This is a genomic window from Pseudomonas sp. PB105, from assembly GCF_009764655.1.
GTDB classification, from domain to species: Bacteria; Pseudomonadota; Gammaproteobacteria; order Pseudomonadales; family Pseudomonadaceae; genus Aquipseudomonas; species Aquipseudomonas cyclaminis.
In genome coordinates, this window is the sequence record NZ_RWIO01000093.1 from 165,471 (window position 1) to 221,908 (window position 56,438).

Sequence of the window (56,438 nt, forward strand, 5' to 3'; positions counted from 1 at the left end):
GGCCTGCACGTGATACTCCACCAACGTGGCCATGCGCTCGCTGAACCCCGCCCGACGCAAATAATCCGCCCCCAGCCGTTCATGGCTGACCACGCCATAACCCCCCATGTTTTCCTCGCCCTGGCCGCAGAGATGCCCGATGTCGTGGAAAAACGCCGCCAGCACCACTTCATCATCAAAGCCTTCGGCCATGGCGAGTTGAGCGGCCTGGGACATGTGCTCGATCTGCGACACCGGCTCGCCGATGTAATCCGCCGCGCCGTGCCGCTCATACAAGCCGAAGACCTCGGCGATCACCTGTTCCCGGCTCATCACGCCGGCCCCCATAACGTGCGGATATTGCGCTCGGCCATTGCCGGCCCCACGCTCATGCCCACACCGGTGTGCATCAACGCTGCACTCACGCCTGGTGCCACGCGCAGGAATGAAAACGGCCCCGGCCCCCGCGAGCCGTACACACCCTGCCAACGCTCCACCACTTGGATATTGCAACCGAGGGTCTGCTCGGCCAATTCGATCATCCAGTCATCGACCTGTTCGGCGTTGAACGGTGACGCATCGCTGCCGTAGTCGTGGGAATCACCGATGATCAGTTCGCCATGAGGCGTCGGGCTGATCAGCAGGTGAATACCGTGCTCATGCAGGTAAGGGGCTTCGCGCAGGATTTGTGCCTGGACCGGCGCGGCTTCGGGCAAGTCGGCGAAAGCGCCGTAATGCACGCAGCTCAAACCGGTGAGCAAGGCGTGTTGCAGGTTCAGATTCACCGCCGGCCGCGCACGGAGCATTTGCAGGCGGCAGATGCTCGGGTTGAGTTCGGCGATCGATTCGGCCAGCAGGGTTTGGTAATCGTGGCCGGAGCAGACGATGATCTGCTCGCCGCGAAAGCTCCCCGCCGTGCTGTGGAGTTGGCCTGGCTCTACATCGCGCACCAGGGTTGAAAAGTGAAACTCCACTTTCAATTCTTGAGCCAGGTAGTTGATCAGCGCCGGGATCGCCTCGCGGGAATACAGCTGCTGATCGTCCTTGCCATGCAGCGCGGCGCGGTGATGGCGAAACTGGCCGCCATACAGGTCCTTCATCGCCGCGCCTTGCAACAGTTCGACGTTGTAGCCGTGCTCTTGTGCACGCCCCTCACAGAAGGCTTCCAACAAGTGTTCTTCGGCTTCGGTGCGGGCAAACAGGTACGAGCCATTGCGCTTGAGTTGCAGGCCGGCAACTTGTGCCCAGTGGCCCCAGATCTCGCGGCTTTCCCGCGCCAGGTCGAGCATCGGGCCCGGTGGTTGGCCGGTGACCAGCGCCTGGCCGAAGTTGCGCACCGAAGCGCCCAACGGCGTGGCGCTGCGCTCGAACACCTTGACCTTGAGGCCGCGCTTGGCGGCCGCATAGGCGTGGGACAGGCCGAGGATGCCGGCGCCGATGATCAGTAGTTGTGTCATGAAGTGATGTCCTGTTTTCAAGGCCGCCATCGGGGGCAAGTCGAATCGTCGCACCGCCCCTCCCACATTTGATCTGGTGGGAGGGGGCTTGCCCCCGATGAGGCCATCAGCCCTAACGAAAACTTACTGAGCAGCCACCTTCTCCGACTTCCCGTCATACCGCTTGCGCCATTCCGTCAGGATGCTGTCGCGGTTCTTCGATGCCCAGCCAAAGTCATTCTTGATCAGACGCTGCTCATAGTCGGCCGGCAATTCGGTCTGCGGCTTGGCGATACCCGGCTGGGCGAGCACGGCGAAGTTGTCCTTGTACAACTCCATCGCCGCAGGGCTGGCGGAGAAGTCGGCGAGTTTTTTCGCCGCATCGGCGTGGGCGCTGCCCTTGATCAGGGCCGTGGCTTCGATGTCCCAGCCCAGGCCTTCTTTAGGCAGGATGATGTCCAGCGGCGCGCCCTGGCGCTTGAGCTGCACCGCCGGGTATTCAAACGAAATACCAATCGGGAATTCCCCCGAAGCGGCCAGCTTGCACGGCTTGGAACCGGAGTGAACGTACTGGCCGATGTTCTGGTGCAGGTCGTCCATGTACTGCCAGCCCTGCTTCTCGCCGAAGGTCTGCAGCCACGCGCTGACGTCCAGAAAGCCCGTGCCGGAAGAAGCCGGGTTGGGCATGACGATCTTGCCCTTGTACTCGGGCTTGGTCAGGTCTTGCCAGCTCACTGGTTTGCTCAGGCCTTGTTTCTCGGCTTCGACGGTGTTGAAGCAAATCGTTGCGGCCCACACATCCATGCCGACCCAGGCCGGCGGGTTGGCGGCGTCGCGGTAGTTCTTGCCGATCTTGTCCAGGTCTTTCGGCGCGTAGTTGTCCAGCATGCCCTGCTGATCGAGGATCGCCAGGCTGGAGGCCGCCAGGCCCCACACCACGTCGGCTTGCGGGCGGTCTTTCTCGGCCAGCAGCTTGGCGGTGATGATGCCGGTGGAGTCACGGACCCACTTGATCTCAACATCAGGGTTGGCTTGCTCGAAGGCCTTTTTGTAGGTCTTCAACTGCTCGGCTTCGAGGGCCGTGTACACGGTCAGCTCGGTCTTGGCGAAGGCATTCAGGCTGAATGCAGTGAGTACGGCAGCGACCAGCGCCAGGGGCTTGAACATGGAACACCTCCTTCAGGGATTATTGGCCGGGCGCGGTCTGGCGCCAGGCTTGGGAGCGGCGCAACGCGCCACGTGAGGCCCACGCCAGCAGCAGCGAGACGCTGGCCGAGGTGAACAGGATCAGGGTCGACATGGCCGCCGCGCCGCCCACATTGCCGGCGTCGTCCATGTTCAGCACGGCGACGGCGGCGAGAATGGTGTCGGGGCTGTAGAGGAAGATCGCGGCGGACACGGTGGTCATCGCCGAGACAAACAGGTAGCGCACGATGTCCAGCAACGCCGGCAGGCAGATCGGCACCGTGACGCGCAGGTAATGGCGGTACAGCGGCGCCTTGAGCGACAGCGCAGCGGCTTCAAACTCAGCGTCCAACTGGCGCAGTGCGGTGGTGGCAGTCATCTGTGCAGTGGTCAGATAGTGCGCAATGGTGCACACCACCAGCAGGGTCATGGAGCCGTAGAACACATGCAGCGGGTTGCCGTTGAGGTTGAAGAAAAACACGTAGCCCAGGCCCAGCACCAAGCCCGGCACGGCCATCGGCACAAAGCTGAGCAGGCGCAGCGCCAGGTTCAAACCCTTCTGGCCTTTGGTTTTTTCCATCAGGTAGGCGCCGGTGAAGATCAGCACGCTGCCGATCAGTGCCGTGCACAGGGCCATGGCCAGGCTGTTGCGATAGGCCAGCCAGCCGCCACCCGCCGTGTCTTCAAACTGATAGTGATTGAGCGACAGCGACAGGTTGTACGGCCAGAATTTCACCAGCGACGAATACACCGCCATGCCGAACACCAGCAGCAATACGGCGCAGATCAATAGGACGATGGCCAGGTAGCAGCCATCCCTCAGCCGCGATGGCGCCGGCCGGAACACCTGGGCGCGACCGCTCATGGAATCGCCATGACGCCGGCGCAACCAGGCATCCACGCCAAAGCTGAACAGCGCTGGCAGCAACAGCACCATACCGATCAAGGCGCCGCGACCAAACTGTTGCTGGCCGACCACCGCTTTGTAGGCTTCCAGCGCCAGCACCTGATAATCACCGCCAACCACCACGGGCACGCCGAAGTCGGTGATGGTCAGGGTGAACACCAGACAGAACGCGGCGAACACCGCCTGGCGCGTAGCTGGCCAGGTGATGCTGCGAAATGCCCGGGCGGGGCTGGCGCCCATGCTGGAGGCCGCGTCGAACAGCCGCGCATCGGCCAAGGAGAGCGCCGACAGCAGAATCATCAGCGCATGTGGGAAGGTGTAGATCACCTCACCCAGAACAATCCCCCAGAACCCGTAGATATTCTCCGAGAGCAGCCCGCGCAACATGCCCTGGTTGCCGAACAGGTAAACCAACGCAATCCCCGGCAGCATCGAAGGCGCCATCAGCGGCAGCAGCGACAGGCCACGCCAGATCGCTTTGCCCGGAATCAACGTGCGTTGCAGGGCGTAGGCAAACAGATAGGCCAGCGGTACGACAATCGCCGCAACGCTGAGAGAGACTTTCAGGCTATTGCCCAGCAGCCAATGGAAGTTGGCGCTGGTGAGCAATTCCCGCGCAGCCACCAGCCCGCCACCTTGCCCGGCCTCGCTGCTGAAGCCACGCCAGAAGATCGCCAGCAATGGCATCAACACCGCTACGCCGAGTAAAAGCAGCCATAGCAGTTTGCCGCCGAGCACGAAGAAGCGGTCGCCGATTTCGGCACGGGATATCTGACGCGGCAGGGTCATAACAGCGGCCATCTCAGGCAAACACCTGCAGGCTGCGTGGTGGCAAGGCCACCCAGATATCCTGGGCGCCCAGGCGCGGCATGGCTTCGGGGGCCAGTTCGGCCAGCAGCGGATGGCCGGGCAACTGCTCCAGCTCAAAGCTCATGCGGCAGCGGTTGCCGAGAAAAGTGATCTCGCGGACCTTGGCCGGGAACAGGTTTTCCTCGTGCACTGGCGGATTGACGCTGATGGCTTCCGGGCGACAGAACAGGCGACCGGACCTGGCCGCGCCGGCATCGTCGGCCAGGCGCATGTTCATCCCGCCGACCTGGGCATGGCTCACGCTGTTACGGCTGAAGGGCAGCCAATTGCCCTGGCCGACAAACTCCGCCACGAACGGCGTGGCCGGGCGGTCGTAAATCTCCTGGGGCGTGGCGTATTGCTCGACCTTGCCGTTGTTCATCACGGCAATGCGGTCGGCCATCAACATGGCTTCGTCCTGGTTGTGGGTGACCATCAACGTGGTAATGCCCAGGCGTCGTTGCAGTTGGCGCAACTCGGTGCACAGGTGCTCGCGTACGCGGGCGTCGAGGGCGGACATGGGTTCGTCCAGCAGCAGCAACGAAGGCGCCGGCGCCAAGGCACGGGCCAGGGCCACACGCTGCTGTTGGCCGCCGGAGAGCTGGCCGGGGTATTTCTTCTCGCTGCCCACCAGACCGACCAGTTCGAGCATCTGCCCAACACGCTGGCGCACTTCATCGCGGCCGCTGCCGGTGAGGCCGTAGCCGATGTTCGCTTCGATGGTCAGGTTGGGAAACAGCGCGTAGGACTGGAACAAAATGCCGTAGTCCCGCGCCTGGGGCGGCAGCAGGGAAACGTCACGATCACCCAGGTAAAGTTCACCACTGTCCTGACGCTCCAGGCCGGCGATGCAACGCAGCAGGGTGGTCTTGCCGCAGCCGGACGGACCCAGCAGGCACACCAGCTCACCAGCGGCGACGTCCAGGGACACGTGGTCCAACGCGGTAAAGGCGCCGAAGCGTTTCTGGATACCGCGCACCTTCATGGGCGCGCCGGGTTGGGTCAGGGCTGTGTGCATGGTGGCACCTCATCGAACGGATGAAGGCCATGCTAGGAGGGCAATGCGTCGCTCGTGTGGCAGGAAGGCAAAACGTGGCGATAGTGGTATTGGTGGATTTGGGTAGGGGTCATATAGGTGTGGTGTCTGGACTACTGCTATCGGGGGCTTGCCCCCGGTGAGGCCCTGAAAGCCGCCACAAAATCTCAGATCGGCGACATTTCCTGCGCCAACCCCAAAAACGCCGCCGGCAGCCGCGCGCCTTTGCGCTCTTTGAGGCAGTACAAATACTCCGGAATCTGCGGCGCATTTTCGATGGTCAGTACCCGCAGTTGCGGGTCATGGGGCACTTCCTGGCGGGCGATGATGCTGATGCCGATATTGCGCAGCACTGCCTCCCGGATGGACTCGCGGCTGCCGATTTCCAACAGTGGGCCGTAACTTACGCCGGCGCCTTGGAGCATTTCTTCCGTCAGCCTGCGTGTAGTGGAGCCCGCTTCTCGCATCAACAAGGTGTGCCCGGCCAGGGCGGTCAGTGGCACATGATCAAGCTTGGCCAAGGGATGATTGCGATGCACCGCCAGCACCAGGGGGTCGGTGCCGAGCACGCGGCGGATCAAGCGCGGGTCTTCCAGCAACTGGGAGGAAGCGGCCACGTCGACACGGTACTCATCCAATGCTTCAAGCACCTGCTGGGAGTTGCCGATGTCCACTGACACTTCCACATGGGGCAAGCGTTCGCGAAAGGCTTTGACCAGATCGAGGATGTAATACGGCGCCGTCGCAGCAATGCGCAAGGCGCCCTGGAGTTGGCCGCTGTTGCGCAGGAAGAACTCGATGTCCGCTTCCTGTTGCAACAGCGCCTTGACCATCGGCAGCAACCGCGCGCCATCGTCGCTGACCGTGAGGCGGCGGCCACCGCGATAGAACAGCTCCACGCCATACTGGCTTTCCAGATTGCGGATCTGGGTGGTCACGGTGGGCTGGCTCAGGCCGAGTTTTTTCGCCGCCTGGGTAATGCTGCCCAGGCGGGCGACCATAAAAAACGCCTTCAGCTCAGCACTCAGCACACCGCCCTCTCATCGTTTATTTGCGCAGCAGGCGCAGGCCATTGAACACCACCAGCAGGCTCACGCCCATATCCGCGAACACCGCCATCCACATGGTGGCCATGCCCAGGAAGGTGACTGCGAGGAAGATCGCCTTGATCACCAGCGCCAGGGCGATGTTCTGCTTGAGGATACTCGACGTTTGCCGCGACAAACGAATGAATGCCGGGATCTTGCGCAAATCATCGTCCATCAGCGCCACGTCGGCGGTCTCGATGGCGGTGTCGGTGCCGGCAGCGGCCATGGCGAAACCGATCTCGGCGCGAGCCAGCGCCGGAGCGTCGTTGATGCCGTCACCGACCATGCCCACCCGGCGACCTTGACCATAAAGCGCCTCGATGGCCTGCAATTTGTCGGTGGGCAGCAGATCGCCCTGGGCCTGGTCGATGCCCACCTGGGCCGCAATCGCCTGAGCGGTGTGGGTGTTGTCGCCGGTGAGCATCAGGGTCTTGATGCCCAGTTCGTGCAGTTGCTGGATGGCTTCGCGGCTGCTGTCCTTGACCGTATCGGCTACGGCGAACAGTGCCAGGGGGCCGGATTTGTCGAGCAGCAACACCACGGACTTGCCCTGCTTCTCCAGGGCGAAGAGTTTCTCTTCCAGCTCGGGCGAACACAGGCCGAGGTCTTCCACCAGGCGGTGGTTGCCCAAGTGGTAGGTCTCACCGTTGATGTCGCCGCGCACACCACGACCGGCCAGGGCTGCGAAGTTATCCACAACATGCGTCGGCAGCTTTTTATCCACAGCCGCATTGGCGATTGCCAGGGACACCGGGTGGTCGGAACGCCCGGCCAAACTGGCAGCCAGGGCCGGTGCGCTGTCCGCAACGTTGGGGAACAACGCCAGGTAATCGGTTTGCACCGGTTTGCCGTGGGTGATCGTGCCGGTCTTGTCCAGCGCCAGGTAGTCGAGTTTGTAACCGCCCTCCAGGTACACGCCGCCCTTGATCAGTATGCCTTTGCGCGCCGCCGCCGCCAGGCCGCTGACGATGGTCACCGGGGTCGAGATCACCAATGCGCAGGGGCAGGCGACCACCAGCAGCACCAGGGCGCGGTAGATCCAGTCGAACCACAGGCCAGCCATGAACAGCGGCGGAATAATCGCCACGCCCAAGGCAAACAGAAAGACGGCCGGGGTGTAGATCTTCGAAAAACTATCAACGAAACGCTGGGTCGGCGCCCGTGAACCTTGCGCCTGCTCGACGGCGTGGATGATCCGCGCCAGCGTGGAGTTATTGGCCGCTGCCGTGACGCTGTATTCCAGGGAGCCCGCCTGGTTGATGGTGCCGGCGAAGACTTTATCGCCCACGGTTTTCTCAATCGGCAGGCTTTCCCCAGTGATCGGTGCCTGGTCGATGGTGGATTGGCCAGCGGTGACTTCACCGTCCAGGCCAATGCGCTCGCCGGGTTTAACCCGCACGATGGCGCCCAGTTCGATGCTTTTGACTTCCCGTTCAACCCAGCTTCCATCCGCCTGCTGCACCGTAGCCCGTTCTGGAGCCATCTGCATCAAGCCGCTGATGGCATTGCGCGCACGGTCCAGGGACTTGGCTTCAATCAACTCGGCCACGGTGAACAGGAACATCACCATGGCGGCTTCCGGCCACTGGCCGATCAGAATCGCGCCGGTCACAGCGATGCTCATCAAGGCGTTGATGTTCAGGTTGAGGTTTTTCAGGGCGATCCAGCCCTTTTTATAGGTAGTGAGGCCACCGCTGAAGATCGACACCAGCGCCACGATGGCTATCACCCAGGTCGGGGCCGCATCCGTGAAGTGCAGCACTTCGGCGCCCAACGCGCCGACGCCGGACAAGGCCAGCGGCCACCAGTGTTTCCTGGCAGGCGGCTCGGCGGCGGGGGTGCCCTCCTCGATCGGATCGGCCTGCATGCCCAGGGACTTGATGGCATCAATGATCGGCACAGTGCTCGGCAGGTCGTGGGTGACGCCAAGGATGCGGTTGATCAGGTTGAATTCCAGTTGCTGCACACCGGCGAGCTTGCCCAGTTTGTTCTGGATCAGCGTTTGCTCGGTGGGACAGTCCATGGCTTCGATGCGGAAGGTGCTCAGGCGCGAGCCCGCAGTGGGCGCTTCACTCAACGTGACCACGGCAGGTGCTGCCTTGCTTGCACAGCAGGAGCCAGCATGGTTGTGCACTGGCGTCAGTTTCTGGGGACCATGGTCATGATCATGGTCGTGTTTATGCGGGGTGTGGATGGAATCGCTCATTCTGTCGCGTCCGTAAAGGTGCCTGTTGCCAAGTAAAGACCCTGTAGCCACTATAGGGTCAAGCACCCATTTGGAGATTGCTGCGATGAAGATCGGCGAATTGGCCAAACTGACCGACTGTCAGGTGGAAACCATCCGATATTACGAGAAAGAAGGCCTGCTGCCGCCCCCGGCGCGCACCGACGCCAACTACCGGGTGTACACCCAGGCGCACACCGAGCGGCTGATCTTCATCCGCAATTGCCGCAGCCTCGACATGACCCTCGAAGAAATTCGCAGCCTGCTGGGTCTACGGGACAGTCCTCAGGACCAGTGTGAAAGTGTGAATGCGTTGATCGACGAGCATATCCACCATGTGAAAGCGCGGATCGATGGGTTGTTGGCATTGCAGGTGCAGTTGCTGGACTTGCGCCAGCGCTGCGGCGGCGGGCCGGAGTGTGGGATTTTGCAGCGGCTGGAGGTCAGCGGGAGTGTTGCGGCCAGCGAGGCTGAGCACTCACATGTGGGCAGAAGCCACGGCCATTAACTCAAGCAAACACAGTTCAAATGTGGGAGGGGGCTTGCCCCCGACGACAGAGTTTCAGCCAACCAATATTTAGCTGATCCACCGCTATCGGGGGCAAGCCCCCTCCCACACAAAAGCCCACATCTGAAGACGAAGGTGGGCTCTAGATAGCCACGTCGGCCTTGATGCTTGGGTCGGCGTCGTAACCCACAATCTCGAAGTCTTCGAACTTGTAGTCGTAGATCGACGCAGGCTTACGCTTGATCACCAACTCCGGCAGCTTCTTCGGCGTACGCGCCAGCTGAGTGCGGATTTGTTCCATATGGTTGCTATAGGCATGGGTATCGCCAGTGGTGACGATGATCTCATGAGGGATCAAGTCGCACTGTTGGGCCAGCATGTGGGTCAGCAGCGCCAGCGCAGCAGTGTTGTACGGCAGGCCGAGGAATACGTCGGAGCTGCGGATGTACAACTGCATCGACAGATGGCCGTCATGCACGAATGCCTGGTACAGCAGGTGGCACGGTGGCAGGGCTTGTTTGCCGTTGCGCGCGTTTTCCTGGGGGCTCTTGGTTTCGTCGGGCAGGTACTCGACGTTCCAGCCGTGGAACAGGATGCGGCGGCTGTTGGGGTTGGTCTTGAGCGTGTGGACCATGTAGTCGATCTGGTTGATCGTGCCACCGTCCTTGGTTGGCCAGGCGGTCCATTGCTCGCCGTAGACCGGGCCCAGGTCGCCGTCTTCGGTGGCCCATTCGTCCCAGATCTTCACGCCGTTTTCGTTGAGCCACTTGATGTTGGTGTTGCCGCTCAACATCCAGATCAGCTCATTGGCGATGCTTTTGAAGTGAAGCTTCTTGGTGGTCAGCAGCGGGAAGCCGTCGGCCAAGTTATGCCGATACTGACGGGCGAACACAGCCTTGGTGCCGGTGCCGGTGCGATCGCCCTTGGTCAGGCCATTGGTCACGACGTCGTTCAGTAGTTCGAGATATTGCTTCATGTAAGTACCCGTATCGTTGAAGCCGGGGCCCGCGCGCAGGCCCCGGCATTCGAATTTAAAGCGCAGCGTTCTTCAACGGCTGCGGGCGATTGTACGCCCACCACAGCAGGCCGAGGCCGACCAGGATCATTGGGACACTGAGCACCTGGCCCATGGTCAACCAGCCCCATGCCAGGTAGCCCAGCTGCGCATCCGGCACGCGCACGAATTCGACGATGAAACGGAAGATCCCGTAAAACAGCGCGAACATGCCGGAAACGGCCATGGTTGGGCGGGGTTTACGCGAGAAAATGTACAAAATGAGGAACAGTGCCACGCCTTCCAGCGCGAACTGGTACAGCTGCGACGGGTGACGCGGCAGTTGCGCAGGATCGCTGAACGGCGGGAACACCATGGCCCACGGCACGTCGGTCGGCTTGCCCCACAGCTCAGCGTTGATGAAGTTACCGATGCGCCCGGCGCCCAGGCCGATCGGCACCAGCGGCGCGACGAAGTCCATCAGTTGGAAGAATGACTTGCCATTGCGCCGGCCAAACCACCAGGCGGCGATCATCACGCCGATAAACCCACCGTGGAACGCCATGCCGCCCTTCCACACTTCGAAAATCAGTGTCGGGTTGGCGAGGTAGGCGGACAGATCGTAGAACAACACATACCCAAGACGCCCGCCCACGATGACCCCCATCGACAGCCAGAAGACCATATCGGAGAGTTTTTCCTTGGTCCAGGTCGGGTCGAAACGGTTCAGGCGCCGGGAGGCCAGCAGCCAGGCGCCGCCGATGCCGATCAGGTACATCAACCCGTACCAGTGGATTTTCAGCGGACCGATGGCCAGGGCCACCGGGTCGATCTGCGGGTAAGGCAGCATTGCGACTCCTCGTTAAATCATGCGTTATGGCGACCGGACCATGCCCGGACGCGATTAAGTCTGCGTTACAGCAAAAAATTCAAACCCACGCAAAACAGCAGGCCGGCGAACAACCGCTTGAGCAAGCGCGGCGACAACCGATGCGCCAGGCGTGCGCCGAAGCGGGCAAACACCATGCTGGTCAGGGCAATGCCCAGCAGCGCCGGCAAATACACGAACCCTAGACTATGCGCGGGCAGCAGCGGGTCATGCCAGCCCAGAATCATGAAACTTAATGCACTGGCCAAGGCAATCGGCAGGCCACAGGCCGAAGATGTGGCCACCGCCTGCTGCATCGGCACGCTGCGCCAGGTCAGGAACGGCACGGTCAGCGAGCCGCCACCAATCCCGAATATCGCCGACGCCCAGCCAATCACCGTGCCTGCCAGCGTCAGGCCGACTTTACCGGGCACCGTCCGGCTGGCCTTGGGCTTGACCTCCAGGGCCAGTTGTACGGCGATGATCAGCGCGAACACGCCAATGATCTTCTGCAAATGCGGGCCGGAAATCGCCTCGGCAGTCAGTGCGCCAAAACCAGCTCCGATGAGGATGCCAACGGTCATCCACACAAAGATCGGCCAACGTACCGCGCCACGTCGGTGGTGCTCACGCACAGCATTGACCGAGGTAAAGATGATCGTTGCCAGGGACGTGCCCACGGCCAGGTGCGTCAACACCTGCGGGTCGAAGCCCTGCAAGGTGAAGCTGAACACCAGCACCGGCACGATAATGATCCCGCCGCCCACGCCAAACAGCCCGGCGAGCACGCCCGCGCAGGCGCCCAGCAGCAAATACAGCAGAAATTCCATGGGAGCCCCCGAAGCAAGTCCGGCATGTTAACGGATGGAAGGCATGCGGCCCAACTGGATACGATGGAACACCGCTGCTGGTGTGGGTACAGTGGCAAAAAAACACAAAAGGGAATCGCCTGATGTGCCTGATTGTTTTCGCCTGGCGGCCGGGCCACGCCCAACCGCTGATCGTCGCGGCCAACCGTGACGAGTTCTACGCCCGCCCCAGCCTGCGGCTGGCCCAGTGGTCGGATGTGCCCGAAGTCTATGCCGGTCGCGATCAGGAAGCGGGCGGTACCTGGCTTGGAGTGAACGCCGATGGGCGATTTGCGGCCCTGACCAATATCCGGGATCCCCACCAGCCGCCGGCACGTAAGTCACGCGGGGAGCTGGTGGCGCGGTTTCTCAGTGGTTCGCTGCCCATTGATCAGTATTTGGCCGACGTTAATGCCCGTTCGATTGAATATGCCGGGTTTAACCTGCTGGTGGGCACGCGGGATGAGCTGTGGCATTACAACGCCAACCAGACCGGGCCCACACGATTGGAGGCTGGCGTGTACGGCTTATCCAACGCCGGCCTGGATACGCCGTGGCCAAAGTTGCTCAAAGCCAAGAAGGCGTTGAGCGCGGTATTGGATGATCCACAGCCGGAAGCCTTGTTGGGGATTTTGAGTGATCCTCAAACGGCGCCGTTTGCAGACCTGCCAGATACCGGAGTGGGCTTGGCGACGGAAAGTCTTTTATCCAGCGTGTTTATTGCCAGCCCAATTTATGGGACGCGGGCGAGTACGGCGCTGATTGTAAATGCCAACGGGACGCGGCGGATGGTGGAGCGTAGTTTTGGGCCGCATGGTGGCCGACTTGGCGAGGTCGAACTGAGGATTTAGCGGTGCTTGAGCGAGCGCTATCGCGGGCAAGCCCGGCTCCCACAGTTGAAATGCATTCCAATGTGGGAGCTGGCTTGCCCGCGAAAAAGGCGACTCGGTCTAGAGGGTTTTAGCGGAGGCCGGGTTGATCATCCGCGTCAGCCCCAGGTTCTTCAGCGCCAACTGCAGCGAGCTGTGGATAACTTGCGGGTTGTCGATAGTCATCAACTCGGCCAGCAGATCCTTGGCCATGCTCAGCTCAACCTGGCGCAACATCCACTTGACCTTCGGCAAGTTGGTGGCGTTCATCGACAGGCTGTCAAAGCCCATCGCCATCAACAGCACGGCCGCCGCCGGGTCACCGGCCATTTCACCGCAGATGCTCACCGGCTTGCCTTCGGCATGGGCGTCGCGCACCACGTGTTGCAGCGCTTGCAGCACCGCCGGGTGCAGGTAGTCGTAGAGGTCGGCCACCCGTGGGTTGTTGCGGTCCACGGCCAGCAGGTATTGGGTCAGGTCGTTGGAACCCACCGACAGGAAGTCCACCTGCCGCGCCAGCTCTTTGGCCTGGTACACCGCTGCCGGGATTTCGATCATCACGCCAATCGGCGGCATCGGTACGTCGGCGCCCTCGTCGCGCACTTCGCCCCAGGCACGGTGGATCAGGTGCAACGCCTCTTCCAGCTCATGGGTACCGGAAATCATCGGCAACAGGATGCGCAGGTTGTTCAGGCCTTCGCTGGCCTTGAGCATGGCGCGGGTCTGTACCAGGAAAATTTCCGGATGGTCGAGGGTCACGCGAATGCCGCGCCAGCCGAGGAAGGGGTTGTCTTCCTTGATCGGGAAATACGACAGTGACTTGTCGCCGCCGATGTCCAGGCTGCGCATGGTCACCGGCAACGGGTGAAAGGCTTGCAGTTGCTCGCGGTAGATCGCCAGCTGCTCCTTCTCACTCGGGAAACGCTGGTTGATCATGAACGGCACTTCGGTGCGGTACAGCCCTACGCCTTCGGCGCCTCGCTGTTGCGCACGGGCCACGTCAGCCAGCAGGCCGGTATTGACCAGCAGCGGTACGCGGTGACCATCGGTGGTCACGCACGGCAGCTCGCGCAATGAATCCAGGCCCAGGGCCAGTTGTTTCTCTTCTTCCACCACTTCGGCGTATTGCTTGCGCAGCACGTCGCTGGGGTTGGTGAAGACTTCACCGCGATGGCCATCGACGATCATGTCGATGCCGTCGACCTTGGAATACGGCAGGTCCACCAGCCCCATCACTGTCGGGATGCCCATGGCCCGAGCCAGGATCGCGACGTGGGAGTTACCCGAACCGAGTACCGAGACCAGGCCCACCAGTTTGCCTTCCGGCACTTCGCCGAGCATGGTGGCGGTCAGTTCTTCACTGATCAGGATGGTGTTGTCGGGGTAGACCAGGTTGGTGGTGCGGTCTTCCTGCAGGTAAGCCAGCAGACGGCGACCGAGGTCGCGCACGTCCGAGGCGCGCTCGCGCAGGTAGGCGTCGTCCATCAATTCGAAACGGTTGACGTGATCGGTGACCACCTGACGCAGGGCGCCCTGGGCCCATTGGCCGGTCTTGATCACGGTTTTGACTTCATTCCCGAGGGACGCGTCGTCGAGCATCATCTGGTACACGTCAAACAACGCACGCTCTTCGGGGCGCAGTTGAGTGGCCAGCTTGGTCGACAGGTTGCGCATGTCGGCGCGCACGCCTTCCAGGGCGGTCTTGAACAGTTTGATTTCGGCGTCGATGTCGTTGACGGTCTTGTCCGGCACTACATCGAGGTCGGCCGGTGGCAGCATGACCACCGCCGTACCGACGGCCGCGCCCGGCGAACCCGGCACGCCGACGAACTTGGCTTCCTGGATGCCCTTGCCCTGACGGCCCAGGCCGCGAATCGAGCCCGTGGCCTCGGCGTGGGCAATAACCCCGGCGAGCTGCGCGCTCATGGTCACGAGGAAGGCTTCTTCACCTTCGTCGAACTGGCGGCGTTCTTTCTGCTGGATGACCAACACGCCGACAACGCGGCGGTGGTGAATGATCGGTGCGCCGAGGAATGACGCGTAGCGCTCTTCGCCGGTTTCGGCAAAGTAACGATAACGCGGGTGATCGGCCGCGTTTTCAAGGTTCAGGGGTTCTTCACGCGTCCCCACCAGGCCCACCAGACCTTCATTGGGCGCCATGCTGACCTTGCCGATGGAGCGCTTGTTCAAGCCCTCCGTGGCCATCAGCACAAAACGGTTGGTCTCTGGGTCCAGCAGGTAAACCGAGCAGACCTGGCTGCCCATGGCTTCCTTGACGCGCAACACAATAATCCCCAACGCCGCCTTGAGATCCTTGGCGGAGTTAACTTCCTGGACGATCTTGCGCAGCGTATTGAGCATGGCTCGGGGTCGAACTCCGTCGTCAGTCGCGCGCTAAAAGGCGCGGGGCAAGCTCTTTGAGAGCGCGACGATAAACCTCGCGCTTGAATGTCACCACCTGGCCCAGCGGGTACCAATAGCTGACCCAACGCCAGCCATCGAACTCCGGCTTACCGGTCAAATCCATCCGCACCCGCTGCTCGTCGGAGATCAGGCGCAGGAGAAACCATTTCTGCTTCTGGCCGATACACAGCGGTTGGCTGTGAGTACGCACCAGGCGCTGCGGCAGACGATAGCGCAACCAGCCGCGGGTACAGGCCAGAATTTGCACATCTTCGCGCTCAAGGCCGACTTCTTCATTCAACTCACGGTACAAGGCGTCTTCAGGGGTTTCGTCGGGGTTGATTCCGCCTTGAGGAAACTGCCAGGCATCTTGGTTGATTCGGCGAGCCCATAGCACCTGTCCGGCATCATTCGTAAGAATAATCCCGACATTAGGACGGAAACCATCGGGGTCGATCACGGCAACAACCTCGCAAACGCATGTCGCCGCATTGTTCCACAAAGGTTGTTCCAGCGGCAACGAGGCTTCTTACCTTATGTGCACTCTTGTGAAAAGACCGTATTCTGGACGTCTTTTTACGGACTTTTCAGCGAGTAACTGCAATGCGCCTGGCTTTATTCGACTTGGACAACACCCTTCTTGGCGGTGACAGCGACCACGCCTGGGGCGATTACCTGTGCGAACGCGGGATTCTCGACGCCGTAGCCTATAAGGCTCGCAACGACGAGTTCTATCAGGATTATCTGGCCGGCAAGCTGGATAACGCCGCCTACCTGAACTTTTGCCTGGAAATCCTCGGCCGCACCGAGATGGCCCAACTGGATGAGTGGCACAACGACTATATGCGCGACTGCATCGAGCCGATCCTGCTACCCAAGGCCGTGGAACTGCTGGCCAAGCACCGTGCCGCCGGTGACAAGCTGGTGATCATCACCGCCACCAACCGTTTCGTCACCGCGCCCATTGCTGCACGCCTGGGCGTCGAGACACTGATTGCGACCGAGTGCGAGATGGAAAACGGCCGCTACACCGGGCGCAGCACCGATGTGCCGTGCTTTCGTGAAGGCAAGGTGACGCGCTTGAATCGTTGGCTGGAAGAGACGGGGTATAGCCTGCAAGACAGCTATTTCTATAGCGACTCGATGAATGACCTGCCGCTGCTGGAGCAGGTTACCCACCCGGTAGCGGTGGATCCGGACCCGAACTTGCGCGCCGAAGCCGAGAAGCGCGGGTGGCCGGTGATTACGCTGCGCAGTTAATGACGCTATCGGGGGCAAGCCCCCTCCCACACTTGATTTGTGAACACAGTCAAATGTGGGAGGGGGCTTGCCCCCGATAAGGTCGACAAGCTCTCAAGCCTTAAACCGGCTTGGCACCCATCAACCCCGCAATCGCCACAAACCCCACAAGGCTGACCACCGCCAGCACCAGGGTGAAATTCAGACTACCTCCCTCCCCCTTGCGCAGGCGATTAAGCCGCGCCACCAGCCAGAACCACGCCAGCGCCGCCACGGTATAGAGAATGCTGGAGCCCAGAATCCAGGTCTGCCCCAACGGCCAGCCAATCAGGTGCACCAGCCACCAGCCCGTAAACGGCATGCTCACCACGCAAATGCCCATCAGCAACCACACGAACGCCCACGGGCGCTGCACGGTCACCGCCGCGCCGGCGCTGCGTTTACGCCAGGCCACCAGCGCCAGGCCGAGGCCGCTGAGCAACAACACCACGGTGGCTGCAATGTGGATAACTTTCAGGGTGATCAGGGTTTCCATGTTTCGTATTCCTTAGAGGCCGCCCCCAATCAGCGTAGTCGCTCAACCGAGGAACAGTTTATAGGCCGGGTTATCGCTTTCATCCCAGTACGGGTAGCCGATGGCTTCGAGGGCCGCCGGTACCAGGTGACGCTCGCTCGCCGGCACTTGCAGGCCGGCGACCACACGGCCGTCCGCCGCGCCGTGGTTGCGATAGTGGAACATCGAGATGTTCCAGCGCCCGCCTAATTTGTTAAGAAAGTTGAACAGCGCCCCCGGACGCTCCGGGAATTCGAAACGGAACACCACTTCATTGCTGACGTGGGCCGCATGCCCGCCGACCATATGGCGGATATGCAGCTTGGCCAGTTCGTTCTCGGTCAAGTCCAGCACCGGGAAGCCCTGCTCGGTGAGGCTGGCGATCAGCGCACTGCGCGGGTCGGTTTCCGGGTGCGTTTGCACGCCAACGAAGATGTGCGCCTCGCTGCCGGAGTGGTAGCGGTAGTTGAATTCGGTGATCTGGCGCTTGCCCACGGCCTCGCAGAACGCCTTGAAGCTGCCTGGTTGTTCGGGAATGGTCACGGCGATGATGGCCTCGCGGCCTTCACCCAGTTCGGCGCGCTCGGCCACGTGGCGCAGGCGGTCGAAGTTGACGTTGGCCCCGGAGTCGATGGCGACAAAGGTCTGGCCGCTGACACCACGGGTCTCGACGTACTTCTTGATGCCCGCCACGCCCAACGCGCCTGCCGGCTCGGTGATGGAACGGGTGTCGTCGTAGATATCCTTGATCGCCGCACAGATTTCATCGGTGCTCACGGTGATCACTTCGTCGACATAGTCTTTGCAGATATCAAAGGTGTGCTGGCCGATCTGTGCCACCGCAACGCCGTCGGCAAAGATCCCGACCGTCGGCAACACCACGCGCTCACCCGCCGCCATTGCGGCTTGCAGACAGTTGGAGTCATCCGGCTCGACGCCGATGATCTTGATTTCCGGTCGCAGGTATTTCACATACGCCGCGATGCCTGCGATCAGGCCACCACCGCCCACCGGGACGAAAATCGCATCCAGCGGGCCTGGATGCTGGCGCAGAATCTCCATCGCCACGGTGCCCTGCCCGGCAATGGTGTGCGGATCATCGTAGGGGTGAATGTAGACGTAGCCTTTTTCGTCGACCAGTTTCAGCGAGTAGGCCAGCGCTTCCGGGAAGGAGTCGCCGTGCAGCACCACTTTGCCGCCGCGAGAGCGCACGCCTTCGACTTTGATTTCAGGGGTGGTCTTGGGCATCACAATCGTGGCCTTGACCCCCAGCACCTTGGCCGCCAGGGCCAGGCCTTGCGCATGGTTGCCCGCCGACGCCGTCACCACGCCTCGCGCACGCTCTTCGGCGCTCAGTTGCGTCAGCTTGTTATAAGCGCCGCGAATCTTGAACGAGAACACCGGCTGCAAATCCTCGCGCTTGAGCCAGACCTTGTTACCCAGGCGCTCGGAGAGCTGGCGGGCGGTCTGCAGCGGGGTTTCTACGGCAACGTCGTAAACGCGCGAGGTGAGGATCTTTTTGACGTACTGTTCAAGCATCGGCGGGAATCACTGAGCAGGTTGGGCAGGGCCAAGGAGTCTAACCCAGCGTTTGGGCGGGCGACCACACGAATCCCGAGGTTTTGTTGGGTTATACTCGCGCCCCTCTTTACTCCCCGCCCGTTCCGGAGCCCGCATGACCCAGGATCAACTCAAACAGGCAGTGGCCCAGGCCGCCGTCGATTTAATCCTTCCTAAACTCGACGACAAAAGCATCGTCGGTGTCGGCACCGGCTCCACTGCCAACTGCTTTATCGACGCACTGGCCCAGCACAAAGGCGCGTTCGACGGCGCCGTGGCCAGCTCCGAAGCCACCGCCGCACGCCTGAAGGGCCATGGCATTCCAGTGTACGAGCTCAACACCGTGAGCGACCTGGAGTTCTACGTCGACGGCGCCGATGAGAGCGACGAGCACCTGAACCTGATCAAGGGCGGCGGCGCAGCCCTGACCCGCGAGAAGATCGTCGCGGCCGTGGCCAAGACCTTCATCTGCATCGCCGACGCCAGCAAGCTGGTGCCGGTCCTCGGCGCGTTCCCGCTGCCAGTGGAAGTGATCCCGATGGCCCGCAGCCACGTAGCCCGCGAGCTGGTGAAACTGGGCGGCGACCCGGTGTACCGCGAAGGCGTGTTGACCGACAACGGCAACATCATCCTCGACGTGTTCAATATGCAGATCACCAACCCGGTGGAGCTGGAAACCCAGATCAATGCGATTGTCGGCGTGGTCACCAACGGTTTGTTCGCGGCGCGTCCGGCGGATGTGCTGCTGCTCGGCACCTCTGAAGGCGTCAAAACCCTCAGGGCCTGAGAACACTACATTGGTTTGGCGGTGTTTTCAGGGACTGGGTTTCTTGAACACGTAGAACAGGTTCGGCTCGCTGACCAGATACAACGTACCTTCGTCATCCATGGCGATCCCTTCGGCCTGAGGCACACGCTTTTTCAGGCCGTGACGGCCGTTGAGCAGAGAAAGACTGCTCAACGGGCGACCGTCGATATCCAGCTCCAATACCAAAAACGACTCATCCGACAGTGCCAGCAGGTGGCCGCTGCGCTCGTCGTATTGCAGGCTCGACAGGTCACGCACAAACAGCCCGGCGTCGCGCTTGGGGTTGTTGATCACGTGCACCGAGTAGGTTTTTTCCGGCTTGAAATGGGGAAAACCGTGGACCTCGTAGATCAGCATCGGGTCGCGCTCCTTGGCCACGAACAGGCGCTTGCCCACCGAGTCATAGGCCAAGCCCTCAAAGCCCTTGTTGCCACCTACGTGCAAGCCCAGGGTCATCTGCTCCGCATCGGCGGCATCGAGGAACTGGGTCTCGTCGTCCACATGCACCTTGATCAAGCGCTGCTGGCGTTCGTCGGTGATGACATAGATGTTGTCGCTGATAAATTCCACGGCTTCGGCATCGCCGAACCCCACCAAAGGGATGCGCCGCAGGATCTTGCCGTCCAGAGAGAGCTCGATCAGTTCAGCGTTCTGGTTGGTCACGGTAAACAGGCTTTTGCGCACCGGATCATAGGTGAGGGCCGAGACATCGTCGTCCAGCCCCTCAATGACCCGGGCCTCCAGCGTTACCCGGTATTCGGCCAGGCCAATGGAGCGCTCATCGGCGGGTTGGCGCCACACCTGCCAGTTGAACCAGGCGCGCTCGAACAGGCGAAAGTGCTGCCCAGCGACTCCGGCGCAGATCAGGGCGATCAGCGCCAGGAGAAACAGAATGGGTTTGGGGCGGGCAAGTCGGCGCATTGGGCGGGCTCAAAATCAAAAGTGGCGAATGAATATCACGCCTGTCTGAATTTAAACTTAAACGCGCCCGGATGTCTGGCGAATGCCGCAGATAGAGAAATATCCGACGTAACTGGCCGTCTATTTCTGCCTTTCGAAACGATAGAACAGGTTCGGCTCACTGACCATGTACAGCGTGCCATCCTCATCCATGGTCACCCCTTCCGCCCGGGGAATGGTTTTGCCCAGGCCATTGAAGCCGCCCAGCAAGGTCATGAAGCTAACCTGTTCGCCCTTCTCGTCCAACTCCAGCAACAGGTGGGAATCGGCCGAAAGCACAAGGAGGTGGCCGGTGCGCGGGTCGACAGCCAACGCCGAAAGGTTGCGCATATCCAGTTCTTTGCTGGCGAGTTTTTGCTTGTCGCCAACCAGGGTCTGGCTGCCGTCGCTTTTCCAGGTGAACAACGCCGGCGGGCGCTCCTCGCCCAGTACAAGCTGCTGGCCTAGCTTGTCCCAGGTGATCGCCTCAAAGGCTTTGTTCTGGTCTTTGGAGAGGCCCAGGTCATAACTCTGGAAATCAGCTTTGTTCAGTTGCTGGGTGGAGGCATCGACCTTGACGATGGTCAGGCTGTGGTCGCGCTCATCGACCACCGCCAGCAGGCCATTTTCCATGACCGTAACACCTTCCGGATTGCTCCAGCCGTTAAGCGGCATCTTGCGCAGTACATTGCCTTGCAGGCTCAACTCAACGAGGAAAGGGTTTTTTCCCATGACGGAAAACAGGGTTTTGGTCTGCGGGTTGTAGGAGACGTCCGAGGCCTCGTCCTTCTCCATGCCTGGCAAGACTTTCGCGTCGATGACGGCGTGGTAGTCCGGCAACCACACACTTTCATTGCGCTCAGCCGATGTTTCAAAGCGCTCCGACACCCACAGCATGCCGCGATCGTCCCAATGCATGGCCCAGGCAACGCCATAAACGATGACGCCTGCCAAAAACAGCCAGGAATACCAGCGCAGGGCAAAACGAGAACGCGGCTTGGGTGTGGCGGAAGGCAGGGACACGGCCATGGGGCGCTTTTTCCGGAAAGTCAGCGTTAGGGGATAGCACAAGGCCAAGGATTATCCGGATAGTGTGTGAAAAAAATGCAAAAACCCAGATTAAGTGGACCCACAAAAATCAATATGGGAGGGGCTTGCCCCCTCCCACAGGTTTGACCAGGTGTTTATCGAACGCTGCTTTCGAAGCGGTTCACGCCGGTCAGTTCCAACACAAGTTCATCACCCACATTCAACGGGCCTACACCCGCCGGAGTGCCGGTGAGGATCACATCACCGGCCTGCAGCGAGAAGCAGCCGGCCATGTGCTGGATCATCGGGATGATCGGGTTGAGCATCTGCGCGCTATTGCCGTCCTGGCGCACTTCGCCGTTGATGGCCAGGCGAATGCCGATATCGGTCACGTCCGCAAAGGTACTGCTCACCACAAAGGGGGCAATCACTGCCGCGCCGTCGAAGGATTTGGCGATTTCCCACGGCAGGCCCTTGGCTTTCAGCTCGGCCTGCTTGTCACGCAGGGTCAAATCCAGGGCCGGGGCGAAGCCGGAGATGGCATCCAGCACTTCTTCACGGCTTGGCTTGTTCGACAGTGGCTTGCCGATCAATACCGCGATTTCCGCTTCGTAGTGCACCGAGCCACGCTCGGCAGGGATGGCAAAACCGCCTTCCAGCGGCACTACGCAGCTGCCGGGCTTGATGAACAGCAACGGCTCGGTCGGCACCGGGTTGTCCAGTTCCTTGGCATGTTCGGCGTAGTTACGCCCAATGCACACCACTTTACCCACCGGGAAGTGGATGTTGGTGCCGTCGACATACTTGTGCTGGTAGCTCATGGAACGACTCCTTAAACAGCGAAGATCTTGCCAGGGTTCATGATCCCGTTAGGGTCGAATACCGCTTTCACGGCCTTCATGTATTCGATTTCAACCGGCGAGCGGCTGTAGGTCAGGTAATCGCGCTTGGTCATGCCCACGCCGTGTTCGGCGGAGATCGAGCCGTTGTACTTCTCGACGGTTTCGAACACCCACTTGTTCACCGTGGCGCACTTGGCGAAGAACTCGTCCTTGCTCAGGTTTTCCGGCTTGAGGATGTTCAGGTGCAGGTTGCCGTCGCCGATATGGCCGAACCAGACAATTTCGAAATCGGGGTAGTGTTCGCCGACGATCGCGTCAATTTCCTTCAAGAACGCCGGCACCTTGGAGACGGTGACCGAGATGTCGTTCTTGTACGGCGTCCAGTGGGAAATGGTCTCGGAGATGTACTCGCGCAGTTTCCACAGGTTGTGCAGTTGGGTTTCGCTCTGGCTCATCACGCCGTCCAGCACCCAGCCCTGCTCGACGCAGTGCTCGAAGGTTTCCAGGGCGTGGTTGGCGACTTCTTCGGTGGTGGCTTCGAATTCCAGCAGCGCGTAGAACGGGCACTCGGTTTCGAACGGCGCCGGCACGTCGCCACGGCCCATGACCTTGGCCAGGGCTTTGTCGGAGAAAAATTCGAACGCGGTCAGGTCCAGCTTGTTCTGGAACGCGTGCAGCACCGGCATGATCGAGTCGAAATCAGTAGTGCCGAGCACCATGGCGGTGAGGTTCTTCGGCGCCCTGTCCAGGCGCATGGTGGCTTCGACTACAAAGCCCAGGGTGCCTTCCGCGCCGATAAACAGCTGGCGCATGTCGTAGCCGGTGGCGTTCTTGATCAGGTCGCGGTTCAGTTCCAGCACGTCGCCCTTGCCGGTGACGACTTTCATGCCGGCCACCCAGTTACGGGTCATGCCGTAGCGAATCACCTTGATCCCGCCGGCATTGGTGCCGATATTGCCGCCAATCTGGCTCGAACCGGACGAGGCGAAGTCCACCGGGTAGTACAGGCCTTTTTCTTCGGCGACGTTCTGCAATTGCTTGGTGACCACGCCCGGCTGGCACACGGCAGTGCGGTCGGTGAGGTTCACGTCGAGAATCTGGTTCATATAGTCGAACGACACAACCACTTCGCCATTGGCCGCCACGGCAGCTGCCGACAGGCCGGTACGACCACCGGACGGCACCAGCGCCACCTTGTGTTCATTGGCCCAGCGCACAATGGCCTGAACCTGCTCGATGGTCTTGGGGAAGACGATGGCGGTGGGCGCAGGTGCGAAGTGCTTGGTCCAATCCTTGCCGTAAGCCTCCAGGGAGTCGGCGTCGGTAAGCACTTTGCCGGGCTCAACCAGGGTCTTTAGCTCATCAATCAGGGCAGGATGGGTCATCGACAGAACTCTCGAACAATTCATGGTCATCCTGAGAACGCTTCACGTCGCAGGAATGGGTGTTTAGCGGGGCACGTATGCTAGCATACCGCCCCCGCAGGACAGAGCCCAAGGGCGTTTCTGCGGTGACGGCTTTCCTGCCGTCCGGGTCAGCTTGCGCTGCTCGACTCCCTGCCATTTTTCTCCGGGATACAGGTTTACGCAGATGAGCAAGACTTCTCTCGATAAGAGCAAGATCAAGTTCCTTCTTCTGGAAGGCGTCCACCCATCGGCTGTCGACGTTCTGAAAGCCGCCGGGTACACCAGCATTGAGTACATCACCAGTTCTCTGCCGGAAGCCCAGCTCAAGGAAAAGATCGCCGACGCGCACTTCATCGGCATTCGCTCCCGCACTCAACTGACCGAAGAGATCTTCGATCACGCCAAGAAACTCGTGGCAGTTGGCTGTTTCTGCATCGGCACCAACCAGGTCGACCTCAACGCAGCACGCGAGCGCGGCATCGCCGTGTTCAACGCTCCGTACTCCAACACCCGTTCCGTCGCGGAGCTGGTGCTGGCCGAGGCCATCCTGCTGCTGCGTGGCATCCCAGAGAAAAACGCTTCCTGCCACCGTGGCGGCTGGATCAAAAGTGCGGCCAACTCCTTCGAAATCCGGGGCAAGAAGCTGGGTATCGTCGGTTACGGCTCGATCGGCACTCAGCTGTCGGTACTGGCTGAAGGCCTTGGCATGCAGGTGTTCTTCTACGACACGCTGACCAAGCTGCCATTGGGCAACGCGACCCAGGTGTCGAGCCTGACCGAGCTGCTGGGCATGTCCGATATCGTGACCCTGCACGTTCCGGAAACCGCTGAGACCCAGTGGATGATCGGCGAGAAGGAAATCCGCGCCATCAAGAAAGGCGGCATCCTGATCAACGCTGCACGCGGCACCGTGGTCGAGCTGGACGCCCTGGCCGACGCGATCAAGGACAAGCACCTGATCGGCGCCGCCATCGACGTGTTCCCGGTGGAGCCACGCTCCAACGACGATATCTTCGAAAGCCCGCTGCGTGGCCTGGACAACGTGATCCTGACCCCGCACATCGGCGGTTCCACCGCTGAAGCCCAGGCCAACATCGGCCTGGAAGTCTCGGAAAAACTGGTCAAGTACAGCGACAACGGTACTTCCGTATCGTCCGTGAACTTCCCGGAAGTGGCCCTGCCGGCTCACCCTGGCAAGCACCGTCTGCTGCACATCCACCAGAACATCCCTGGCGTGATGATGGAGATCAACAAGGTCTTCGCGGAAAACGGCATCAACATCTCCGGTCAGTTCCTGCAGACCAACGAGAAAGTCGGCTACGTGGTCATCGACGTCGACGCCGAGTACTCGGACCTGGCGCAAGAGAAGCTGCAGCACATCAACGGCACCATCCGTAGCCGCGTGTTGTTCTAACGCTTTAAACGCTGCACAAAAAATGGGAGACCCACAGGGGTCTCCCATTTTTTTGTCTGAACAAATCTTACTTGACGTTAACCGTGATGACTTTCGAGGCTACAGTGGGTTCAAACTGGCGGTGAACGTTGTCGCCAGCCACCAATTGCAGGGTGTGCTTGCCTGGGGTCAGGGTCAGCTCGGTTTCGGTTTGCGCCTTGCCGAAGTGGATCGAGGTGGCGGTGGCCGGAATGGCTTCGTCAGCTTTCAGCGACTTCACGTCCTGGTCTACCAGCAAGTGGTGATGACCGGCGTTGGGCACTTGCTTGTCGATCGGCTCCAGGTCCAGGCCCTTGACGCCGAATTTGACGGTGAAGGTCTTGTCGACAGTGGCACCATCTTTGGGCGAGACGATAAACACCTCGGCACCTTTGGGCGCGGGGGTACGAGGTACATCGGCGGCATTGGCCAACATCGAGGCACCCAGCAACAGGCTGGCAATCGTTGCACGGGACAAAAGGGCTTTCATTCGCTTCTCCAGTTTTTCTGTGAAATCTGTAGGGTTATGACAACTTCGCGACAAATTGCTGTCCAAGGCACTCACCACCATAGCAAAGCGATGCTGAACGGCGCCTCGCACATTCGAATTCTTTAGGAGTGACCATGCGCTTTTCGCCTGGCCTGTTACTTTTGCTTCCCCTTCTGAGCCCTTTGGCGCATGCCGAACTGATCGACGACGTGAATGATCGCGGCGAACTGCGCATCGCCCTTGAAGCCAATACCCCACCCTATAACTTCAAGGAAGGCGACAAACTCACCGGCTTCGAAGTCGAGCTGGGAGAACTGCTGGCGAAGGAAATGGACGTGCGCTCCTCGTTCATCACCACCGATGACGCCGACCTGCTGCCGGGGGTCGCCACCGGCAAGTACGACGTGGCCATCAACCATATCGCTATGACTGCCGAGCTTAAGAATCAGTTCGATTTCAGCGAGGCTTATAGCGAGAAGCCTGAGCTGGCAATCCCGTTCCAGAAGGGCAACCCGGCATTCAAGACGAGTTTGGACGGCGCATTGAAGCGGGTGAAGGACGACGGCCGGTTGAAGGCGCTGTCGCAGAAGTGGTTCGAGGGCGATGCCCCTACAGTAGCGCCAACGCCTGCGCCGCCTCAGGTAACTCCAGCTCACTGAACACCTGCACGCCGTGGCGCTTGAGCAGCGCCGCCGTGACGCCCTCGCCAGTCACCTTCACGCCCGTGAAGGTGCCGTCATAGGTCAGCAGGTTGCCGCAGGACGGGCTATTGGCCTTGAGGATGGCGATGCGGATGCCGTGGCGCTGCACCAACGCCAGGGCCTGACGGGCGCCATCGAGAAAGGCGGCGCTGAAATCTTCACCTTCGGCCGTGAGCACTTTGGCGCGGCCTTCCCAGACATCAATGCCTTGCCCACCGGGAATCTCGGCAGAGGGCCTGGGTGTAGGCAAACCGCCGGACACTTCCGGGCAGATAGCTACCACCCGGCCTTCGGCCTGCCACGCCGCCAGTTGGTCAAACGGCCCGCTGGCACCGCCGTCGTAACGCACCTTGTGCCCCAGCAGGCAGCGGCTGATCAGAATCTTTTGCATGGTTAAAACGGCTCGTTGCCCCGCCGGCGAAACCAGCCGGTGAGGGACAGGCGTTCGCGCGTGGCGGGCATGACTTCGTGGGGCACTTCGCCCGACAGGAACACCACCAGGCAACCGCCAGTGGGCACCACATCGTATTCGACGCCGCTTTTGAGGTACATGCGCAACTGACCGCCATGCTCGGGCAGCCAGGCGTCGTTCAAGTAGATCACCGCCGAGACCATGCGCCGGTCGTCGTCGCGAAAACGGTCCAGGTGCTTGAGGTAAAACGCTCCTGGCGGGTACATCGCGAAGTGGCTTTCGAAATCTTCCAGGCCCAGGAACAAGCCCCGGTTCATCGCCAGGCGCACGCTGTCCATCACCGCCATGTAGCTGTCGCAGACGGCAGCATCGCCCTCCTCCAGCCATTGGATATGGTCGCCACGAATGCCCTCGCGAATTTCCTGGGACGGTCCGCGCCCCACCGCCGCCGGCGCCAGTTCACCCTCGGCCGCACGTTTACGGCACTCAGCCGCCAGTTCCAGGGTCAGAGCCTGGGGCAGGAAGCCGTTCTGCTGCGACCAACCTTTTTCGGCCAGGTCGTCGACAATGCGTTGCAGCAGGGGGTGATCGAGGGGTATTTGCATGGCGCGCATAGTATCCATACGTCTTCAAATCCGACAGCGCCGTCGAGCGTCTCACCACACTTTAGTCAGGTGACTGATAGGACTTCTCGACAAATCCTACGCCCGACACGGACAATAGTGGCCGACTGACAGGAGTCCATATGCGTCGTTTGTTTTTTTCCTTGCTGATGTTCTGCGTTTTGCCCGCTTGGGCAGACGGCCATGACCAGTTGTACAAGGTCGCCGGCTGGGCCGAACAACGTGCGCATTTCAATGACGCCCTCAGTGCTGCCCAGCAGCGCTACCGCAACAGCCTGCCGCCAGCGGTTTACCAGGCGTTGGTGGACAACAGCAATAAACGCTTTGCCGCCCAACCCATGGACCAACGCGCCGAGGCGCAGTTGCGCAAGAACCTGGCAGACCCCAAGCCTGCCCTGGCGTTTTTCCAATCACCGCTGGGCCGCAAGATTGTCGCCGCCGAGCTGCTCGCCACCCGCCGCGACCAACTGGCGAAAAACGCCCAGGGCCTGCCTAAAATCGAAGCCGACGCCACGCGCAGCCTGATTATCGGCCACCTGGCCCAGGCGCTCCCCGCCCGCGAGGCTGGTGCAGAAGTCAGCTTGGCGATTGCCGGTGTCGCGGCTGACAGCTTGAGCCAGATGATCCCTGGCCTGCTGGGTGGGGGTCAGGCCCAAGGCATGTTGAATGGCCAGCGTGAGCGGTTGATGCAGCAGATTGGGAATGATCTGAACAATACGCTGCTGTATGTCTATCGGGATTTGTCTGACCCGGAGCTGGAAGAATTCGCGACGTTTGCGGAGTCGCCGCAGGGTAAGGCGTATTACCAGGCGGCGCTGGCAGCGATCCGCGCCGGGCTGGCGGTGGGCCAGAGCACCTCAAGCCTGGCACCTTAACCAATGTGGGAGGGAGCAAGCCCCCTCCCACATTGGGATTGTGTTATTTCAAATGGTCTGTCAAATACCGGAAGTACTCTTCACGAATCTCCGGAATCTCATTCGCCAAGTGATGTCGGCCACGGGGCAGTATCAACACCTCAGGCGCATCAAACTTGCCCCGCAGCACCTGCAAGTTGTGCTGCCAGTCCACCGTCATATCTTCCTCACCCTGCACAATCACCGGCCGCCGCGAGCTGCGCGGTGCGGCTTCGATACGCTTGATCCAGCGTGACAGCGCGCCCACCCAGGCGGTGGGCAGTTGGCGCGGCTGCAGCGGGTCAGCCTCCAGGAACGGCTTGAATTGCGGGTCGTTGGTGTTCTCGCTGAATCGCCGGGCGATGCCTTTGACGAACGGACGCAGCAGGTAATAGCTGAGCTGCGACCACCCCCACGCCCGCGGCCGTACCAACGGCGACAACAGGAAGGTCTTGCCCTGGGCCGGGCTGTCGGCACCGTGGTGAAGCAGGTGATCCACCACTACCGCGCCGCCGGTACTTTGCCCGAACAGGTGCCAGGGTTGCGGCAGTTGCAGCGCTTGGGCCTGGGCGAACAGTGCCTGCACCACGTCTTGGTACACCGCGAAATCATCAATGCTGGCGCGCACCCCGCTGGACAGGCCGTGTCCCGGCAGGTCGCAGGCGATCACCACGAAGCCCTGGTCCAGCGCCCAGTCCACCACGTGGCGATACAGACCCATATGGTCGTAGAAGCCGTGGAACATAAACATCGTTGCCACCGGTTGTGGCGGCGACCACACCTGCCCCACCACCTCGAACCCGCGCACTTCAAAGCGTCCCAGACGGCTCACAGCCGGCACTTTGCGCGCGGCCAGGTCCAACCCATAAAAACGCTGGTACACCCGCGCTTCGGCGCTGAGCGGTTGCGCATCCACCAGGGGTCGCAAGCTATCGCGCAGATGATCGGGGTCAAAGGTAACGGGCATAAGAGGTTCCAGACTAAACGTACAGCGCAGATGAATATCGAGCTGCGATATTCATCTGTCAGGGCAGGCATGGCAAGCTACGCGACCTTCGAGGATTGATCTGAATGCGACAACCCTACCGCACCACCCTGTTTGCCAGCCTGATCCTGATCATCTGCGCGGGCGTGCTGTGGGCCGCGTATGACTGGTTCCAGGGCCGCTACCTGCGCGCCTTCAGCGAACACACCGCGGTGTTTTCCGGCGATGCACTGCGCCTGCCTGCCGAACTGAGTGGCCCAGGTCCGATCCGCCTGGTGCACTTCTGGGACCCGGCCTGCCCGTGCAACGTTGGCAACCAGCAGCACCTGGGCGAGTTGATCGAGCACTACGCGCCCCAGGGCGTCGAGTTCTACGCCCTGCAAAAACCCGGCAGCCACGGCCGGTTGCCCGACAACCTGCGCAACATGAAAATCCTCACCGCCCTGCCCGGCGCCGACCAGGTACCGGCCAGCCCAGCCGTGGGCATCTGGGATCGCACAGGAAAGCTCGCGTATTTCGGGCCGTACAGTGAAGGCCTGACGTGCAACGCCAGCAACAGTTTTATCGAACCGATCCTGAAGGCACTCCAAGCAGGCCGTGAAGTGAGTGCCACTCACACCCTGGCAGTGGGCTGCTATTGTTCGTGGCCTGAAGATCGTTAGTCACTCCACTCCCGGTAAGGAAAGTCCATGAAGCGCGTCTTGCGGGTTCTCGCGGTTCTGATAGTGCTGATCGCCCTCGGCGGCGGCTGGTATGTGTACAGCAAGCAGCCCACCCGCCAGGGCACGGTCACGCTGACCGACCTGCAAGGCACGGTCACGGTGCGCTACGACGACCGTGGCGTGCCGCATATCCGTGCCGAGAACGAGACCGACCTGTATCGCGCCCTCGGCTATGTGCACGCCCAGGACCGGTTGTTCCAGATGGAGATCATGCGGCGCCTGTCCCGTGGCGAACTGGCCGAGGTGCTGGGCCCCAAGCTGCTGGAGACCGACAAACTGTTTCGCAGCCTGCGCATCCGTGAGCGAGCCTTGAGCTACGTGGAACAGATGGATCACGAGTCTGCCTCGTGGAAGGCCCTACAAGCCTATCTGGACGGGATCAATCAGTATCAGGACAGCCACGCCAGCCCGATGGAGTTCGACGTGCTGGGGATCCCCAAGCGCCGGTTCACCGCCGAAGATACCATCAGCGTCGCCGGGTATATGGCCTACAGCTTTGCCGCCGCATTTCGTACCGAACCCTTGCTGACCTACGTCCGCGACCAATTGGGCGGCGAATACCTGAAAGTCTTCGACCTCGACTGGCAACCCAAAGGCGCGCTCAACCTGGCCGCCAGCGATTGGCAAACACTCGGCGCCATCGCGTCCTTGAGCGAGCAGGCCCTGGCCGACAACGGCCTGCCGCAGTTCGAAGGCAGCAACGCCTGGGCCATCAGCGGCAGCCGCACCAAGAGCGGCAAGCCGTTGCTGGCAGGTGACCCGCATATCCGCTTCTCGGTGCCATCGGTGTGGTATGAGGCGCACCTGTCCGCGCCGGGCTTTGAGCTGTATGGCTATCACAACGCGCTGGTGCCGGTGGCGTTCCTGGGGCACAACCTGGATTTTGGCTGGAGCCTGACCATGTTCCAGAACGACGACGTCGACCTGGTCGCCGAGAAGATCAACCCGGACAATCCCAACCAGGTCTGGTACCACGGCCAATGGGTCGACATGACCAGCAGCGAACAACAGATCGCGGTGAAAGGCCAGGCGCCGGTCACCCTCACCCTGCGCCAGTCGCCCCACGGGCCGATTATCAATGACGTGCTTGGCGAGACCGCCGGCAAGACGCCCATCGCCCTGTGGTGGGCCTTCCTCGATACCCAGAACCCGATCCTCGACGGCTTTTACCAGCTCAACCGCGCCGACACCCTGGCCAAGGCCCGCGCGGCGGCGGCCAAGGTGTCGGCACCGGGGCTGAATATCGTGTGGGCCAATGCCAAGGGCGATATCGGCTGGTGGGCAGCGGCGCAGTTGCCGATCCGTCCGGCTGGCGTCAACCCTGGGTTCATCCTCGACGGCAGCACCGCCCAGGCCGACAAGTTGGGCTTCTATCCGTTCAGCGCCAACCCCCAGGAAGAAAACCCGGCTCGCGGTTATGTGGTGTCGGCCAATGCCCAGCCGGCATCGCCCACCGGCATGGAGATCCCCGGCTATTACAACCTCGCCGACCGTGGCCAACAGTTGAACGCGCAGTTGAGCGACAAGAGCGTGAAGTGGGATGTGAACAACAGCCAGGCCCTGCAATTGGGCACCACCACTGCCTTTGGCCCGCGCTTGCTGGCGCCGCTGTTGCCGGTGCTGCGTGAGGTGGTCAAGGACCCGGCACAGTTGAAGCTGGTGGAACAACTGGCCAGTTGGAAAGGTGACTACCCGCTCGACTCCACCAGCGCCACGCTATTCAACCAACTTCTCTACAACCTCGCCGACGCGACCTTTCGCCCAAAACTCGGCGACGCCATGTTCAAGACCCTGCTCACCACACGGGTCGTCGACGCCGCCTTGCCACGCCTGGCCGCTGACCCAACCTCGCCTTGGTGGGACGGCAAGCGCGCCGACACCGTCAAGCTCGCGTGGGATAACAGCCTCGTGCACCTGAAAGCCACCTTCGGCGATGACCCAACGCAATGGCAGTGGGGCAAGGCGCATACCCTGACCCACGGCCATCCGCTGGGCTCGCAGAAACCGCTGGACCTGATCGTCAACGTCGGCCCCTTCCCGGCGCCCGGCAGCCACGAAGTGCCGAACAACCAGTCGGCCGCCATCGGCCCGGCGCCGTGGCCGGTGACCTACGGCCCCTCGACCCGCCGCCTGATCGACTTTGCCGATGTGGCCCACGCCTTGACGATCAACCCGGTCGGGCAAAGCGGCGTGCCGTTTGACCGCCACTACAGCGACCAGGCGCAGACATATATCGAAGGCGGCTACGAGCAGGCGCACTTCAGTGATGAAGAAGTCACCGCCAACACCCGTGGCACCCTGAAACTGCTGCCCGCCCGATAGCAGCCGCAAACACGATCAAAACTGTGGGAGGGGGCTTGTCGAGTCGTCGCACCGCCCCGATAGCGATGGCGATGGCGCCGCAAAGTTGAGCCTGAACTGTTGCGGCGTCACCCCCAACCGGCGGTTGAACACACTGCGCATGTGCTGGGCATCGCGAAAACCGCATTGGTAAGCCACGGTTTTCAGCGGTGCGTGAGTACTTTCAAGCAGCACCCGCGCCGCATCCACCCGCGCCCGCTCGACAAACTCCGCCGGCGTAACCTGCGCTTCACGGGCAAACACCCGAGAGAAATTGCGCGCGCTCATATGCGCGGCCTTGGCCAGGTCGGCGATGGTCAGATCCCCGGTCAAATTCGCCAATACATACAGCTGCACCAACGCTACGGCCGAGGTGGTTTCGGCATGGGGCGTAAGAAACGGGCTGAACTGCGACTGCCCGCCTGAGCGCTGGGTGAACACCACCAGGCGCTTGGCCACGCTCAAGGCCACCTCAGGGCCGTGGTCCTGGGACAGCAGGTACAACGACAAGTCGATGCCCGCCGTGACCCCGGCGGAGGTGTAGAGATTGCCGTCCTGTACGTAAAGGCGGTCGGCTTCGACCTGGGCCGAGGGGCACAGGCGCGCCAGGTCAGCGGCGTCGCCCCAATGGGTGGTGACGGTTTTGCCGTCCAGCAGACCGGCACGGGCCAGCATGAAAGCGCCGTTGCAGATTGAGCCGAAGCGCTGCGCACGGGCGGTAGCGCCGCGTAGCCACTCACTGAACGGCGGCCCGAAATCCTCGAACGGCAACTGCGGGCCGCCGGCAACCAGCAGCAGGTCATAGGCTTGCAGGGCTTCGCTGAAATGCCTGTGGGCCTGAAGTGACAGGCCATTGGAGGCTGCCATCGTGCCGTGGCCGACACCGATCACTTCCAGTTGGTAATGGTCGTCGGGCGCGAGGAAACGGTTGGCCTCGCAGAACACGTCCATGGGGCCGGTCACGTCCAGGGACTGGACGCCGGGGAAGATCAGGATGGCGACGGTTTTGTGCATGGGCAAACCTTATATCTCGGGCTGACGCAAAACGCTGTGGGGGCTGGCTTGCCTGCGATGCAGACGACTCGGTCCATCAGGTATACCGAGGTGATGCTATCGCAGGCAAGCCAGCTCCCACATCTGATCGCGTACACCCTTGGCACGATGTCGCGCCAGATTGGCCGGGATCGCACCCTCGTCACCCTGGCCGCTTCGTGGGCGCGCGACCAGACTGGATGCTTTCCAGAGGAGAGCCACCATGACCACTTCCATCGCCGGCATCAAGATCCCCGACAGCGCCCTGGCCAAGGCCACTACCGAGTATATCCGCGACATCGAATCCGACCTGCTCTACCACCACTCGCGCCGGGTGTTTCTGTTCGGCGCGTTGAGCGGTGAGCGCAAGCAGTTGACCTACAACCCGGAGCTACTTTACGTCGGCGCGATGTTCCACGACCTCGGGCTAGTGGAAGGTCATCGCAGCGATAACGAGCGTTTCGAAGTGGACGGTGCCAATGCGGCCGCCGCCTTTCTAAAAGCCTTATGGGCTGAGCGATGACGATATCGAACAGGTGTGGCTGTCCATTGCCCTGCACACCACGCCAGGTGTGCCGCAACATCTGCGCCCTACCGTGGCGCTGGTGACGGCCGGTGTGGAGATGGACGTGCTGGGCATGGATTACGCCGCGTTTACCAGCGTGCAGCGCGAAGCCGTGGTGCATGCGCATCCACGGGGTGAAGGGTTCAAGGAGTGCATCATCTGCGCCTTTGCCGACGGCTTGCGCCATCGCCCGCAGACCACGTTTGGCAACGTGAAGACCGATGTGCTGGTGGATCAGGAGCCGGGGTTCAAGCCGATGAATTTTGTGGAGGTGATTCGCACGTCGCCTTGGGCTTGAAATGCAATCAACTGTGGGAGGGGGCTTGCCCCCGATTGCTGACTGCCAGTCACTGCATCTGTTGACTGATACACCGCTATCGGGGGCAAGCCCCCTCCCACATTTTGTATTACACCAGGCTTTAGACCGGTGCAGGCGCCCGGCGCTTGTCCGGCTGTTTCCAGCCATCTGCTGCCGCTTCTTCGATGGCTTGCTGAATGGCTTTCTTGCGGTGTTCTTCGGCGCGACGGCTGAAGAACCACACCAGGAAGGTCACCAGCGACACCGCCAGTAAGATCAGGCTGGCCACGGCGTTGATCTCGGGTTTAACCCCAAGACGCACGGCCGAGAACACTTCCATCGGCAAGGTCGTAGAGCCCGGGCCCGACACGAAGCTGGCCAGTACCAGGTCATCCAGCGACAGCGCAAACGACATCATGCCGCCCGCCGCCAGCGACGGCGCGATCATCGGGATGGTGATCAGGAAGAACACCTTCCACGGCCGCGCGCCGAGGTCCATGGCTGCTTCTTCGATCGACAGGTCCAGCTCACGCAAGCGCGCCGACACCACCACCGCCACATACGCCGCACAGAACGTGGTGTGGGCGATCCAGATGGTGACGATGCCACGTTCCTGGGGCCAACCGATCATCTGCGCCATGGCCACGAACAGCAGCAACAGCGACAGACCCGTGATCACTTCCGGCATCACCAGAGGCGCCGTCACCAGGCCACCGAACAGCGTACGGCCCTTGAACTGGCTGATGCGCGTCAGCACAAACGCCGCCAACGTACCCAACGCCACCGCGGCAACCGCCGTGTAGCAGGCGATTTCCAGGGAGCGGGCCACCGACCCCATCAACTGGGTGTTGTCCAGCAGGCCCACGTACCACTTGATCGACCAACCGCCCCACACCGTCACCAGCTTGGATTCGTTGAACGAGTAGATCACCAGGATCAGCATTGGCAGGTAGATGAACAGCAACCCCGCCACCAGCATGAAGCTTGAGAAACTGACGCGCTTCATATCTTGCCCTCCAATTCTTTGGCTTGGCTGCGGTTAAACAGAATGATCGGCACGATCAGGATCGCCAGCATCACTACCGCCAGGGCAGACGCCACCGGCCAGTCACGGTTGTTGAAGAATTCTTGCCACAACACTTTACCGATCATCAGGGTTTCCGGGCCGCCCAGCAGTTCCGGAATCACGAACTCGCCCACCACCGGGATAAACACCAGCATGCAGCCCGCGATGATGCCGTTCTTGGACAGCGGCACGGTGATTTTCCAGAAGCTGTTGAAGGTGCTCGAACCCAGGTCCGACGCGGCCTCCAGCAGGCTCTGGTCATGCTTCACCAGGTTCGCGTAAAGCGGCAGGATCATGAACGGCAGGTACGAATAGACCACGCCGATATACACCGCGATGTTGGTGTTGAGGATCTGCAGCGGCTCGTTGATCAGCCCCATGGACATCAGGAAGCCATTGAGCAGCCCGTTGTTGCTGAGGATGCCCATCCACGCATACACGCGGATCAGGATCGCAGTCCAGGTCGGCATCATGATCAGCAGCACCAGCACGGTCTGCATCTCTTTGCGCGCGGTGGCAATGGCGTAGGCCATCGGGTAGCCGATCAGCAGGCACAGCAGCGTGCTGAAAAACGCCATCTTCAGCGAGCCCAGGTACGCGGCGATGTACAACTCGTCGCCCGCCAGCAAGCTGTAGTTGGCCAGGTTCAGCACCACTTGCAGCTTCTGCTCAACGTAGGTGTAGATCTCGGTGTACGGCGGGATCGCTACGTCGGCTTCGGCAAAACTGATTTTCAGCACGATAAAAAACGGCAGGGCGAAAAACAGGAACAGCCACAGGAACGGAATCCCGATGACCACCTGCTTGCCACTGGGGACGAGGCGGTTCAAGCGCCGCTTGAGCTTTTTTGTGTTCATGAGCGAAGTACCACGCCGCTGTCGTCTTCCCACCACACGTACACCTGATCACCCCAGGTCGGCCGCTGGCCACGGCGCTCGGCGTTGGCCACGAAGGACTGCACCAACTTGCCGCTCGGCAGCTCCACGTAGAACACCGAGTGGCCGCCCAGGTAGGCGATGTCGTGCACCTTGCCGCTGGACCAGTTGTGCTCGCAGGTCGGCATTTCGGTGGTCACCAGCAGTTTTTCCGGGCGAATCGCGTAGGTCACCGACTTGTCTTCCACCGAGGTGGCGATGCCGTAGCCCACGTAGATGTCGCGGTCCAGGTCCGGGCACTTGAGCACCGCGTGGCCTTCGGCGTCGTCCACCACTTGGGTGTCGAAAATGTTGACGTTGCCGATGAACTCGCACACCAGACGGCTGGTAGGCGTTTCGTAGATGTCGATCGGGCTGCCGATCTGCGCGATCCAGCCCAGGTGCATGATCGCGATGCGTTCGGCCATGGTCATGGCCTCTTCCTGGTCGTGGGTCACCATCACGCAGGTCACGCCGACGCGCTCGATGATTTCGACCAGCTCAAGCTGCATCTGCGAACGCAATTTCTTGTCCAGCGCCCCCATGGGCTCATCGAGCAGCAGCAGTTTGGGGCGCTTGGCCAGGGAACGGGCCAGGGCCACACGCTGACGCTGGCCACCGGACAACTGGTGTGGCTTGCGCTTGGCGTACTGGCTCATCTGCACCAGCTTGAGCATCTCGGCCACGCGGGCGTCGACTTCGGCCTTGGGGATCTTGTCCTGTTGCAGGCCGAAAGCGATGTTCTGTGCCACCGTCATGTGTGGGAACAGGGCGTAGGACTGGAACATCATGTTGATCGGCCGCTCGTAGGGCGGCATGTCGGTGATGTCCACACCGTCGAGGTAGATGCGCCCTTCAGTCGGGCGCTCGAAACCTGCGAGCATGCGCAGCAAGGTGGACTTGCCCGAACCCGAACCGCCGAGCAGGGCGAAGATCTCGCCTTTCTTGATTTCCAGGGACACATCGTCCACGGCAATCGTCTCGTCGAACTTCTTCGTGACCCGGTCGATTTTGACCAGCACCTTCTTCGGTGTCTGGTCCCCTTCGAGGGCTTTCTTATAGGCGCCGGAGGCAACTGCCATTTACGAAACTCCCAGAAAAAAAGAGTGCAGAACGTCCAATACGGACGAACCTTGGATAGGTTGAGCCTTACTTGCCCGTCTTGACCTTGGTCCAGCTACGGGTCATTAAACGTTGCACTTTCGGGGGTAGCTCGAAGTTGACGAATGTCCGATCGAGAACCGCCTGCGGTGGGTAAACCGCTTCGTCGGTGCGTATCGATTGCTTCATCAGTGTGTCCGCCCCTGGGTTAGGGTTGGCGTAACCGACGTAATCACTGACCTGGGCGATGACCTCAGGTTGCAGCAAATAGTTGATGTAGGCGTGGGCCTCTTTGACGTTGGCGGCGTCCTTGGGGATCGCCAGCACGTCAAACCACAGGTTGCCGCCTTCTTTCGGAATTGCGTAGGCGATGTTCACGCCTTTGCCAGCCTCAGCCGCACGGGCCTTGGCCTGGAACACATCACCGGAGAAACCGGCCGCCACGCAGATGTTGCCGTTGGCCAGGTCGGAGATGTATTTGGAGGAATGGAAGTAGGTCACGTAGGGCCGCACTTTGAGCAGCTTTTCTTCGGCCTTTTTGTAGTCGTCCGGGTTGGTGCTGTTGGGATCCAGGCCCATGTAGTTGAGCACCGCCGGCAGCATTTCATCTGCCGAATCCATGAAGGACACGCCGCAAGTGGCCAGCTTCTTCATGTTTTCCGGCTCGAACAGCACGGCCCAGGAGTCGATCTTGTCGACGCCCAGCACTTCCTTCACTTTGTCGACGTTGTAACCGATGCCGTTGGTGCCCCACAGGTACGGCACGGCGTACTGATTGCCTGGGTCGTTCTTTTCCAGACGCTTGAGCAACGCCGGATCAAGATTTGCGTAATTCGTCAGCAACGACTTGTCGAGTTTCTGGAACGCCCCGGCCTTGATCTGCTTGCCGAGGAAGTGGTTGGACGGCACGACCACGTCGTAGCCCGTACGCCCGGCCAGCAGCTTGCCTTCCAGGGTTTCGTTGGAATCAAACACGTCATACACGGGCTTGATGCCGGTGGCCTTTTCGAAGTTGGCCAGGGTGTCGGTACCGATGTAGTCCGACCAGTTATAAATATGCACCGTCGATGCGGCCTGCACGCTGACAGCCAGCGTGATACCTGCACCCACCAGCATGGCTTTGCGAAATAAAGAAATTGGCAAGTGGAGGTCCTCTTAAATAGTTGGGCCTGAAGTTGTTGCCCGGCAACAAAACCGGCGCGCAACTTACCCTCGATAAACCGATCCGGCAAAACTTTTTGTCATTTAATGTGTGGGAGAGGGGCAAGCCCTCTCCCACAGGTGTTGAGGCTTACTTGCCGGACTTGATTTTGGTCCAGCTGCGCGTCATTTCACGCTGGGTTGCGGCTGGCAAGTCAGCAATGGCGTAGAGCTTGGCTTGCACATCGGCTGGCGGGTAGATGCCCGGGTCGCTGGTGATGTCCTTGTCGACCAATGCCGTGGCCTTCTCGTTACCGTTCGGGAAACGCACGCTGTCGGTGATCGAAGCCATGACTTCCGGCTTGAGCAGGTAGTTCATGAATTTGTAAGCGGCGTCGACGTTTTCGGCATCTTTAGGGATGGCGACCATGTCGAAGAAGCTGCCAGCGCCTTCTTTCGGAATGTCGTAGGCAACCTTGATCTTGCCACCGGCTTCAGCCGCGCGGGATTTGGCCTGCTGGATGTCACCCGAGTAACCCACGGCTACGCAGATGTTGCCGTTGGCGAGGTCCGAGATGTACTTGGAGGAGTGGAAGTAGCCAATCGATGGGCGGATCTTGAGGAACAGCGCTTCGGCTTGCTTGAGATCGTCTTTCTTCTGGCTGTCGGTCGGCAGGCCCAGGTAATGCAGCGCGATCGGCAGCATTTCGGTTGGCGAATCGAGGAAGCTCACGCCGCAGCTTTTGAGCTTGGCGATGTTCTCAGGCTTGAGCAGCACGTCCCACGAGTCGATCTTGTCCACGCCCAGTGCGGCCTTGACCTTCTCCGGGTTGTAGCCGATGCCGATCGAACCCCACATGTACGGGAAGGCGTGCTTGTTGTCCGGGTCGCTGACCGACACGGCTTTGAGCAGGGACTTGTTCAGGTTGCTGTAGTTGGACAGCTTGGATGTGTCCAGCTCTTGGTAGACACCGGCCTTGATCTGCTTGGCGAGGAAGTTGTTCGACGGCACGACGATGTCGTAACCGGACTTGCCCGCCAGCAACTTGGCTTCCAGGGTCTCGTTGCTGTCAAAAACGTCGTACACCACTTTGATGCCCGACTCTTTTTCGAAGTTGGCGATGGTGTCCGGTGCAATGTAGTCGGACCAGTTGTAGACGTGCAGCACTTTATCGTCTGCCTGGGCCGCGCCCGCCATTGCGCCCATCAGGGACAAGGCGAGGAGGGTCTTGCCAGCGTTCTTCAAACCTAATGCCTTCATTTGGTGATGCTCCAATTTTTTCTTTTGAGCCGCAGCCTGCGTTATCTGCCGCAGGCGGAGACTAGCACTTAGCCCTGCAATGCCGCCAAAGTCAGGTCCAGACACTTGCGCGCCTTGGTCACCAACTCGTCGATCTCGGCCTTGCTGATCACCAGCGGCGGCGAAATGATCATGGTGTCGCCCACGGCGCGCATGATCAGGCCGTTGTTGAAGCAGAAGTTGCGGCAAATCATGCCGACGCCCTTGCCTTCATAGCGCTTGCGAGTGGCCTTGTCCTGCACCAGTTCAATAGCGCCCAACAGACCCACACCGCGCACTTCGCCCACCAACGGGTGATCATTGAGCTCGCGCAGACGACGCTGCAAATAGGGTGCCGTTTCGCTGTTGACCTGCTCGATGATTTTTTCATCACGCAGGATGCGGATGTTTTCCAGGGCCACTGCGGCGGCCACCGGATGACCGGAATAGGTGAAACCGTGGTTGAAATCGCCGCCTTCGTTCAGCACCTCGACCACTTCGTCACGCACGATGAGGCCGCCCATAGGGATATAGCCCGAGGTCAGGCCTTTGGCGATGGTCATCATGTCTGGCTTGAGGTCGTAGAAGTCGCTACCAAACCACTCACCGGTACGGCCAAACCCGCAGATCACTTCGTCGGCCACAAACAGGATGTCGTACTTGGCGAGGATTTCCTTGATGCGCGGCCAGTAGGTGGCGGGCGGGACGATCACACCACCGGCACCCTGGATCGGTTCGGCAATAAAGGCACCGACGGTGTCCACGCCCAGTTCGAGGATCTTTTCTTCCAGCTGGTTGGCGGCCCAGATCCCGAATTCCTCAGGGCTCATGTCGCCGCCTTCGCCAAACCAGTACGGCTGGGCGATGTGGGTGATGCCCGGGATCGGCAAGTCGCCCTGTTCGTGCATATACGTCATACCGCCAAGGCTGGCGCCAGCCACGGTTGAGCCGTGGTAGCCATTCTTGCGGCTGATGATGGTTTTCTTGTTCGGCTGGCCCTTGATCGCCCAGTAGTGGCGGACCATGCGCAACATGGTGTCGTTGCCTTCGGAGCCGGAGCCGGTGAAGAACACGTGGTTCATGCCGGCAGGCGCGATGTCGGAAATGGCCTTGGCCAGCTCCAGCACCGGCGGGTGAGCGGTCTGGAAGAACAGGTTGTAGTACGGCAGTTCTTTCATTTGTTTGGCAGCGGCGTCAGCCAGTTCATCGCGACCGTAACCGATCGCCACGCACCACAGGCCGGCCATGCCGTCGAGGATCTTGTTGCCTTCGCTGTCCCACAAATACACGCCGTGGGCTTTGGTGATGATCCGTGGGCCTTTCTCTTTCAATTGCTTGAAGTCGCTGAACGGCGCCAGGTGGTGATCGTTGCTCAAGGCTTGCCATTCACGGGTTTGCGGGTTGTTGCTGGACATACCAATCTCCTGAAATTTCAGTGAAGGGCGCACGGCGCGAGCCGCGCGCCCGGCGCATCAGACGGCGAAGAGCAGGAATTCCCGCTCCCACGAACTGATCACGCGCTTGAAGTTTTCATGCTCGGCCCGCTTGACCGCGACGTAGCCTGTGATGAATTTCTGACCCAGGTATTTCTCGATGGTCTTGCTGTTTTCCATGCGTTCCAGGGCGTCTTCAATGGTCAACGGCAGACGCAGGTTGCGCCGCTCGTAACCACGACCCACCACCGGCGCGCTCGGGTTATGGCCTTCAACCATGCCGATGTAGCCGCACAGCAGACTGGCGGCAATCGCCAGGTACGGGTTGGCGTCGGCGCCCGGCAGGCGGTTTTCCACACGACGGTTCTGCGGGCCGGCATCCGGTACGCGCAGGCCGACGGTGCGGTTTTCTTCGCCCCATTCCACGTTGACCGGCGCCGAGGTGTCGGGCAGGAAGCGGCGGAACGAGTTCACGTTAGGGGCAAACAGTGGCAGCAATTCGGGGATGAATTTCTGCAGGCCGCCAATGTGGTTGAGGAACAGCTGGCTCATGCTCCCGTCTTCATTGGAGAAGACGTTCTTGCCGGTGGCGATGTCGATGATGCTCTGGTGCAGGTGCATCGCGCTGCCGGGCTCGCCGGTCATCGGCTTGGCCATGAAGGTGGCCGCCACGTTGTGCTTGAGCGCGGCTTCGCGCATGGTGCGCTTGAACACCAGGATCTGGTCGGCCAGGGACAGCGCGTCGCCGTGACGGAAGTTGATTTCCATCTGCGCGGTGCCGTCTTCGTGGATCAGGGTGTCGAGGTCCAGCTCCTGCAGTTCGCACCAGTCGTAGACGTCTTCGAACAGTGGATCGAATTCGTTGGCCGCTTCTATAGAGAAGGATTGGCGACCGGTCTCCGGGCGCCCGGAACGACCGATCGGCGGTTGCAACGGGAAGTCCGGGTCTTCGCAGCGTTTGGTCAGGTAGAACTCCATCTCCGGCGCCACAATGGGCTGCCAGCCTTTGTCGGCGTAGAGCTGGAGGACTTTCTTGAGCACGTTGCGCGGCGACAGCTCGATCGGGTTGCCTTGCTTGTCGTAGGTGTCGTGGATCACCTGGGCGGTCGGCTCGATGGCCCACGGCACCAGGAACACCGCGTTCTGGTCGGGGCGGCAGATCATGTCGATGTCGGCCGGGTCGAGCAATTCGTAATAGATGTCGTCTTCGACATAGTCGCCGGTCACGGTCTGCAACAGAACGCTCTCGGGCAGGCGCATGCCTTTTTCGGCGATGAACTTGTTGGTCGGCGAGATCTTGCCCCGGGTGATGCCGGTGAGGTCGCCAATCATGCATTCGACTTCTGTGATCTTGTGGTCTTTCAACCAATCGGTGAGCTGGTCGAGGTTGTTACTCATAAATGCCTCTGGGCTGGGTTTCCTGGCATCCATTAAAGGCCAGGCGTTGGTTGACGCAGCATCCGCGTCGTTTGTTCATTCAGGGTAGGAGCTTACCTGCCATTTGCTGCAGCGTTGCATTCCTCACGCCAAAGTCGTGCACAATCTTGATCGGTTCCTTGAAAAGGCGCCGGTCAGGGGCAGTTGAGGGGGCAAAGAAAAGGTCGGACGGGCCGTCAAGAATATTGGCCGGTGCCGGGGCATTCACGCGGGGCGAACGGACTGCGGACAACGCCTGGCAGAAGCAGGCATAGACGCCGAGTGGCGGCAGGTGAAACATGAAGCACCCCGGTATTATTGCTGTTATGGGTTTGAATCGAGCTTAGCCTTGTTCATTTTTTTACACAACACCCCCGTAAAAAATACAACACGGCCCGCTCAAGCCTGCGATTCCCAAGCCGGTCAAATGCAAAAAACCGCCCCAAAAAGCCCCAAAAAAGGCTTCGCGGCGCTTTTTTAGGGCAAAAAAGGCCTCGCTTGACTTCGGCATGCCGTTCGGGTTGACTGAAACCAGAAAAGATCAATGATTGATATTTTTAACAACAAAGGTGTTGCATCATGTCGGTACCCCCGCGTGCCGTTCAGCTTAACGAAGCGAACGCGTTCCTTAAGGATCATCCTGAGGTTCTGTACGTAGACCTTCTAATTGCGGATATGAATGGTGTGGTGCGCGGCAAGCGCATCGAACGCACCAGCCTCCACAAGGTTTACGAGAAGGGCATTAACCTGCCTGCCTCTTTATTTGCCCTGGATATCAATGGCTCGACGGTGGAAAGCACCGGCCTGGGTCTGGACATCGGTGATGCTGACCGAATCTGTTATCCAATCCCCGATACCCTGTGCAATGAGCCTTGGCAAAAGCGCCCTACCGCGCAACTGCTGATGACCATGCACGAACTTGAAGGTGAACCTTTCTTCGCCGATCCCCGCGAAGTGCTCCGCCAGGTTGTAAGCAAATTTGACGACCTCGGTCTGACCATCTGCGCTGCCTTCGAGCTTGAGTTCTACCTGATCGACCAGGAGAACGTGAACGGCCGCCCACAACCGCCCCGCTCGCCGATCTCCGGCAAACGCCCGCACTCGACACAGGTCTACCTGATCGACGACCTCGACGAATACGTCGACTGCCTCCAGGACATTCTGGAAGGTGCCAAAGAGCAAGGCATCCCGGCCGACGCCATCGTCAAGGAAAGTGCCCCGGCGCAGTTCGAAGTGAACCTGCACCATGTCGCCGACCCGATCAAAGCGTGCGATTACGCGGTACTGCTCAAGCGCCTGATCAAGAACATCGCCTACGACCATGAGATGGACACCACCTTCATGGCCAAGCCTTACCCAGGCCAGGCAGGCAACGGGCTGCACGTTCACATTTCGATCCTGGACAAAGACGGCAAGAACATCTTTGCCAGCGAGGATCCCGAGCAGAACGCCGCATTGCGTCATGCGATCGGCGGTGTGCTGGAGACCCTGCCCGCCCAAATGGCGTTCCTGTGCCCCAACGTCAACTCCTACCGTCGTTTCGGCGCACAGTTCTACGTGCCGAACTCGCCGTGCTGGGGCCTGGACAACCGCACCGTGGCGATTCGCGTACCGACCGGCTCGTCCGACGCCGTACGTATCGAACACCGTGTGGCCGGCGCCGACGCCAACCCTTACCTGCTGATGGCTTCGGTCCTGGCAGGCGTGCACCACGGTCTGACCAACAAGATCGAGCCTGGCGCACCCGTGGAAGGCAACAGCTACGAGCAGAACGAGCAAAGCCTGCCGAACAACCTGCGTGATGCCCTGCGCGAGTTGGACGACAGCGAGGTGATGGCCAAGTACATCGATCCTAAATACATCGATATCTTCGTCGCCTGTAAGGAAAGTGAGCTGGAAGAGTTTGAACACTCCATCTCCGACCTTGAGTACAACTGGTATCTGCATACCGTGTAAGCGGCGGTTGCATTGAAAAAACGCCACAGGCCTTTGGTCTGTGGCGTTTTTTTATGGGTTTGTTCCGGGGGACCGAGTCGGCCTTATCGGGGGCAAGCCCCCTCCCACACTGTGAGTGTGTTCACAGATCAAAATGTGGGAGGGGGCTTGCCCCCGATGGCGGTCTGGCAGACAACCCACCTCTGTGCTCATACAATGCCCGCTGCCTTGTAGGAGACTTCCATGACCACCCGCCCCGCCACCCCGCGTAAACCCCGTGCCCGCAGCCAGGCCCGGATCGACGCGATCCTCGACGCCGCCCGCACACTGCTGGCCGCCGAAGGCGTGGCCAGTTTGTCGATCTACAGCGTGGCCGAACGTGCACAGATTCCGCCGTCGTCGGTGTACCACTTTTTCGCCAGCGTACCGGCGTTGCTGCAAGCGTTGACGGCCGATGTGCACGCCGCGTTCCGGGCAGCCATTGAGGCGCCTATCGAGCATGAGCCGCTCAAGCACTGGCGCGACCTGTCCTACGTGATCGAGCAGCGCATGCTCACCATCTACAGCAACGACGCCGCCGCTCGGCAGTTGATCCTGGCCCAGCACGGACTAACCGAAGTGACCCAGGCAGATCGCCAGCACGATCTGGAGTTGGGGGATTTGATGTTGGCGGTGTTCAGCCGTCACTTCGAAGTGCCGACCCTGCCCACCGATGTGGATGTGTTCGCGCTGGCGTTGGAATTGAGTGATCGCGTGTATGCGCGCTCGGTGCATCAGCATGGGCTGATTACGCCGCGCATGGCGGAGGAAGGAATGCGTGTGTTTGATGCTTACGTGGGGCTGTATTTGCCGGCGTACCTGCCCAAGCGTTGAGTCTTGTATTGGGTGATCTGGCCTCATCGGGGGCAAGCCCCTCCCACATTTTGAGTGTGTTCACAGTTCAACATGTGGGAGGGGGCTTGCCCCCGATAGCGGTCTGAAAATGATCACAACTTGGCGATCGACACCTCGGTCGACTTAACAAACGCAATCACTTCACTGCCGATCACCAGCTCCAACTCTTTGACCGAGCGCGTGGTGATCACCGAAGTGACGATCCCGGAGGCGGTCTGCACGTCGATTTCCGACAGCACGTCGCCGATTACGATTTCCTTGATGGTGCCTTTGAACTGGTTACGCACGTTGATGGCTTTAATAGTCATGGTGTTTTTCCTTCGCGGGACAAGTGAGTTATTGAGCCCAACGCAATTGCGTAGGCAGCGGTGAAACAGGTTCGGGTTCCGGCGGCGTGCCGGGCAACGACAGCACACGGTTGAGCACTTCGGCTTCCAACGCGGCCAGGCGGTGTGAACCACGGGCACGCGGACGTGGCAGGTCGACGATCAAATCGAGGCCGATTTCGCCGTCTTCGATCAGGATCACCCGGTCGGCAATCGCCACGGCTTCACTGACGTCATGGGTCACCAGCAACACGGTGAAACCGTGCTTCTGCCAGAGGTTTTCGATCAGTTGCTGCATCTCGATGCGGGTCAGGGCATCCAGCGCCCCCAATGGCTCATCGAGCAGCAGCAGGCGCGGTTGATGGATCAGCGCACGCGCCAGGGCAACACGTTGTTTCTGGCCCCCGGACAGCGCTGCTGGCCACTCATTGGCACGCTCGGCCAGGCCGACCGCTTCCAGTGCTTCGAGCGCTTTGGGGCGCCAATTGCCAGTGAGACCCAGGCCCACGTTGTCGATGATCTTTTTCCACGGCAGCAAACGTGCTTCCTGGAACATCAACCGCGTGTCTTCAATCGCTTCGCTCAGCGGCGCGGAGCCGGCCAGCAGCTCGCCGCCACTGGCTTTGTCCAAGCCGGCCAGCAGGCGCAGCAAGGTACTTTTGCCGCACCCGCTGCGGCCGACCACAGCCACGAACTGGCCCGCCGGAATGTGCAGGTCAATCTCTTTGAGCACTTCCCGTGCGCCGAACGATTTGCGCAATTTGCGCACCGCCAGGGGTATCCCCTTGAGCAGGCGCGGAGGTTGTTGAGCCGTCATGCCGCACCTCCTTTATTCACTTGATACGCCGGATGCCATCGCAACCACACCCGCTCCAGACCGCGCGCCGCCAGGTCGGCCAGTTTGCCGAGGATCGCGTACATCACGATGGCCAGCACCACCACGTCGGTTTGCAGGAATTCACGGGCGTTCATTGCCAGGTAGCCGATGCCCGAGCTGGCAGAGATGGTTTCCGCCACGATCAGCGTCAACCACATAAAGCCCAGGGCAAAACGCACACCCACCAAAATCGAAGGCAGCGCGCCCGGCAGGATCACTTGCCAGAACAGGCTGAAACCGGACAAACCGTAACTGCGCGACATTTCCACCAGCGCCGGATCGACGTTGCGGATGCCGTGATAGGTGTTCAGGTAGATCGGGAACAATGTGCCGAGGGCGACCAGGAAAATCTTCGCGGTCTCGTCAATCCCGAACCACAGGATCACCAGCGGAATCAGCGCCAGGTGCGGCACGTTGCGGATCATCTGCACCGAGCTGTCCAGCAGGCGTTCGCCCCACTTTGACAGGCCGGTGATAAACCCCAGCGCCAGGCCGATGCTGCCGCCGATCACAAAGCCCAGGCCGGCGCGCCAGCCACTGATGGCCAGGTGCGTCCAGATTTCGCCACTGGCAACCAAGTGGACACCGGCTTCAATCACCGCACTGGGCGCCGGCAGAATGCGCGTCGACAACCAACCCGCCGACACCGACAACTGCCACACCGCCAGCAATAGAATCGGCAGCACCCAGGGCGCTACGCGATGGCTCAATTTTTCAAGGTACATAACGCCGCCTCAGCTCTGTGACGCAGCTTTGGGAAGGATGTCGTTGGCGACCATTTCGCCGAACGGGCTCACGTAACCGGCGCTTTTCGGCAGCTCGGGACGTTCGATGTCCAGGTGCGGAAACAGCAGTTCAGCCACGCGATACGACTCTTCCAGGTGTGGGTAGCCGGAGAAGATAAAGGTGTCGATGCCCAGCGCGGCGTACTCCTTGACCCGCGCCGCAACCGTTGGGCCATCGCCCACCAAAGCAGTGCCCGCACCACCGCGTACCAGGCCGACACCGGCCCACAGGTTGGGGCTGACTTCGAGGTTGTCGCGGTTGCCGCCGTGCAAGGCGGCCATGCGTTGCTGGCCGACCGAATCGAAGCGCGCCAGGGAAGCCTGGGCGCGGGCGATGGTGTCGTCATCCAGATGGGAGATCAGTTTGTCGGCGGCTTTCCAGGCTTCATCGTTGGTTTCGCGCACGATCACATGCAGGCGAATGCCGAAGCGCACGGTGCGCCCGAGTTTCGCGGCCTTGGCGCGTACCTGTTCAATCTTTTCTGCGACGGCGGCCGGGGGCTCGCCCCAGGTCAGCACCATTTCCACCTGTTCGGCGGCGAGGTCCTGGGCAGCTTCGGAAGAACCGCCGAAGTACAGCGGCGGACGCGGTTGCTGGATCGGCGGATAGAGCAATTTGGCGCCTTTGACGCTGATGTGCTCGCCGTCGTAATCCACGGTTTCGCCTTCCAGCACACGGCGCCAGATGCGGGTGAATTCCACCGACGCCTGGTAGCGTTCCTCGTGAGTGAGAAACAAGCCATCGCCGGCCAATTCTTCCGGATCACCACCGGTGACCAAGTTGAACAACGCACGGCCGCCGGACAGGCGATCCAGGGTCGCAGCCTGACGCGCCGCCACCGTCGGGGAAATGATCCCGGGGCGCAGGGCAACAAGGAATTTCAGACGCTGGGTCACCGGGATCAGCGAGGCGGCCACCAGCCACGAGTCTTCGCAGGAGCGTCCGGTGGGGATCAACACCCCGCCGAAGCCCAGGCGATCAGCGGCCTGGGCCACTTGCTGCAAATAACCGTGGTCGACGGCGCGAGCGCCTTCGGCGGTGCCAAGGTAATGGCCGTCGCCGTGGGTAGGCAGGAACCAGAAAATATTGAGGCTCATGGAGTTGTCTCCTGAAGAAGTCGAATTACGGCGCTTTGGCCACAGCGGCGGGTGGCGTCCAGATCACGTCCTTGATGCTCAAGGGCTTGGGGATCAATTTGAGTTGGTAGAAGGTATCGGCGATTTTCTGCTGGGCGGCGACCACCTCAGGAGTCAGAAACAGCGCGCCGTAGCCTTGGCGTTTCACCGAGGTCAGGGTGATGTCCGCCGGCAGGCCAAGCAGGGGCGCAACTTGTTCAGTCACTTCCTGTGGGTTGGCCTTGGACCATTCGCCCACGGCACGCACTTCTTCAATCAGCGCCTTGACCACTTCAGGGTGCTGCTCGGCGTAGGGTTTGGTCGCCAGGTAGAACTGATGGTTGTCGGCGATGCCGCTGCCGTCGCGCAGGGTGCGGGCTTGCAGTTGTTTCTCGGCGGCAGCCTGGTATGGGTCCCAGATCACCCAGGCATCTACGCTGCCACGTTCGAATGCGGCGCGGGCATCGGCGGGCGGCAGGAACACCGTCTGCACGTCGGTGTATTTGAGGCCGGCGTCTTCCAGTGCACGCACCAGCAGGTAGTGCACGTTGGAGCCTTTGTTGAGCACGATTTTCTTGCCCTTGAGCTCGGCCACCGATTTGATCGTCGAGTCTTTCGGCACCAGGATCGCTTCACTGGTCGGCGCTGGCGGCTCGTAGGCCACGTAGAGCAGATCGGCACCTGCCGCCTGGGCGAACACCGGTGGGGTTTCGCCGGTAACGCCGAAGTCGATGGAGCCGACGTTCAGGCCCTCAAGCAATTGCGGGCCGCCCGGAAACTCGGTCCATTGCACCTGCACGCCTTGGGCGGCCAGGCGTTTTTCCAGGGTGCCCTTGGCCTTGAGCAGCACCAGAGTGCCGTACTTCTGATAACCGATCCGCAGGGTCTCGGCGGCTTGAGCTTGAACAATGGCGCCGAAGGACACAGCCGCAGCAAACAGTGCGACCAGACCACGACGCAAGATGACAGTGCGCATGGCGCTCTCTCCAAATATGCGATTAGGGTTTTGGCTGCACCTGCTTGGCCGTTGGCGGCTGAGTAAGGTGAGTGTTTCTTAAAGGGGTAAGGCTCAGATGCTCCAGCGAGCAGTCAACAAACGGTCATTCAACACATGGGGGTCCAGCGGTTTCGGGCGACGGGCCATGGCGCTGTAGAGCTGCTCCAGCGACTCATGCAAACGGTGTTCGAGCACAGGCACCAGTTGCGCCTGAGCGCTGCCTTCGGCGTAGGCGATCTGGCTGTCTTCGGCAAAAATGCCGTGGAGCAATTCCTGGGCTTTCAACGCCGACAGCACCGGTTTGAGTGCGTAGTCCACGGCCAGCATATGGGCGATGCTGCCACCGGTGGCCATCGGCAAAACGATCTTGTGGGCCAGGGCGCGTTCAGGCAGCAGGTCGAGCACGGTTTTCAATGCACCCGAGAACGACGCCTTGTACACCGGCGTGGCGATCACCAGACCATCCGCATTAGCCACCTGTTGCAGCAGGTCGATGACCTTGGGGCTGTCGAAGCGCGCATGCAGCAAGTCTTCGGCCGGGAAGTCCCGTATCTGGTAACTCACCACTTCAACGCCTTTGTCTTGCAACCATTGACGGGTTTTTTCCAGCAAGACCCCGGAGCGGGAACGCTGGCTGGGACTGCCTCCAAGTGTTACGACCAACATGCAGGAATTCCTTGAGCTAGTGCCGGCGGTTCGCTGTGTGGCGATGGCGCCAATATGTGACAGACCTTATCAGCAGATTTATATATCTATAAATCTTATTTTTTCATTTGTTTATTCTTTAAATGCATATGCGAGTTATAAACCGCCAGGCGAAAAAAAAGGCCGTCGAAACGGCCTGAAAACCCCTGCTGTGATTCACTTTCAAAGGTGTTGCATTGACCGACACCATCGGGGGCAAGCCCCCTCCCACAGGAGAACGCGGTCAACTGTGGGAGGGGGCTTGCCCCCGATGGCTATATCCGCTTCAACGATTGGGTTGCGGGGTGAGCCGCAGGTACGGCTTCACAGCGCGATAGCCCTTGGGAAAGCGCTTCTTGATCTCTTCCTCATCCTTGAGCGACGGCACAATCACCACTTCATCACCGTCCTGCCAGTTGGCGGGGGTGGCGACCTTGTGGTTGTCGGTCAGCTGCAGCGAGTCGATGACCCGCAGGATTTCGTGGAAGTTACGCCCGGTGCTGGCCGGGTATGTGATGGTCAGGCGAATCTTTTTGTTCGGGTCGATCACGAACAAGGAGCGCACGGTGAGGGTGTCACTGGCGTTCGGGTGGATCAGGTCGTAGAGGTCCGAGACCTTGCGGTCGGCGTCGGCCAGGATCGGGAAGTTGACGATAGTGTTCTGGGTTTCGTTGATGTCTTCGATCCACTTGTGGTGCGAATCCACCGGGTCGACCGACAGGGCGATGGCCTTGACGCCGCGCTGGGCGAACTCGTCCTTGAGCTTGGCGGTAAAACCCAGCTCGGTGGTGCACACCGGGGTGAAGTCCGCCGGATGGGAAAACAACACACCCCAGCTATCGCCCAACCATTCGTGGAAACGAATCTTGCCGGCGCTGGAATCCTGTTCGAAGTCGGGGGCGATATCGCCCAGTCTTAGGCTCATGGTGTGGCTCCTGGTGAGTGCTTATGGAGCCCACTGTGCATGGATTACAGATGATTTAAAAAGAATAAATATCGATCTATCTAGACGATAAAGGAATATTAAAAAAGGGTTCATTGGACGTGCGCAGGGACGAGGCGCACCATCGTTTCCAAGGTTCGAGAAGGCCTTGAGACGCTGCACAAAGAGGGGTTCAGGAAGGGCTTGCGGGGGTTTAGCCCGACTTGAAAGCAAGACACCTTGCCCGGCGTTGCGCCGGGCAAGGTTTTTACAGTCTTACAACAGTGGCAGCGAGTAGCTGACGATCAGGCGGTTTTCGTCCTGATTACGCTGGCCAGCAATGTCGTTGCGCCACATGGCGTTTTTCCACGCCACACCAACGTTCTTGAACGTGCCTTCCGGTACAACGTAGGCAACAGTGATGTCACGTTCCCACTCGTTCGCGCCATTGGAGTTCACAGTCGGTTGCGGCCTTGTAGCGCCGACGGCACCGCGGGTATCGATGTCGTCGCCACGCAGGTAGACCACACCAGCGGTCAAACCAGGTACGCCAACCTTGGCGAAATCGTAAGCGTAGCGAACCTGCCAGGTACGCTCACCGGCACGGGCGAACTTGGAGATCTGCGAGTCAGTGGTCAGGTAAGCAGACGAACCGTCGCCCTGGTTCAGCCATGGGAAGTCGCTGTCGCCGTTGCTGACCTGGTAACCGCCACCGAAGGTGTGCCCTGCCACCGAGTACAGGAACAAGCCGCTGTACAAGTTGTTGTCGACTTTACCTTTGACGATGTTATTGCCTGCGGCGTTAGTGCCGTAGTCACCAGTGGTGAAGTAGTTGGCGTCGTTGCTGTTGTTACCATCAGCACGGCTGTTGAAGTAGCGCAAGTCGGTCTTCAACACGCCAGGACCGATCGCCCAGTTGTGCAGCAGACCCAGGAAGTGCTGTTTGTAGAACTGATCCAGATTGCCATAGTAGTACTGGGCAGTCAGGTCTTTGGTGATTTTGTAGTCACCACCGGCATAGTAGAACTTGTTGCTGTCGCGACCGCTGGCGGTACGACCGTTGGCACCTGCGATGGACAGGTTTTCAACGTTGCTGGAGTTACGACCCTTGGCCTTTTCGATCTGACCGGCAACGAGTGTCAGGTCCTTGATGTCGCCAGAAGTGATCTGGCCACCTTGGAAGGTCTGAGGCAGCAGGCGACCGTCGTTGGTCACGATGACCGGTAGCTTAGGTTGCAGGGTACCGAGCTTCAGTTCTGTCTGGGAGATCTTGGCTTTGGCAGTCAGGCCCAGGCTGGAATAGTTATCAACGGCTTCGCCGTTGGACTTGCTCGGGAAAACCGTGCCGCCGTACGAACCGTAGTTGGTAGCGGTCTTGGCGCTGGCGCCGTTGGTGCCGCCGCCCGAATCCAGACGCACGCCCAGCAGGCCGATGGCGTCAAGACCGAAGCCCACGGTGCCTTGGGTATAACCGGAGATGAAGCGCAGGTCGAAAGCCTGACCCCATTCTTCTTGCTTGTTCTGCGCGCCGGCCGCTTTGGTAGCGTCGTCACGGTTATCAGTATTGATATAGAAGTTACGCAGCCCCAGTGTGGCCTTGCTGTCTTCGATAAAACCGGCAGCGCCTGCTTGCTGGGCGATCGCGCCCAAAGCTACAGCCAAAGCCAAGGTGGACTTATTCATGTACCGCTCCTCTCATTTCTAATTTTTGTATTTCTTCGGTCTCGGGTCTGACGCCCTCGATCCACAGATGCGCGATTACCACCGGATAGTGACTGACAAGTCAATCGTAACCTTGTGTGTCTACTACCTTCGTCTAATCGCAGTTGATTTGGTCCCTGCAGGGTAATGAGTTTTTCATACACCCAAAAAGAATTATTTCATTCTTTTTCATACGATCCAGGAATAAGCCTTTGCATGACTCGGACAGGTCAGGGTAGACCAGCCGCTCCATAAGCTAATTCCTAAAGGGTATTTTTTAGCGCTTTTTTAGATCGATTAGTGTGATCGCTCTGTTGCATACGTCACCCACGATCAAAAAGGCGACGCCATCATGGCCAAACGCATATCCTCCCGTCAATTTGTTACAGTTTTTGTGTCACTAATAATTTCTTGTGCTGTCCAAGCCGCCGATTTGACCATCGGCAACCTCGGTTCCAGCCCGCTGGCAGCAGCTGCCTCGCGCAATCTCCCCATTGTCGCGTTCATCGTATCGGCGCAAATCAATATATTCGGCCTTCGTGACCGACAAATTCACCAAGGAATAAATGCGCTCAAACATGTGGGAGGGGGCTTGCCCCCGATGGCGGTGTATCAGTCGCTCATTAGGTGACTGACACTCCCTCATCGGGGACAAGCCCCCTCCCACATTTGGATCCTCAGCGCGTTGAAGATCAGGCTTACAGCGCCTTTTCGAAGATCTTCGAATTACGCTGGTAGTTGTACAGCGACGCCCGCGCCGACGGCAGCCGGTCGACGGTACTCGGTACAAAACCACGCTCACGGAACCAGTGAGCGGTACGGGTGGTGAGGACGAACAAGGTTTTCAAGCCTTGGGCCCGGGCACGGGTTTCAATGCGTTCGAGCAACTCATCACCACGCCCGCCATGGCGATACTCCGGGTTCACCGCCAGGCACGCCAACTCACCCGCATCCGAATCGGCAATCTGATACAGCGCCGCACAGGCGATGATCATGCCTTCGCGCTCGACCACGCTGAACTGCTCGATCTCACGCTCCAGCACTTCCCGCGAACGGCGTACCAGGATGCCTTGTTCTTCCAGCGGGCTGATCAGGTCGAGCAAACCACCGACGTCTTCAATCGCCGCCTCGCGCACCAGTTCGAATTGCTCCTGGGCCACCAAGGTGCCGCCGCCATCGCGGGTAAACAGCTCGGTGAGCAACGCGCCATCTTCGGCGTAACTGACGATATGGCTGCGCCCTACCCCGCCCCGGCAAGCCTCGGCCGCCGCGTCAAGCAGCTCGGCCTGGTAGTTGCTGCTACCCAGGCGTTGCAGGTGAGCCGGCACTTGTTGCGGACGCAGTTCGCGCACCAACCGGCCATTTTCATCGATCAGGCCCAGGTCGGCGCCGAACAGCAGCAGTTTGTCGGCACCCAGGTCGATGGCGGCGCGGGTGGCGACGTCTTCGCAGGCCAGGTTGAAGATCTCACCGGTGGGCGAGTAACCCAATGGCGATAGCAGCACGATGGATCGCTCGTCCAGCAAGCGGTTGATGCCCTTGCGGTCGACCCGACGCACTTCGCCGGTGTGGTGGTAATCCACGCCTTCGAGCACGCCGATCGGACGCGCCGTGACGAGGTTGCCGCTGGCCACCCGCAGGCGCGAACCCTGCATCGGCGATGAGGCCATGTCCATCGACAAGCGCGCTTCAATAGCGATACGCAAGTGGCCGACCGCGTCAATCACACACTCCAGCGTCGGCGCGTCGGTGATGCGCATGCCTTCGTGATAAGCCGGGACCAGGCCACGTGCTTCAAGGCGCGCTTCGATTTGTGGGCGCGAGCCATGAACCAGCACCAGCCGCACGCCCAGGCTGTGGAGCAGCACCAGGTCGTGGACGATATTGCCGAAGTTGGGATGGTCCACACCGTCGCCAGGCAGCATGACTACAAAGGTGCAGTCGCGGTGGGCGTTGATGTAGGGCGAAGCGTGACGAAGCCAATTGACGTATTCGGGCATAACACCTGGGCCTGTAATAAAAAGCAGCCAAAAAAGGAAGGATCGTGAAAACGCACAGCGGGCTGATGGTTATCGTCGGAACAGGCTTGGCGACACGCTCGCTCTCCTTCTATGTACGAACAGGCAGGGGTTAATTTATGCAGGTTTCAGGCAGTAATGTTCGATCAGTTCCCGCAATAGACGCACTGTAGGCGTCAAGCGTGACATTTCGAGGTATTCGCCCGGCTGGTGGGCGCAGGCGATATCGCCGGGGCCGAGCACCAGGGTTTCACAACCAAGGCGCTGAAGATAAGGCGCTTCGGTGCCGAACGCCACTGCTTCGGCAAGATGACCGGTCAATCGTTGCGCAACCCGCACCAGCTCGGCATCTTCCGGTTGTTCAAACGGCGGCACTTCGGGGAACAGCGGCGCGTAGTCAATCTTGACCTGATGCCGTTCGGCCAGGGGTTCGAGCTTCTGCCGGATGGCGGCGCGCAACACCTCGGGATCCATACCCGGCAAGGGCCGCAGGTCAAACTCCAGGGAGCACTGGCCGCAAATGCGGTTGGGGTTGTCGCCGCCGTGGATACAACCGAAGTTCATGGTCGGTTGCGGCACGCTGAACTGCGGGTTGCGGTACTCGCGCTGCCAGAGCAGACGCAGGCCACGCAGTTCGCCGATGGCATCGTGCATGGCTTCAAGGGCGCTGTGGCCCAGGCTGGGGTCCGACGAATGGCCACTACGCCCAAGAATGTCGATGCGCTCCATCATCACGCCTTTGTGCAGACGGATCGGCTTGAGCCCCGTGGGCTCGCCGATCACCGCCGCGCGGCCCAGCGGGCGCCCCGCTTCGGCGAGCGCACGGGCACCGGACATGGAGCTTTCTTCATCGCAGGTGGCGAGGATCAGCAACGGTTGCTTGAAGGGTTGGTCCAGCAACGGCAACACCGCCTCGATGGCCAGGGCGAAAAAGCCCTTCATGTCACAACTGCCCAATCCTACCCAGCGGCCGTCGACTTCCGTCAGTTTGAGCGGATCGGTTTTCCACAGCGCGGCGTCATAAGGGACCGTGTCGCTATGACCGGCCAGCACCAGCCCACCAGGGCCACTGCCGAAGCTGGCCAGCAAGTTGAACTTGCCGGGGCTGACTTGCTGGATGTCGATGGCGAAACCCAGGTCCCCCAGCCAACTGGCGAGCAAATCGATCACCGGGCGGTTGGTCTGGTCGAGAGACGCTTGGGTGCAACTGACCGAGGGCGCGGCAATCAAGGCGGCGAACTGCTCTTTCATGGACGGTAACGGCATGCGCGGTCTCTCAACTTCCCGGATGAGCCCCACTATAGAGCCATCTGCACGACACAATAAACCGTTGCGGCACGTTGCCGGGCTCAGTCCTGTACACTGCACGACCTTGGCAGCCACACTTTTCCCCGGCTGCGCTCCCGATCCTGGATTTTCCGGCCATGCAGAAAGAAACCGAAATCAAGCTCCGCGTCAGCCGCGAAACACTCGCCGCGCTGCGTGAGCACCCGTTACTGAAAAAACGCAACAAAAGTGGCTGGGAACGCCGTGAGTTGATGAACCAGTACTTTGACACCCCCGAGCGCGACCTGGCCCAGGCCAAAGTCGCCCTGCGCCTGCGCAAGGACGGTGACGAGATCATCCAGACCCTCAAGACCCGTGGCCAGAGCATCGCCGGCTTGTCGGAACGCAACGAGTACAACTGGGACCTGCCCAAAGCCAAGCTCGACGTGAAGAAGCTCGACGGCGAATGCTGGCCCGAGCAACTGTCCGAGCTGGACAAAAAGAC

General features: G+C 60.5%; 53 protein-coding genes and 2 pseudogenes (2 of these 55 cut by a window edge). 14 read left to right on the forward strand and 41 right to left on the reverse strand.

Features of this window, described 5'->3' with window-relative positions:
- The 7 genes from EJD88_RS23925 to EJD88_RS23955 all read right to left on the reverse strand — a co-directional run.
- A protein-coding gene (locus EJD88_RS23925; RefSeq protein ID WP_158879167.1) for a phosphonate degradation HD-domain oxygenase crosses the window boundary here: on the reverse strand, nt 1-312 show its 5' portion. It extends 261 nt beyond the left edge of the window; the window shows 312 of its 573 coding nt (coding positions 1-312); it begins with the start codon at nt 310-312; the stop codon falls past the left edge of the window.
- Nucleotides 312-1,436: a TIGR03364 family FAD-dependent oxidoreductase gene (locus tag EJD88_RS23930; protein WP_158879168.1), complete on the reverse strand. Its 1,125-nt coding sequence runs from the start codon at nt 1,434-1,436 to the stop codon at nt 312-314. The genes EJD88_RS23925 and EJD88_RS23930 overlap by 1 nt, the downstream gene beginning before the upstream one ends.
- 123 nt (nt 1,437-1,559) lie before the next feature.
- The gene (locus tag EJD88_RS23935; protein WP_158879169.1) at nt 1,560-2,582 is read right to left on the reverse strand and encodes a putative 2-aminoethylphosphonate ABC transporter substrate-binding protein; all 1,023 of its coding nucleotides are present in this window, start codon (nt 2,580-2,582) and stop codon (nt 1,560-1,562) included.
- Between the two features lie 19 nt (nt 2,583-2,601).
- Nucleotides 2,602-4,308, reverse strand: coding sequence for a putative 2-aminoethylphosphonate ABC transporter permease subunit (locus EJD88_RS23940; protein WP_158879170.1), 1,707 nt, complete (start codon nt 4,306-4,308; stop codon nt 2,602-2,604).
- Between the two features lies 1 nt (nt 4,309).
- On the reverse strand, nt 4,310-5,374 hold the full coding sequence (locus tag EJD88_RS23945) for a putative 2-aminoethylphosphonate ABC transporter ATP-binding protein (protein ID WP_099585881.1): 1,065 nt from the start codon (nt 5,372-5,374) through the stop codon (nt 4,310-4,312).
- Nucleotides 5,375-5,559: 185 nt separating this feature from the next.
- Entirely contained in the window at nt 5,560-6,423 is an 864-nt protein-coding gene (locus EJD88_RS23950; RefSeq protein ID WP_032884193.1) for a LysR family transcriptional regulator, read from the reverse strand.
- A gap of 16 nt (nt 6,424-6,439) precedes the next feature.
- The gene (locus tag EJD88_RS23955; RefSeq protein ID WP_158879171.1) at nt 6,440-8,686 is read right to left on the reverse strand and encodes a heavy metal translocating P-type ATPase; all 2,247 of its coding nucleotides are present in this window, start codon (nt 8,684-8,686) and stop codon (nt 6,440-6,442) included.
- Between the two features lie 85 nt (nt 8,687-8,771).
- Here EJD88_RS23955 and cadR point away from each other — a divergent pair, with 85 nt between their 5' ends.
- Entirely contained in the window at nt 8,772-9,212 is a 441-nt protein-coding gene (cadR, locus tag EJD88_RS23960; RefSeq protein WP_099585884.1) for a Cd(II)/Pb(II)-responsive transcriptional regulator, read from the forward strand.
- 142 nt (nt 9,213-9,354) lie between these two features.
- Here cadR and EJD88_RS23965 read toward each other — a convergent pair whose 3' ends face one another.
- The 3 genes from EJD88_RS23965 to EJD88_RS23975 all read right to left on the reverse strand — a co-directional run bounded on the left by EJD88_RS23965 (nt 9,355) and on the right by EJD88_RS23975 (nt 11,904).
- Complete coding sequence (locus EJD88_RS23965) at nt 9,355-10,188, reverse strand: thymidylate synthase (RefSeq protein WP_015886389.1); 834 nt, start codon at nt 10,186-10,188, stop codon at nt 9,355-9,357.
- Between the two features lie 55 nt (nt 10,189-10,243).
- Entirely contained in the window at nt 10,244-11,056 is an 813-nt protein-coding gene (lgt, locus tag EJD88_RS23970) for a prolipoprotein diacylglyceryl transferase (protein ID WP_099585886.1), read from the reverse strand.
- Between the two features lie 65 nt (nt 11,057-11,121).
- Nucleotides 11,122-11,904: a sulfite exporter TauE/SafE family protein gene (locus EJD88_RS23975; protein ID WP_032884198.1), complete on the reverse strand. Its 783-nt coding sequence runs from the start codon at nt 11,902-11,904 to the stop codon at nt 11,122-11,124.
- A 122-nt stretch (nt 11,905-12,026) separates the two neighbouring features.
- On the opposite strand from EJD88_RS23975, the gene EJD88_RS23980 reads away from it, so the two are divergent.
- On the forward strand, nt 12,027-12,773 hold the full coding sequence (locus EJD88_RS23980; RefSeq protein ID WP_158879172.1) for an NRDE family protein: 747 nt from the start codon (nt 12,027-12,029) through the stop codon (nt 12,771-12,773).
- 99 nt (nt 12,774-12,872) lie between these two features.
- Here EJD88_RS23980 and ptsP read toward each other — a convergent pair whose 3' ends face one another.
- Together ptsP and EJD88_RS23990 are read right to left on the reverse strand one after the other, a co-directional pair.
- Nucleotides 12,873-15,152, reverse strand: a complete 2,280-nt coding sequence (gene ptsP, locus EJD88_RS23985) for a phosphoenolpyruvate--protein phosphotransferase (RefSeq protein WP_032884201.1) — start codon at nt 15,150-15,152, stop codon at nt 12,873-12,875.
- A 22-nt stretch (nt 15,153-15,174) separates the two neighbouring features.
- Nucleotides 15,175-15,654 (reverse strand): RNA pyrophosphohydrolase, encoded by a 480-nt coding sequence (locus EJD88_RS23990; protein WP_049713461.1) that lies wholly within the window; start codon nt 15,652-15,654, stop codon nt 15,175-15,177.
- 143 nt (nt 15,655-15,797) lie between these two features.
- Here EJD88_RS23990 and EJD88_RS23995 point away from each other — a divergent pair, with 143 nt between their 5' ends.
- Nucleotides 15,798-16,454 (forward strand): HAD family phosphatase, encoded by a 657-nt coding sequence (locus EJD88_RS23995; protein ID WP_158879173.1) that lies wholly within the window; start codon nt 15,798-15,800, stop codon nt 16,452-16,454.
- A 100-nt stretch (nt 16,455-16,554) separates the two neighbouring features.
- Here the strand turns inward: EJD88_RS23995 and EJD88_RS24000 are convergent, their stop codons facing one another.
- Both EJD88_RS24000 and ilvA read right to left on the reverse strand, forming a co-directional pair.
- A complete protein-coding gene (locus EJD88_RS24000) occupies nt 16,555-16,968 on the reverse strand; it encodes a DUF2269 family protein (protein ID WP_158879174.1) in 414 nt (137 codons plus the stop codon).
- Between the two features lie 42 nt (nt 16,969-17,010).
- Nucleotides 17,011-18,525: a threonine ammonia-lyase, biosynthetic gene (ilvA, locus tag EJD88_RS24005; RefSeq protein WP_099585890.1), complete on the reverse strand. Its 1,515-nt coding sequence runs from the start codon at nt 18,523-18,525 to the stop codon at nt 17,011-17,013.
- A gap of 136 nt (nt 18,526-18,661) precedes the next feature.
- Here ilvA and rpiA point away from each other — a divergent pair, with 136 nt between their 5' ends.
- Nucleotides 18,662-19,333, forward strand: coding sequence for a ribose-5-phosphate isomerase RpiA (rpiA, locus tag EJD88_RS24010; protein WP_158879175.1), 672 nt, complete (start codon nt 18,662-18,664; stop codon nt 19,331-19,333).
- Nucleotides 19,334-19,360: 27 nt separating this feature from the next.
- On the opposite strand, the gene EJD88_RS24015 is transcribed toward rpiA, so the two are convergent.
- The 4 genes from EJD88_RS24015 to EJD88_RS24030 form a co-directional block, all read right to left on the reverse strand.
- The gene (locus EJD88_RS24015; protein WP_099585892.1) at nt 19,361-20,275 is read right to left on the reverse strand and encodes an SdiA-regulated domain-containing protein; all 915 of its coding nucleotides are present in this window, start codon (nt 20,273-20,275) and stop codon (nt 19,361-19,363) included.
- Between the two features lie 120 nt (nt 20,276-20,395).
- A complete protein-coding gene (locus EJD88_RS24020) occupies nt 20,396-21,322 on the reverse strand; it encodes an SdiA-regulated domain-containing protein (protein ID WP_158879176.1) in 927 nt (308 codons plus the stop codon).
- Nucleotides 21,323-21,477: 155 nt separating this feature from the next.
- Nucleotides 21,478-22,143: a fumarylacetoacetate hydrolase family protein gene (locus tag EJD88_RS24025; protein ID WP_158879177.1), complete on the reverse strand. Its 666-nt coding sequence runs from the start codon at nt 22,141-22,143 to the stop codon at nt 21,478-21,480.
- A gap of 11 nt (nt 22,144-22,154) precedes the next feature.
- Entirely contained in the window at nt 22,155-23,549 is a 1,395-nt protein-coding gene (locus tag EJD88_RS24030; protein WP_099585895.1) for an FAD-binding oxidoreductase, read from the reverse strand.
- A gap of 205 nt (nt 23,550-23,754) precedes the next feature.
- Here EJD88_RS24030 and serA point away from each other — a divergent pair, with 205 nt between their 5' ends.
- Entirely contained in the window at nt 23,755-24,984 is a 1,230-nt protein-coding gene (serA, locus tag EJD88_RS24035; RefSeq protein ID WP_003176761.1) for a phosphoglycerate dehydrogenase, read from the forward strand.
- Nucleotides 24,985-25,051: 67 nt separating this feature from the next.
- On the opposite strand, the gene EJD88_RS24040 is transcribed toward serA, so the two are convergent.
- Nucleotides 25,052-25,492 carry a DUF4399 domain-containing protein gene (locus EJD88_RS24040; RefSeq protein ID WP_099585896.1) on the reverse strand — a complete coding sequence of 147 codons (441 nt, stop codon included), beginning with the start codon at nt 25,490-25,492 and terminating at the stop codon, nt 25,052-25,054.
- Between the two features lie 134 nt (nt 25,493-25,626).
- On the opposite strand from EJD88_RS24040, the gene EJD88_RS24045 reads away from it, so the two are divergent.
- Nucleotides 25,627-26,151 carry a transporter substrate-binding domain-containing protein gene (locus EJD88_RS24045; protein ID WP_158879178.1) on the forward strand — a complete coding sequence of 175 codons (525 nt, stop codon included), beginning with the start codon at nt 25,627-25,629 and terminating at the stop codon, nt 26,149-26,151.
- On the opposite strand, the gene EJD88_RS24050 is transcribed toward EJD88_RS24045, so the two are convergent.
- Together EJD88_RS24050 and EJD88_RS24055 are read right to left on the reverse strand one after the other, a co-directional pair.
- Nucleotides 26,102-26,584, reverse strand: a complete 483-nt coding sequence (locus tag EJD88_RS24050; RefSeq protein WP_158879179.1) for a DUF523 domain-containing protein — start codon at nt 26,582-26,584, stop codon at nt 26,102-26,104. The two genes, EJD88_RS24045 and EJD88_RS24050, sit on opposite strands and share 50 nt — an antisense overlap.
- Nucleotides 26,585-26,586: 2 nt before the next feature.
- Complete coding sequence (locus tag EJD88_RS24055) at nt 26,587-27,219, reverse strand: 2OG-Fe(II) oxygenase (RefSeq protein WP_158879321.1); 633 nt, start codon at nt 27,217-27,219, stop codon at nt 26,587-26,589.
- A 131-nt stretch (nt 27,220-27,350) separates the two neighbouring features.
- Between EJD88_RS24055 and EJD88_RS24060 the strand changes: the two genes are divergently transcribed.
- Complete coding sequence (locus EJD88_RS24060; protein ID WP_099585900.1) at nt 27,351-28,103, forward strand: DUF2059 domain-containing protein; 753 nt, start codon at nt 27,351-27,353, stop codon at nt 28,101-28,103.
- A 43-nt stretch (nt 28,104-28,146) separates the two neighbouring features.
- Here the strand turns inward: EJD88_RS24060 and EJD88_RS24065 are convergent, their stop codons facing one another.
- Nucleotides 28,147-29,088, reverse strand: coding sequence for an alpha/beta hydrolase (locus tag EJD88_RS24065; RefSeq protein WP_158879180.1), 942 nt, complete (start codon nt 29,086-29,088; stop codon nt 28,147-28,149).
- 104 nt (nt 29,089-29,192) lie between these two features.
- On the opposite strand from EJD88_RS24065, the gene EJD88_RS24070 reads away from it, so the two are divergent.
- Nucleotides 29,193-29,768 (forward strand): DUF6436 domain-containing protein, encoded by a 576-nt coding sequence (locus tag EJD88_RS24070; protein ID WP_158879181.1) that lies wholly within the window; start codon nt 29,193-29,195, stop codon nt 29,766-29,768.
- Between the two features lie 27 nt (nt 29,769-29,795).
- Entirely contained in the window at nt 29,796-32,150 is a 2,355-nt protein-coding gene (locus tag EJD88_RS24075; RefSeq protein WP_158879182.1) for a penicillin acylase family protein, read from the forward strand.
- Nucleotides 32,151-32,165: 15 nt separating this feature from the next.
- Here EJD88_RS24075 and EJD88_RS24080 read toward each other — a convergent pair whose 3' ends face one another.
- Nucleotides 32,166-33,182, reverse strand: a complete 1,017-nt coding sequence (locus tag EJD88_RS24080; RefSeq protein ID WP_158879183.1) for a GlxA family transcriptional regulator — start codon at nt 33,180-33,182, stop codon at nt 32,166-32,168.
- Nucleotides 33,183-33,423: 241 nt separating this feature from the next.
- Here EJD88_RS24080 and EJD88_RS24085 point away from each other — a divergent pair.
- Nucleotides 33,424-34,063: pseudogene (locus EJD88_RS24085) on the forward strand (HD domain-containing protein).
- A gap of 121 nt (nt 34,064-34,184) precedes the next feature.
- On the opposite strand, the gene EJD88_RS24090 reads toward EJD88_RS24085, so the two are convergent.
- From EJD88_RS24090 to EJD88_RS24125, 8 genes are all read right to left on the reverse strand, one after another.
- Nucleotides 34,185-35,069: an ABC transporter permease subunit gene (locus tag EJD88_RS24090; RefSeq protein ID WP_099585906.1), complete on the reverse strand. Its 885-nt coding sequence runs from the start codon at nt 35,067-35,069 to the stop codon at nt 34,185-34,187.
- Nucleotides 35,066-35,986, reverse strand: a complete 921-nt coding sequence (locus tag EJD88_RS24095; protein WP_099585907.1) for an ABC transporter permease subunit — start codon at nt 35,984-35,986, stop codon at nt 35,066-35,068. The genes EJD88_RS24090 and EJD88_RS24095 overlap by 4 nt, the downstream gene beginning before the upstream one ends.
- Nucleotides 35,983-37,125, reverse strand: a complete 1,143-nt coding sequence (locus EJD88_RS24100) for an ABC transporter ATP-binding protein (RefSeq protein ID WP_003195240.1) — start codon at nt 37,123-37,125, stop codon at nt 35,983-35,985. The genes EJD88_RS24095 and EJD88_RS24100 overlap by 4 nt, the downstream gene beginning before the upstream one ends.
- Before the next feature lie 67 nt (nt 37,126-37,192).
- On the reverse strand, nt 37,193-38,287 hold the full coding sequence (locus EJD88_RS24105; protein ID WP_099585908.1) for a polyamine ABC transporter substrate-binding protein: 1,095 nt from the start codon (nt 38,285-38,287) through the stop codon (nt 37,193-37,195).
- A gap of 148 nt (nt 38,288-38,435) precedes the next feature.
- Nucleotides 38,436-39,530 carry a polyamine ABC transporter substrate-binding protein gene (locus tag EJD88_RS24110; RefSeq protein WP_099586239.1) on the reverse strand — a complete coding sequence of 365 codons (1,095 nt, stop codon included), beginning with the start codon at nt 39,528-39,530 and terminating at the stop codon, nt 38,436-38,438.
- An 83-nt stretch (nt 39,531-39,613) separates the two neighbouring features.
- The gene (locus EJD88_RS24115) at nt 39,614-40,978 is read right to left on the reverse strand and encodes an aspartate aminotransferase family protein (protein WP_099585909.1); all 1,365 of its coding nucleotides are present in this window, start codon (nt 40,976-40,978) and stop codon (nt 39,614-39,616) included.
- A gap of 57 nt (nt 40,979-41,035) precedes the next feature.
- Nucleotides 41,036-42,394, reverse strand: coding sequence for a glutamine synthetase family protein (locus EJD88_RS24120; RefSeq protein ID WP_099585910.1), 1,359 nt, complete (start codon nt 42,392-42,394; stop codon nt 41,036-41,038).
- 79 nt (nt 42,395-42,473) lie between these two features.
- Nucleotides 42,474-42,713: a hypothetical protein gene (locus EJD88_RS24125; protein WP_099585911.1), complete on the reverse strand. Its 240-nt coding sequence runs from the start codon at nt 42,711-42,713 to the stop codon at nt 42,474-42,476.
- Nucleotides 42,714-42,991: 278 nt separating this feature from the next.
- On the opposite strand from EJD88_RS24125, the gene EJD88_RS24130 reads away from it, so the two are divergent.
- The gene (locus EJD88_RS24130; RefSeq protein ID WP_003213894.1) at nt 42,992-44,368 is read left to right on the forward strand and encodes a glutamine synthetase family protein; all 1,377 of its coding nucleotides are present in this window, start codon (nt 42,992-42,994) and stop codon (nt 44,366-44,368) included.
- 222 nt (nt 44,369-44,590) lie between these two features.
- Nucleotides 44,591-45,220 (forward strand): TetR/AcrR family transcriptional regulator, encoded by a 630-nt coding sequence (locus tag EJD88_RS24135; RefSeq protein ID WP_158879184.1) that lies wholly within the window; start codon nt 44,591-44,593, stop codon nt 45,218-45,220.
- Nucleotides 45,221-45,333: 113 nt separating this feature from the next.
- On the opposite strand, the gene EJD88_RS24140 is transcribed toward EJD88_RS24135, so the two are convergent.
- The 8 genes from EJD88_RS24140 to EJD88_RS24175 form a co-directional block, all read right to left on the reverse strand.
- On the reverse strand, nt 45,334-45,549 hold the full coding sequence (locus EJD88_RS24140; RefSeq protein ID WP_158879185.1) for a molybdopterin-binding protein: 216 nt from the start codon (nt 45,547-45,549) through the stop codon (nt 45,334-45,336).
- A 28-nt stretch (nt 45,550-45,577) separates the two neighbouring features.
- Nucleotides 45,578-46,384: an aliphatic sulfonates ABC transporter ATP-binding protein gene (ssuB, locus tag EJD88_RS24145; RefSeq protein WP_032884247.1), complete on the reverse strand. Its 807-nt coding sequence runs from the start codon at nt 46,382-46,384 to the stop codon at nt 45,578-45,580.
- Nucleotides 46,381-47,169 carry an aliphatic sulfonate ABC transporter permease SsuC gene (ssuC, locus tag EJD88_RS24150; RefSeq protein ID WP_158879186.1) on the reverse strand — a complete coding sequence of 263 codons (789 nt, stop codon included), beginning with the start codon at nt 47,167-47,169 and terminating at the stop codon, nt 46,381-46,383. Before ssuC ends, ssuB begins: the two co-directional genes overlap by 4 nt.
- Nucleotides 47,170-47,178: 9 nt before the next feature.
- Nucleotides 47,179-48,327: an FMNH2-dependent alkanesulfonate monooxygenase gene (gene ssuD / locus EJD88_RS24155; protein ID WP_099585914.1), complete on the reverse strand. Its 1,149-nt coding sequence runs from the start codon at nt 48,325-48,327 to the stop codon at nt 47,179-47,181.
- Nucleotides 48,328-48,352: 25 nt separating this feature from the next.
- Nucleotides 48,353-49,321, reverse strand: a complete 969-nt coding sequence (locus tag EJD88_RS24160; RefSeq protein WP_099585915.1) for a sulfonate ABC transporter substrate-binding protein — start codon at nt 49,319-49,321, stop codon at nt 48,353-48,355.
- Nucleotides 49,322-49,414: 93 nt separating this feature from the next.
- Nucleotides 49,415-50,008 (reverse strand): NADPH-dependent FMN reductase, encoded by a 594-nt coding sequence (ssuE, locus tag EJD88_RS24165; RefSeq protein WP_112192705.1) that lies wholly within the window; start codon nt 50,006-50,008, stop codon nt 49,415-49,417.
- Nucleotides 50,009-50,312: 304 nt separating this feature from the next.
- On the reverse strand, nt 50,313-50,951 hold the full coding sequence (locus EJD88_RS24170) for a peroxiredoxin (protein ID WP_016978988.1): 639 nt from the start codon (nt 50,949-50,951) through the stop codon (nt 50,313-50,315).
- A 273-nt stretch (nt 50,952-51,224) separates the two neighbouring features.
- Nucleotides 51,225-52,631 (reverse strand): OprD family porin, encoded by a 1,407-nt coding sequence (locus EJD88_RS24175; RefSeq protein WP_158879187.1) that lies wholly within the window; start codon nt 52,629-52,631, stop codon nt 51,225-51,227.
- A gap of 370 nt (nt 52,632-53,001) precedes the next feature.
- Between EJD88_RS24175 and tauA the strand changes: the two are divergent.
- Nucleotides 53,002-53,175: pseudogene (gene tauA / locus EJD88_RS24180) on the forward strand (taurine ABC transporter substrate-binding protein); the annotation flags it as partial.
- 172 nt (nt 53,176-53,347) lie between these two features.
- Here the strand turns inward: tauA and argA are convergent.
- Together argA and argE are read right to left on the reverse strand one after the other, a co-directional pair.
- Nucleotides 53,348-54,649, reverse strand: coding sequence for an amino-acid N-acetyltransferase (gene argA / locus EJD88_RS24185; protein WP_099585918.1), 1,302 nt, complete (start codon nt 54,647-54,649; stop codon nt 53,348-53,350).
- Nucleotides 54,650-54,784: 135 nt separating this feature from the next.
- The gene (argE, locus tag EJD88_RS24190) at nt 54,785-55,933 is read right to left on the reverse strand and encodes an acetylornithine deacetylase (protein WP_099585919.1); all 1,149 of its coding nucleotides are present in this window, start codon (nt 55,931-55,933) and stop codon (nt 54,785-54,787) included.
- Between the two features lie 158 nt (nt 55,934-56,091).
- Here argE and EJD88_RS24195 point away from each other — a divergent pair, with 158 nt between their 5' ends.
- A protein-coding gene (locus EJD88_RS24195; RefSeq protein WP_099585920.1) for an inorganic triphosphatase crosses the window boundary here: on the forward strand, nt 56,092-56,438 show its beginning. The gene runs 1,021 nt beyond the window's last position; 347 of the gene's 1,368 nt are visible here — the first part of the coding sequence; its start codon is at nt 56,092-56,094; its stop codon lies beyond the right edge, outside the window.

Bases quoted from the DNA above. Each gene is read 5' to 3' on its own strand.
- EJD88_RS23930 (WP_158879168.1), bottom strand. From the start codon at position 1,436: ATGACACAACTACTGATCATCGGCGCCGGCATCCTCGGCCTGTCCCAC.
- EJD88_RS23935 (WP_158879169.1), bottom strand. From the start codon at position 2,582: ATGTTCAAGCCCCTGGCGCTGGTCGCTGCCGTACTCACTGCATTCAGC.
- EJD88_RS23940 (WP_158879170.1), bottom strand. From the start codon at position 4,308: ATGGCCGCTGTTATGACCCTGCCGCGTCAGATATCCCGTGCCGAAATC.
- EJD88_RS23945 (WP_099585881.1), bottom strand. From the start codon at position 5,374: ATGCACACAGCCCTGACCCAACCCGGCGCGCCCATGAAGGTGCGCGGT.
- EJD88_RS23955 (WP_158879171.1), bottom strand. From the start codon at position 8,686: ATGAGCGATTCCATCCACACCCCGCATAAACACGACCATGATCATGAC.
- cadR (WP_099585884.1), top strand. From the start codon at position 8,772: ATGAAGATCGGCGAATTGGCCAAACTGACCGACTGTCAGGTGGAAACC.
- EJD88_RS23965 (WP_015886389.1), bottom strand. From the start codon at position 10,188: ATGAAGCAATATCTCGAACTACTGAACGACGTCGTGACCAATGGCCTG.
- lgt (WP_099585886.1), bottom strand. From the start codon at position 11,056: ATGCTGCCTTACCCGCAGATCGACCCGGTGGCCCTGGCCATCGGTCCG.
- EJD88_RS23975 (WP_032884198.1), bottom strand. From the start codon at position 11,904: ATGGAATTTCTGCTGTATTTGCTGCTGGGCGCCTGCGCGGGCGTGCTC.
- EJD88_RS23980 (WP_158879172.1), top strand. From the start codon at position 12,027: ATGTGCCTGATTGTTTTCGCCTGGCGGCCGGGCCACGCCCAACCGCTG.
- ptsP (WP_032884201.1), bottom strand. From the start codon at position 15,152: ATGCTCAATACGCTGCGCAAGATCGTCCAGGAAGTTAACTCCGCCAAG.
- EJD88_RS23995 (WP_158879173.1), top strand. From the start codon at position 15,798: ATGCGCCTGGCTTTATTCGACTTGGACAACACCCTTCTTGGCGGTGAC.
- EJD88_RS24000 (WP_158879174.1), bottom strand. From the start codon at position 16,968: ATGGAAACCCTGATCACCCTGAAAGTTATCCACATTGCAGCCACCGTG.
- ilvA (WP_099585890.1), bottom strand. From the start codon at position 18,525: ATGCTTGAACAGTACGTCAAAAAGATCCTCACCTCGCGCGTTTACGAC.
- rpiA (WP_158879175.1), top strand. From the start codon at position 18,662: ATGACCCAGGATCAACTCAAACAGGCAGTGGCCCAGGCCGCCGTCGAT.
- EJD88_RS24015 (WP_099585892.1), bottom strand. From the start codon at position 20,275: ATGCGCCGACTTGCCCGCCCCAAACCCATTCTGTTTCTCCTGGCGCTG.
- EJD88_RS24020 (WP_158879176.1), bottom strand. From the start codon at position 21,322: ATGGCCGTGTCCCTGCCTTCCGCCACACCCAAGCCGCGTTCTCGTTTT.
- EJD88_RS24025 (WP_158879177.1), bottom strand. From the start codon at position 22,143: ATGAGCTACCAGCACAAGTATGTCGACGGCACCAACATCCACTTCCCG.
- EJD88_RS24030 (WP_099585895.1), bottom strand. From the start codon at position 23,549: ATGACCCATCCTGCCCTGATTGATGAGCTAAAGACCCTGGTTGAGCCC.
- serA (WP_003176761.1), top strand. From the start codon at position 23,755: ATGAGCAAGACTTCTCTCGATAAGAGCAAGATCAAGTTCCTTCTTCTG.
- EJD88_RS24040 (WP_099585896.1), bottom strand. From the start codon at position 25,492: ATGAAAGCCCTTTTGTCCCGTGCAACGATTGCCAGCCTGTTGCTGGGT.
- EJD88_RS24045 (WP_158879178.1), top strand. From the start codon at position 25,627: ATGCGCTTTTCGCCTGGCCTGTTACTTTTGCTTCCCCTTCTGAGCCCT.
- EJD88_RS24050 (WP_158879179.1), bottom strand. From the start codon at position 26,584: ATGCAAAAGATTCTGATCAGCCGCTGCCTGCTGGGGCACAAGGTGCGT.
- EJD88_RS24055 (WP_158879321.1), bottom strand. From the start codon at position 27,219: ATGCGCGCCATGCAAATACCCCTCGATCACCCCCTGCTGCAACGCATT.
- EJD88_RS24060 (WP_099585900.1), top strand. From the start codon at position 27,351: ATGCGTCGTTTGTTTTTTTCCTTGCTGATGTTCTGCGTTTTGCCCGCT.
- EJD88_RS24065 (WP_158879180.1), bottom strand. From the start codon at position 29,088: ATGCCCGTTACCTTTGACCCCGATCATCTGCGCGATAGCTTGCGACCC.
- EJD88_RS24070 (WP_158879181.1), top strand. From the start codon at position 29,193: ATGCGACAACCCTACCGCACCACCCTGTTTGCCAGCCTGATCCTGATC.
- EJD88_RS24075 (WP_158879182.1), top strand. From the start codon at position 29,796: ATGAAGCGCGTCTTGCGGGTTCTCGCGGTTCTGATAGTGCTGATCGCC.
- EJD88_RS24080 (WP_158879183.1), bottom strand. From the start codon at position 33,182: ATGCACAAAACCGTCGCCATCCTGATCTTCCCCGGCGTCCAGTCCCTG.
- EJD88_RS24090 (WP_099585906.1), bottom strand. From the start codon at position 35,069: ATGAAGCGCGTCAGTTTCTCAAGCTTCATGCTGGTGGCGGGGTTGCTG.
- EJD88_RS24095 (WP_099585907.1), bottom strand. From the start codon at position 35,986: ATGAACACAAAAAAGCTCAAGCGGCGCTTGAACCGCCTCGTCCCCAGT.
- EJD88_RS24100 (WP_003195240.1), bottom strand. From the start codon at position 37,125: ATGGCAGTTGCCTCCGGCGCCTATAAGAAAGCCCTCGAAGGGGACCAG.
- EJD88_RS24115 (WP_099585909.1), bottom strand. From the start codon at position 40,978: ATGTCCAGCAACAACCCGCAAACCCGTGAATGGCAAGCCTTGAGCAAC.
- EJD88_RS24120 (WP_099585910.1), bottom strand. From the start codon at position 42,394: ATGAGTAACAACCTCGACCAGCTCACCGATTGGTTGAAAGACCACAAG.
- EJD88_RS24125 (WP_099585911.1), bottom strand. From the start codon at position 42,713: ATGTTTCACCTGCCGCCACTCGGCGTCTATGCCTGCTTCTGCCAGGCG.
- EJD88_RS24130 (WP_003213894.1), top strand. From the start codon at position 42,992: ATGTCGGTACCCCCGCGTGCCGTTCAGCTTAACGAAGCGAACGCGTTC.
- EJD88_RS24135 (WP_158879184.1), top strand. From the start codon at position 44,591: ATGACCACCCGCCCCGCCACCCCGCGTAAACCCCGTGCCCGCAGCCAG.
- EJD88_RS24140 (WP_158879185.1), bottom strand. From the start codon at position 45,549: ATGACTATTAAAGCCATCAACGTGCGTAACCAGTTCAAAGGCACCATC.
- ssuB (WP_032884247.1), bottom strand. From the start codon at position 46,384: ATGACGGCTCAACAACCTCCGCGCCTGCTCAAGGGGATACCCCTGGCG.
- ssuC (WP_158879186.1), bottom strand. From the start codon at position 47,169: ATGTACCTTGAAAAATTGAGCCATCGCGTAGCGCCCTGGGTGCTGCCG.
- ssuD (WP_099585914.1), bottom strand. From the start codon at position 48,327: ATGAGCCTCAATATTTTCTGGTTCCTGCCTACCCACGGCGACGGCCAT.
- EJD88_RS24160 (WP_099585915.1), bottom strand. From the start codon at position 49,321: ATGCGCACTGTCATCTTGCGTCGTGGTCTGGTCGCACTGTTTGCTGCG.
- ssuE (WP_112192705.1), bottom strand. From the start codon at position 50,008: ATGTTGGTCGTAACACTTGGAGGCAGTCCCAGCCAGCGTTCCCGCTCC.
- EJD88_RS24170 (WP_016978988.1), bottom strand. From the start codon at position 50,951: ATGAGCCTAAGACTGGGCGATATCGCCCCCGACTTCGAACAGGATTCC.
- EJD88_RS24175 (WP_158879187.1), bottom strand. From the start codon at position 52,631: ATGAATAAGTCCACCTTGGCTTTGGCTGTAGCTTTGGGCGCGATCGCC.
- argA (WP_099585918.1), bottom strand. From the start codon at position 54,649: ATGCCCGAATACGTCAATTGGCTTCGTCACGCTTCGCCCTACATCAAC.
- argE (WP_099585919.1), bottom strand. From the start codon at position 55,933: ATGCCGTTACCGTCCATGAAAGAGCAGTTCGCCGCCTTGATTGCCGCG.